This window comes from Chlorogloeopsis sp. ULAP01, assembly GCF_030381805.1.
Lineage (GTDB): Bacteria > Cyanobacteriota > Cyanobacteriia > Cyanobacteriales > Nostocaceae > Chlorogloeopsis.
Genome location: NZ_JAUDRH010000018.1, coordinates 57672 through 114488, shown reverse-complemented (window position 1 = coordinate 114488; position 56817 = coordinate 57672). Strand labels below are relative to the sequence as shown.

Genomic DNA, 56817 nt, shown 5'->3' with positions numbered 1-56817 from the left:
CACAACTTCTTGAGCAATGCGGGTTTCTTGATTACCACCGTAGAGATGTCCGGTGAGCCAGCGATCAATGGGATCGTTGTCATGGCGATCGCTATCTAACAAATAAAGCGTGACTCGCCCTACTTGCACTTGCCAAACTTGCACTTTCACCCGGCGCTGGCGAATTTCTAATTCAATGGTAAGCGCTTCCCCTTGCTCGTTTTTGATTAATTCCAAGGGCATCCGGTGAAAAGGATTGTCTACATAGTAATCCTCTTGCCAACCGCTACGATTCAAGCGCTGCCGAAAGTAACCTTGGCGATAAAGCAACCCGATCCCCACCATCGGTACGCCCAAGTCTGATGCAGATTTGAGGTGATCCCCTGCAAGGATGCCTAAACCCCCAGAGTAGACGGGCAGAGATTCATGGATGCCAAATTCGGCGCAGAAGTATGCTATGGGATGTTCGGCGGAAACTTGCGGTGCTACCCGACTCACCCACGTATTTTTCTGCATCATGTATTCATCAAACTCTCTGCCGAGGGCAGAAATTTGTTTGAGATAAAACGGATCTTCTGCTAGTTGGGTAAGGCGTTCGTATGTTGCTGATTCTAATATTGCGACTGGATTGTGTCCGCAGCGTTCCCATTCTTGAGGATCGATGGTTTGGAATAAGGCAATGCGATCGCTCGTCCAAGACCACCAGTAATTGTAAGCTAAATCTGCTAAACGCTGTAGTGGAAAAGGTAATTTTTCACGTAAGCGCAGTGCCGCACTCATGCTTTTAGTCATAATTATTGTTCGTTTAGTGTTGTTAGTTTACTGGTCATACTCATCATTAGTCCAGCATTTTTTTAGTTCTGACTAATGGCGAAGGCTGAATATTATAACGTTATTTGTCACCTGATTAATTGAATCATCACTTGAAGTTGTAACAACTGATTGAGAAGAATCTTTTGCAATTTTTTGGTTTTTTATTTTTAACGTTAATCACAATCATCCGTCTTTTTTTGCAGATTTTATTAACTATCTTCCTCAAATTTATTGACATTGTTTTAAAATATTTTTTATATTATTAACTTTTATGTAAACAAGAAAAAATATCTGCCAAATTCTTTACATTAAAGACATCACAGGATTTTGCAAATTAGATAACCTAAGATAGCTTTGATGTGATTCATAGCCAAAATTAACAGCAAATATTATGTAGGATTTAGGGGAGGTAAAAATGGTTAGATGTTCTGCCCACCGAACTTCAGAGCGGCGGAAGCCGCCGCTCTGAGTTCTCGTTTTATTACCGTTGTTTTACGGCTATGGAAAGATTTGGGAGTTTAGGAGAGCAAGAAATAGCCGTAATGTACCAAAAAATTTGGTGCGTTACACTGTTGTGCTTTAACACACCCTACAATTTTATAAATCATCTCTTAAGTCATCGACTCATAACATAAACTATCGCTCTTGTACTCATGAAAGTAAAGAGCAGTTTATAGACTTGATTTTAAACTGCTAAAACTCAAAGCTGATAATTAGAATCTGGGGGAGTAGATTGAAGTAGAGCGATCGCATGATGGCGAATATGATCTTCAATAAAAGAGGCGATGAAGTAATAACTGTGATCATAACCTTCTTGGTAACGCAGATTTAGAGGTTGATTAACTTCCTGGCAAGCTTGTTCAAATGCTTCCACAAACAATTGCTCTGCCAAAAATTTATCCGCAGTTCCTTGATCGATAAGAATTGGACTGTGATAACCAACTTGCTTAATTAATTCACTGGCATCATAAGCACGCCAAGTTTCTTGATCATCACCCAAATAACGATTGAACGCCTTCTGTCCCCAAAGACAACGCATCGGTGCAGCAATAGGTGCAAAGGCTGAAACTGATTTGTATTGCTCTTGATTTCGCATTGCACAGATGAGCGCCCCATGTCCACCCATAGAATGACCGAAAATGCCTTGTCTGTCTAGATTGGCTGGGAAGTTTTCGGCGATCGCGGTGGGTAACTCGTGGACAACGTAGCTGTACATTTGGTAGTGTGACGCCCACGGTTGAGCAGTAGCATCCACATAAAAGCCAGCACCCGTGCCAAAATCCCATTCGTCATCCTCACCTACAATTCCTGTGTTGCGGGGACTAGTATCTGGTGCCACCAACATCAAACCATACTTGGCTGCAAAGCGTTGCGCTCCCGCCTTCACCATAAAATTTTCTTCTGTGCAAGTTAAGCCAGAAAGGAAATACAGAACTGGCACTGGTTCATAACTTGCTTGCGGTGGTTCGTAGACAGCAAAGCGCATTTGTGCATTACAGCTAGAAGACTGATGGCTGTAAAAACCAACTTGACCATGAAAACATTTATATTTTGAGATCAGATCGATAGACATGATAAATAGAAGGCAGAGGGCAGAGAGAACTCAGAGCGCCGTCGCACGGCAATCTCAAGTTCAGTGGGGCAGAAGGCAGAATCCAGAATATTCTGACTCCTGACTCCTATATATAAATCTCGTCATTCATAATACAAGACTAGCGATCGCTCTCAAAAAACAGAACACCTCTGTTGTGGAAAATGGGGTGAAAGTATGAAATTTATAATTTAAATTACAGGATTGGGTGAAATTCATGAACAAGCTTTTCGCGGTTATATTTGCTGCTATTCTTCTTTTCATCATTGCTCTGAGCAATGCTCCGACAGCGCAGGCTGACTCAAGGTGTAGAAATGCAACCATAGAAGGTAGCTTTGGAATTCAAGCGACGGGAACTATCCTTGAGGGTGGGCCAATGCAGCCTGGACTTTTTGCTTCCAATGGTTTGATTGACTTTGATGGTAATGGAAACTTGAGTACGAGGCAGACTTTGAGTCTCAACGGTACGATTGTGCCAGGTAAAGCAGCAGGTACTTACAAGGTAGAACAAGACTGCACTTTAACAGCAAAATCCATTGATGAAACTTCAGGTGCTCAGTTATCAATAAGCGGTGTAATTGTTAAGCGTGGCACAGAAATTCCGATCATCTCAACAGACCCATACACTGTAGTTACTGGCATCTTAAAAAAAGTAAGATAAACCTCGTACTCAAACAATTGAGCCAGATAGTCTTAAGATTCTGTGCCAGCACCAATCGCAGCAGGTAGTTCTGTGTGCCTTGGCTGCACCGGAAAGCGGAACACAGCAATAATAGCCCTGAGTGTGAAAGCAAACATGGCGATCGCGCCAATGGCAAAAATAATATCACCGGGTATTCGCAACCACACAGTCCATTTCATCCAAGGGCTGCTAATTACTTCTGCACTACGGGCAAACCAAGTACCATGATTAATCGACACAGCTAGTTGATAGAAGCCATTGGGAATTAACCCCAAAACAAGCATTCCGACTAAACCACCATTAATCATCCAGAAAGAAAAGCGCAGTAACCGCTCATTCCAAGCATTCTCTGGCACAAACTCGCGCAAAGCAAATAGCATCAGCGCCAATGCCAAACAACCATAAACTCCGAACAAAGCTGCATGTGCATGAATGGGAGTGGTATTTAAACCCTGTGAATAGTAAAGAATAATCGGAGGATTAATTAAGAAACCAAATACACCTGCACCAACTAAATTCCAAAAACAAGTAGCGATAAAAAAGCGTAAAGGCCACCGATAAAATCCTTCTGCTTCTTGAGATAATTTTAGTGTCTTTAAAACTTCAAAACCAATTAGCGTTAAAGGTACTACCTCCAAAGCTGAAAATACAGCTCCGATTGCGGCAATAAATGACGGTGTACCGGAAAAATATAAATGGTGTAACGTGCCAACCACACCGCTACCCAAGTACAGAATTGTAGTTAGGTAAGTTGCGCGCAAAGCCGAAGATTTCTTTAAGAAACCTAATTCACTACATAAATAGGCAATCACAACAGTAGCAAATACCTCAAAGAAACCTTCCACCCACAGATGAACTACCCACCAACGCCAATATTCAGCAATGCTTAAAGGTGTGTGGTTTGTATACGCCAAACCAACGGAGTAAAACAGAGGAATTGTAATTGCACTATAGAGGAAAAAGTGACTCAAGCCAGTGGGATTTTTCTCTTTTTTCAAAGCTGGTTTGAAAGCACGATACATTAACCATAGCCAAAATATCATGCCGCCAATTAATAACAATTGCCAAACTCTTCCTAACTCGATATATTCATAGCCTTGATGTCCCCAAAGAAAGCTATTTTTTACGTCTAAAACTCCCGTTACCGCCTGCCAAGTACCAATCATGGAACCGACAACAACAAGGGCTAAGGCACCCAGGAGAACAGTATTACCAAGCGCTTGAAATTTCGGTTCAATTCCACCAAAACGCGGAGCAAAATAAAGTCCAGCCGCCAACCAACAAGTAGCAATCCAGAAGACAGCTAGTTGTAAATGCCAAGTGCGAGAAGCTGCATAAGGCAGGAAATTAATTAGAGGAATTCCATAAAATCCTTCTCCTTCCACAGCATAGTGAGCTGTGAACATTCCCATAATAATTTGCACTAAAAACATCGTTATCGCTACGCCAAAAAAGAGCGAAGTGACTTTTTGAGAAGGAGTAGGAATTCGTACTGCTGGGCGTGCTGGCACTGGTTGTACTTCGTCAGTTTCTTCTTGAGTTAAGTAGACGAATAGAAATATACCAACCCCAGCAATTAAAATGATAACTGAGACAATTGACCAAATAATAAATTGTCCTGGTGCTTGGTTGCCAATTAAGTCATCATGGGGCCAATTTACAGTATAAGACAATGGGGCATTCGGGCGATTGGCTGCTGCTGCCCAAGCTGTCCAAGTAAAGAAGGACGTGACGTTGCGAATTTGGGTATTATCTTTAAACCAACCCTCAGGAATTGAGTGAATGGTAGAGCCATGAGCTAATAGTTTTTGATAGTCTTGAAAGACTTTTTTTAATCCTTCAGTTTGGGCATTTGTCAGGATTAATTCATGAGTTTCAAAGTCGTAGCGATTGGTTTTAAATTCTTGGCTGACTTGTGCTTGTAAACTTGCTTTTTCTGCGGCTGGTAAAGCTTCTAAATCAGCTTGAGAAAAATCAGGATTATCGTTGTATAAAACTCCAGCAGTGGCTAATCCCCAACGATGAAGTACATCAGCTGTCCAATCGGGTGCAAGATAGCTACCATGCCCCCAAATACTACCAATATGTTGCCCACCGCGAGCTAAATAAGTTTCTTGTCCGGCTTGAATTTCTGCTTTAGTAAAGATAATTTCTTGTTGTTGAGAACGCACTATTTCTGGTACAGGAGGGGCATTTTTCCAAATAGCAGCCCCCGCTAATAATAAAGCTGTAAAAGCAATTATGCAGATGAGTACTAACCAAGCAGGTAAACTAAGCGATCGCCTTTTTGGAGACATTGCTATATCGGCATCAACTAAGGTGGTATCGGTCATAATCAAACCTCCAAAAATTTAATCAAAAATTTCCCATTACCCCAGTCACGAGTACCTAGTCCCTAGTCCCCTTTAGTTTGTCAGAAATGGTCAATTAAGTCTCTGAGGTAGCTCATATTCAATTACCAACTAATGACAGCGCAAACAACTTGGGTGTCATCACTGTTGGTGCGCTCATTTAAATCTGCCATGAGACTGTCAGGTAACGTTCTCACCAAAAGACGACGGGGAAGCCCGTTCCTTTAAGGGGCGCTCAGAATCGTCGTCCGTCGTCTTGGGGCAAGGGGCATTCATGCATTGGCCAATGCCCAATTCCCAATTCCCGATGCCCGCGAAATCCCCCGACTGAAGTCTGGGGGATGAGCTTAACATCTCTACTATGACCCCTGCTAGGTCATTCTCAGAAAATTGCTCTGGCAATCTCCTTTTTAATTCCTCCGAGCGAATGCAATTCAAAAAACCGCGTATCAAAACTGGGGCATTACCAATCGCAGTGGTATATATTAGAGCTTCATCGTCAGCCAAAGGTATTTGACGAAACTCCTTCAAGCTGCCCCAACCTAAATATCGACATTCAAGGCTGTTGCTAGTAGTCATCGTTGTTTACCTTAACCCCAGTCAGGTTTGATGCTCCGGCGCTGTTTCAAGTAGCGGTCAATATCCATCGCCGCGATGCAACCATCCCCAGCTGCGGCTACCGCCTGCTTAAAAGGCGTGTTGCGGATATCTCCAATTGCCCAAACGCCTGGTACGTTAGTTTGCATCATTTCATCGACCTTAACGCCCCCGTCCTGTTTCAGATCGATCTGACCAACTAAAAAATCGGTAATCGGTTTAGCACCCTGTAAATAGACAAATACTCCCTCGACTGGGAGGGTAGTGGTTGTCTTTTGATTCATCAAGAGCAACTTGGCACCTGTAACGCCAGTGTCATTACCCTCTATTTGTTGCAAACGGGCTTTTTTCCAAAGCTTCACTGATGGTTCAGCTAGTAGTTCCTGCACGTGTCCATTCATCTTGCTTGGATCTTTAGCTGTTACCCAATGAACTTTAGAAGCATATTTGGTGAGTACTTGGGCTTCTTCAATCGCTTCCTGACTCATGCCGACAACCGCTACCTCACGGTTACGATAGAAAGCTGCATCACAGGTTGCACAGTAGCTCACCCCCCGACCAAGGAATTCAGTTTCACCAGGAATGGAAGCAGTACGACCCATCGCTCCAGAGGCAAGCACGAGTGCTCGACCCGTGAAGGTGCCTTCAGGAGTGTAAACTTTTTTCTGGGTGTCTTGGACATCAATACTGAAAACCTGGGCGCGTTTGTAAACAGTGCCAAATGCGATCGCTTGCTTACGCATACGTTCGAGCAGTTCACTTCCACCGATCTCTCCAGGTACACCCGGATAATTAGCAATTTTTTGGGTAATGGCGAGGGCTCCAGCAGATGGATTTTTATCAAGCAGGATGGTCTTCAATTTGTAGCGGGATGTGTAGAGAGCGCAGCTACAACCCGCAGGGCCGCTACCAACAATCACCACGTCATAATCAAAACTATCCATAGTTCTGTCCGACATCCTGTATGTACTGGCTGGGAAATTTCCACTGTCTCTTTTGTAATGTGAGTAATATCCTCGTTAGTAGCGATCGCCATTAATTCAGAATCTACTCACAAGCACCTTTCAAAATTAATGGTAATTTTTTATATCTTGCATTATTCTCAGTAACCGTAAGGCGGGTATTGTAAATAATTTAATAATAAGGGTTTGAATAAAAAGTACCCGCCTACAGAAAAAAGAGTGGTGTAAGGTAAAATACCTTTTTCATGCTTGGTGATGAAATTTTTTCATTGGAACTACCTTGAATTTCCTTTATGAAAATGCTTCTAGGTAGTATTGCCCTCTTCACAGAGAAGTAATTAATTTGATCTAGTTTGATCTAGATTGATCTGGAATCGGACATACTCGAATCAAAGGCTGTCAAATTATGGATTTGGCTTACATTTGGCTAAAGAGTTGTTAAGCGTGCAGGTAGAACTGAAAGGGCAACAATTACAAAAAAAGCAAAAGCAGTTGCACTTTCAAGCGTTGCTACAAATTGAATTTTAGCGGTGCGATACCATTCTTGATTTAAGGCAGCAATGCCAAATTTAAGTAATGCCAACCCAAAAGCTAGAGCTGCAACTGGAGATAGGCAACCAAACCAGTAGAGGATCAAGATAATTAGGCTGGCAATAGCATGATAAACTACCCCTGGAATGACAGAACTAGTTTTTGGTTTGCGCAACTTAACTGTGAAAATGGTGCTGGAAAAGTAGAGAGTATTGAGCGCCCAAAGCCCCATGACACTAGCGGAAACAGTTCCAGTTGTTGCAGCATAGGCAAAGGGAGTAGAAAGACAAACCCCAGCAAAGACGATCGCCTCATTAAAAATAGATTTTTGCTCTCTTTGTAAAACAGAAAAAGCATCCACGATTAAAGCAGCGATCGCACCTACATAAATCTCACAATAAAATTGGATAACTCAGATATAGCCAAATTGCAATTCCGCCAGAAATCACAGCATATAACCCACCCCAAAAAATAAAACGTGGCTTGAGGCTGCGACGTTGCTTGATTTGCATTACTAAAGGATGTTCAGCCTGGAAGCCACAAAAAGCACATATCAAAGCCAGCGTGGTTGTCAACTTCCAAGCTTGTGCAGCAGCCGCACCAATTAAGAAAGAAACTAGCAACACTACGTATATTCCATGCTCTGGAGAAAGCATTGGCTCATACCATGCTTGGGGATTGCTAGATGTATTGAGAGTAGATTGAGCCATTGTCCTCATTCCCCTGGAGGATAAATATTTATTAGGCTACTAGAGATAATTTTTCTCGTTCTCGTGCATCAACAACTAGAGGTAAACAAAGAATAGCGATCGCATGCTGCCACTCTTGCTGCACTTGCACATCTTCCACTACCTCAAACAAAGGGAACAGGAAACAGGTGAAGAGGTATTTTCATGTATTCTGGTGTACAAAGTTCACGATGGCTACTTAATTAATCTTGAGAGGAATTATCTGACAGCGTTAACAAAAATGCTAAATTTTCTTCTGCTTTTAAAGCGTGAGGAGCATGAGCAGGCATAAACACAAAAATACCTGGTTCTAAGATAATTTCTTCTCCTGATAATGTTAGTAAACCTCGTCCTTCAATGACATTAATAGTGGCATTACGAGTAGAAGTATGCTCAGAAATTTCAGTGTTAGCTGCCAAACAAAAAAGGGTGTATTGACAAATTTTATCCTTCAATAATACTTTGCTGAGAACTCCGTCACGTGGATATTCAATTTCTGCTCGCAATTGTTTGACACAAGATGAATTATTTGTGAATGTGGTAGTCATAGTATTTTTGAATTTTTATAGTGATAACTAGAAGGCAAAAGGATGTGGGGACAAAGAGACACAACTTACATCTTGCACCAGCTTTTCGTCCCGCCAAGAAATAAATTTCTTGTCTAATAGCTTAAGTCAGATAAATCTGACTGGAACAGTCTTTGAGTCCGTTTTAACGGACTTGTGCTATTAGGTTTGAGAATTTATTCTCTGGCGTGTTAAGGGGTAGGTGCAAGATATCAAATAAAAAATAATTCTCTCCCACTCCTCCTACTCTTCTTCCCAGTACCCAATCACCAGTACCCAGTACCTAATCTGCAACAGCACAGAAAATTATGTAGCCTAATTCACGGCGGTATTTTTTGAAGACTTGGCGCATTTCTAGAACTCGTTTGCGGATAGGTTCATTCGTCAAAATATTCCACAAAATCCGAATTGTATTAGATATCCCTTCATCCTCAAACATTCTTCTCAAATTCAATAAAGCCATTGCTCCAGTTTGGTGTTTTTGTACTTTCAACTCGGCTGTAGCACAAGCATTAATCCAGTTCGCTTCTGGTAGCGGTGTAGAATTTACTTTAATTACCTTTGCTAACTCAGAATGGATTTCTGCTTCTTTGTTGCGGGCTAATAATTCATGACAAAGAAATTTTCCACCGGGTTTAAGTTTATTGTGAATTCCTGTCAAAATTTTGGCTTTGCCTGGTGGAGATTGCATTGTGAGAATTGCTTCTGCCAAAACATAATCAAATTTGCCTGGTATAGCTTCTAGGTGAAAAATATCACCTTCAATTATTTCGACTTGGTTTTCTAACCCAGCAGCGCGAATGTTAGCACGCGATCGCGCTACACTCTCAGGATTCTTTTCTACACCTACGACTTTGACTTTGTAGCGTTTGGCAAGAGCGATCGCACTGAAACCAAAACTAGATGCAAGTTCTAAAACAGTTTCCCCTGGCTGAAAATTAGCCCACTTAAATAATTGCTCTGTTGCTTGTCTGCCACCCGGACGCAGATATCTTTTACCTGCTGCTGCTAAAATTTGGTGTCCAGGAGCTGTTTGATAGTTGAGGGTAGCATTAGTCATTTCTGGTGTTCCCCTAAACTGATGCTATCCTTAGTGTGCCAATAATTAATCGTGTCGTCTTTGAGGTAGCTCAAAGAGAGACTAGTTTGAGAAATTTTACTTATATTTTTGAGAAAAAGCTGAACTAATTTTTTTAGATTGTAAACAAAAACAAGGCAATAATCAGTAAACTCACCATCAAAGCAAAAATAATTGCATTTTCTATTCTTCTGCTCACAACGCCCACAAGTATCACAAGGCTGATGATCAGAAAAATCACACCAACATAATCAGTGGTTTCCCAACCTGTGGCAATTAATGAGTCTTCCATGAGCGAGTTCTCATCTGGAGTTAAGGTGGGTTGCTGCAACTCCAAAAATGTGAGAACGGGGAATGAATTTATACTAATTTTTGCATAAATTAATGATACAGAGTCAGTTTTTATAGTCACTACTATTGATTAACGATATTTCTGTAATTGTATAACTGCGTCAAACTATTAATCAAAGATCCAAAATTAGATCTTTAATACCAATTCTCTAAAATGGTGAGCTTTCTTAGCCTGCGAAGGCGGCTTTGTTTGTATAGCTACACTCTTCTAGGGTGTAGGAATATTAGGCAAATTCTCAAAAAGAATTGGTATTGAGTCCCTACACATATTTGGTGATATTACGAAGTTCATAGAGACTGCGTTCTTAATTTCTATTATTGCGCACAGATAACATAGATCTAGTTGAGCGAAGAGTGAAATAATTGAGCACATATCGGGGAGGGCAATAAATGAGCAGTGCAACAGGCGATCGCACATCTAGCACCAAAATACCCAAGCCGTTTTCAGGTTGGCAGCAATTATTCAAAGAAGCGCGTACTCGGATTTTGCTCTGGTATTTGCTAATTTTGGGAGTCACGTTTATGATTGCCATTCCTGCATTTCGCTATCGGCTCTACCAGCGTATTGATGAGCGTGTTCGTCAGGATATGATAGAAGATATGGCGGCTTTTCAGGCATTGCTGAATGCTCAAGCAGTTGCTCCCAAAGATGCGATCGCTGATGACGATTCAGAAGACATTGCTTTCGAGTCAGAGAAATGGAGCGAGCTACTCTCCCTCTCCGCCAAAAAACAGACTACTCCGCAAACCCCGCAAGACTATTTAAAGCTGCTTTTCAAAACTTACTTGCGGCATCGACTATCAGAGGATGAATCCTATTTCATCACGTTTATTGACGGTGAATTCTACAAATCTAGCCCTAGAGCGCGCCCCAAACAGCTTGCAGAAAACTCAGAGCTAATGCAAAAGTGGGCAAAACAAACTCAACCAGAGGAAGGAGAAAAGGAATTCTCCGATTCTAACACTGGTAAAATTCTTTACATGGTGCAACCAATTGAACTGAATGACAAAACGCGAGGAGTCTTTGTTGTTGCGCATAGTGCAGCTGGTGAGCGAGCAGAAGCTCTAGAATCTATTTCCGTGGTAATTGAGGTTTCCAGCCTGGTGTTTGTAGTGTCTTCAATTCTTGCTTGGTTGGCGGGAGGACGGGTATTGGCTCCCTTACGAACAATTATCAATACTGCTCATGCTATTAGTGAGACAGATTTAACTCAGCGCTTACCCGTACAAGGAAAAGGAGAACTGGCAGAACTGGCAACGACATTTAACGAAATGATGGACAGGTTAGAAGCAGCTTTTGCTAGCCAACGTGAATTTGTCAACGATGCTGGACATGAACTGCGGACTCCTATTACCATCATTCGAGGACATCTAGAATTGATGGGAGATGATCCCCAAGAGCAACAAGAAACACTGGCACTGGTGATGGGAGAACTAGATAGGATGAGCCGTCTAGTTGATGATATGATTTTGCTAGCAAAGGCAGAACGCTTGGACTTTTTACAACTAACAAAAGTAGATGTTGCAAAATTAACACAAGAATTATTTAGCAAAGCTGTGGCGTTGGCAGGGCGAGACTGGCAATTAGATGCTGTGGCAAAAGGTCAAATTATCATCGATCGCCAAAGAATTACTGAGGCTGTAATGAACTTAGCTCAAAATGCTACTCAGCATACAGGAGAGAGTGATACTATTTCTATTGGTTCTGCGATCGCCAAAGGCAAGGTGCGGTTCTGGGTACGCGATGCAGGTGAAGGTATCCCCCTTGTCGATCAAAAACGTATTTTTGAGCGCTTTGCCCGCTCTTCCAACAGTCGCCGTCGTTCAGAGGGTGCCGGGCTGGGGCTAGCAATTGTACGAGCGATCGCCGAGGCTCACGGTGGTCAAGTGTTACTTCGGAGTAAGCTAGGAACAGGTTCAATGTTTACTATCGTCTTACCGCTCGATCCCCCACAGGAAATGAGTGCATATGCCCAACATTCTAATCGCCGAAGATGAACCCCGGATTGCCTCCTTTATCGAGAAAGGATTGCGATCGCAAGGTTTTACCACCACAATTGTTGCCGATGGACTGCACATAGTTGACGTAGCGCAGAGTGGAACTTTTGATTTACTCATATTGGATCTGGGATTACCCGGCAAAGACGGATTTCAAGTTCTAGAAGAATTACGCCGGCAAGGAGAAGAGTTGCCTGTGATTATCCTCTCTGCCCGCAGTGACATTCACGATAAAGTTGCTGGGCTAGAGGGGGGTGCGGATGATTATATTACTAAACCCTTCCGATTTGAAGAACTACTGGCGCGGATACGAGTGCGCTTGCGAAATACTAAATCTGTAACAAATCTAGAAGAGTTTATCCTCAAGGCTGGTGAAATCTCGCTCGATCTACGAACTCGACAGTTAAAAGTAGGCGATCGCGCCATTGAATTGCCTTCCCGCGAATTTGCAATGGCTGAAATGTTTTGCCGCCATCCGGGACAAATTATCAGCCGAGAACAACTGCTAGATTACGTTTGGGGTTATGACTATAACCCAGGTTCTAATATTGTCGATGTTTACGTCGGTTATCTGCGCAAGAAATTAGGCAGCAATTTGATTGAAACAGTCAGAGGAATGGGTTATCGTTTACGAACATGAGTATAATTCTCATGTTCATTTTTACTAATTAAATCAAAATTGGTTTTATGAATCAAATTTTGATTGTTGAAGACGAAGCAGGTGTTGCTGCTTTTATTGAAAAAGGGTTGCAAAGGCAGGGATACGAAACTATTATTGCGAAAGATGGACAGCAGGCGATGCTGTTAGCTCAAAACACTGAATTTGATTTGATGCTGCTTGACTTAGGACTTCCAATGGTGGATGGTTGGACAGTACTAAGAGAATTGCGTAGGCGGGGAGACACACGACCAATTATTATTGTTACAGCCCGTAAAGATGATCGCGAACGAATGATTGCATTCAACAATGGAGCAAACGACTATATTACCAAACCATTTCGCTTCAGAGAATTGCTGGAACTAATTCAAGCCCATCTTAGTCATGATTGAGGTATGAAACAGCACAGCAACTTTGATGAACTGGCTGTTGAGGAGTCAAATCACCGCTTGCATTCTACTCACTCTAGATATTGGTTCAGCTACCTGAAAGTTGGACAAAAGATAGGTATTGGATATGGAGTGCTTTTGAGCATTACTGTGCTGGGAACTACCATTGGTTTTTTGATGGCAGATCGCTACCAATATCAAGCCCACAAACGGGAAAAAGCAGCGATTGAAAAACTATACCAAGTATCTCAACTGAAAACGAGCGTGTTTCGTGTCCGCACCACTCAGCACCAGTTACTTCTGTACATGGATCGGCCAAAACTATGGCAAGAAAATTATGCTGAGTTAGTTGAGTATGTTGATCAAGCTCGACAAGTCTGGTCTGAATTTGGAGCAAATTACAGCATCGAGAACATTGGCATTATATATGATTCTGTTCGTGAGCATAAAGCAGTTTACCGCCTGTTGAAAAACTATAAAGGTTTTAATGCTTACTTAAAACGTACAGAAGCTTTTTTTCGAGATAATAATCCCAGTAAATTATCAGCAGACGAGATTGAAACAGCACAAACTCAACTGTTTAATTTCATGCATGGCTCGTCGGTATTTTTGATGGATGATTTTCTTGACGACATCAAGAATCTGATGGAAGTTATAGCCCAAGAGTATCAGCAATCAAAGCGAGAACTGCTAAGGGCAGAGAGATTACGCCTGCAAATAATTTTAGGGAGCTTGTTATTATCAATTGCGATCGCAACTTTACTGGCAATGTACACAAGTCGCGCTATTGCCCGCCCGATTCAAACACTCACCCATGTTGCCCAACAGGTTACAGGAGAATCTAACTTCGATTTGCAAGCACCTGTCACAACCAATGATGAAGTTGGTATCTTGGCTGTTTCCCTCAATCGTCTGATCCAAGAAGTTCAGCAACTCATTAAAATTCAAAAGGATACTAACGAACAACTAGAAGTATACAGTCAGGCGCTAGAAAAGAAGGTGCGCGAACGGACACGGGAGTTAAATGAAAAAAATCAAAGTTTAGAGTTAGCCCTAGAAGAATTGCGCCGCACCCAAGCACGACTCATGCAAAGCGAGCAAAACACAGAATCATAAATACATTTTTGAGATTTGGTGTTTTGAAAATTGATAATATATTTTTTGAACTTGAAATCCAGTCCTCAAAACAGAAGATACTGTGACGTTATGAAGCCAAACAATCCTTTCAAGTCAGCATTGTTTCAAACTGCTAGTTACTTGATGCTGGGTATCTTGACTATAACGAATACGTGCCAATCTGTTTTTGCACAGGTGGGAAATTCTAGCACACAAACTCTAGCGCAGTTCTCTGACAATCAATCACAGGAGCGATCGCAACTAGTTCAAACAGCAAATACCCTCATCAATCAAGGTGATTTCACTGGTGCAGAAGAGAACTTGCGTAAGTTAATCAAAAAGTATCCAAAAGATGCGTTTGGATATTACCAGTTAGGGAATGTGCTATTTCGTCAGGGTAAAACAGAAGATGCAATCAAAGAATATCAAGAGGCAATTCGTTTAAATTCTAAATATGCCTTAGCACACAATGCTATTGGAGTTGTATTCGCAAGTCAACAGCGTTGGGAAGAAGCAATTGCAGAGTACAATAAAGCACTAAATATTAATCCCAAGTATGGAGATGCACTGACTAATTTAGCTCAGGCACTCTGGCAACAAGGTAAAAGAAATGAAGCGATCGCTTCTTTAGAAAAAGCATTAAAAGTATTTAAAACCCAAAATAGACCTGAGAGAGTAGAACAAATAGAAAAGATTTTACGGGATCTCAAAGGTAATGACGATCCAACTGTTTCGTGAAACTTAGGTTGAGAGATTATATGGTGAACTCGAATTTAGTTCCTTTGAGTTTTTGGTTTGGATACATTTTCATATAAGCTTCGATTATCTTTTCAAATGCCTGTGCGTAGCTGAATGCTGCTGTTAACTGTTCCCAACTGGGAGTACGGGAGAATTTAATTCCTTTTTCCTTAGCAGCTTGGCGACAACCATTGTAAGAGCCATACTGTTTGAGTAGTTGAGCTTGATCAATTTTCTCCAGTACAGATGGTAAGGCTGCAATAGTTGGCTTTGGCATCTGCGAATCTTGAGAAAGTTGCAGTTCATTGACAGCAATCTGTGCAACCGTGTATATCGTTGCGGCATTATGCAACTCATGCTGCTGATTCTCCTTCAGATCCTCTAATAGTTTAGTAATTCGTTTTTTTCCCATCAAGCTCTACCTATCTAAAAGTGATCGTCCCTGTGAAGCGGGATCTGTGTACATTTGTGGTTTGTCGTTGCGATCCTCATCGTCATTAATTTGATTGGTAACCTCTATTGCTTCTTGTTCCTCACCTTTTTCCTCACGCCACCACAGCACAATTGCTTTGATTGCTCGGATGAACTTGAAGAAACGACTAGGAAAGGCTAAATAACTCCATTGAGTTTGGTTGGGATTATCAATATCTGCAACAGAATCAAAAGCTGCGGCAAGCTCATCTAAATGCCCAGCCATCGAGCCGATCTCATGCTCCAGTTCGGTAACAATTTGCCGATTACTGTTAGCAAGTTGTTCTTTCTCTAGTTTCAGTTGACTAATCATGGTTTGTAAACGTTCTACGTCTGCTTTTAAACGCAGGGTAGATTGTTTATCTTCTTCTCTTCTGCGGAGTAGTTGCGATCGGCTACGATTTGTAAAAATTAGGCAATCTCGCATTTCTTCATATAATTGATTTGCCTGAGGACGACTAAGATTATTGATTGTCTTGGGGAATTCTGTAGCGGAACGCAAACGAGCAGACGAGCGATCGGAGGTTGCCATAATGAAATTTGAGTAGTCGTAATATAATTTAAAATGTTTAAAAAACTGTTTAAAAAACTTTTGTTTTGTAGTCTGATATTATATCACTCAAGCCACACCAAATGCTACAAAGGGATCAACCCCTAAAAGAGTAACGACTCTCTCAAATTTTTAACTTACAGTTTGCTTAATTGTTCTAAAGCAAATAATCGTAATACCATACAGCAATTTGTTTATATATGTCTAAAATTGCAATCTACAATTGAATTCAGATACACTTTGGGTTGTACCTATGACTTCCCTATCGGAATTAACATTACCAGATCACACGCAGTTGCCAGACTCTGACGGTAAGTTCGTGAAAAATCTGCAAGAACATCCCCAAAGTATCTTACTCACTGACTCAATTACACCCGTTTTGCAGCAACTGCATCCTGATGGAAATTACTGCATCGGACAAGACGCAGGCATTTACTGGCGCTTAACCGATCCTCCAGAGAAAGGGGCGGAAGCACCAGACTGGTTTTATGTACCCAATGTACCGCCAACTCTGAATGGCAAAATGCGACGTTCCTACGTGCTGTGGAAGGAATATGTCGCGCCGTTGATTGTGATTGAATTTGTATCGGGAGATGGTAGCGAAGAACGAGATAAAACCACACCTTTACAGGGAGAACCAGGAAAGTTTTGGGTTTACGAGCAGGCAATTCGGGTACCTTATTATGCAATTTATGAGGTGGGAAAGGCGCGCGTGGAAGTTTATCGCCTCGTAGATAATACTTATCAACTCATGACACCTAACGAGCGGGAACATTATCTTATTAAGCCGATGGGGCTAGAACTGGGAATTTGGCGAGGTGTTTATCAGAATGCAGAGTTACCTTGGTTACGATGGTGGGATGCACAAGGAAATTTATTGCTAACGGGTGAGGAACGTGCGGAAGTTGAACGACAAAAGCGCAAAAAAATTGTAGAGAAGTTGCGTACTCTTTCCTCTGAACAACTCCAAAGCTTGGGAATCGATCCAGAAATGTTGGATTAATAAGCATTCTCTTTTACTAGCACTACATCTTCATATATCGCCTCAATTTCACACCAAAAATCAACGCTAGCTAGATGCACTTCTTCGCCTTTTTCATAGGGATAAAGTTCCCAGCGCCCTTTTTCGTTGCGGCGGAAGCATTCCACACTCATTGTGTCTTGGGAAATGAGTACGTATTCCTGCAATGATTCTAGGTGGCGGTAGTCTGCAAACTTCTTACCTCTGTCAAAAGCTTCTGTGCTATCTGAAAGTACCTCTACAATTAATTTCGGGTGGCATTTAAAATATTCAAACTCTCTATCTCGTGCATCACAAGTAACCATGATATCAGGATAGTAGTAGCGGTTAATAACTTCAATTTGTGCTTTCATTTCTGCCATGTACACCCGGCAACCACTACCCCGCAAATGGTTTCGCAGCAGCATCGATAAATTCATACTAATAGTGACATGAGCATCACTTGCCCCTGCCATTGCATAGACTTGCCCATCAATATACTCGTGTTTGATTTGGCTAACTTTTTCGCCTTCTAAATATTCTTCTGGAGAAATGTAGTATTCACTTCGGCTTGTAACCATCTTTGTGCCTCCTTTTATGATAATAACGACCACAGATGGACACAGATAATCATCCGCGTGCATCTCGTGGTTTATCTGTGGTCGATTTATAAAACATAATTTTCTTGTAATCTAGAGTTAATGTAACCCTTCATTTAAAATTCCTCTTTCTATATAAATTGGACGTACTAGTTGCCGCAGAGCAGGTAGTTGCCTAGTAAAATACATAGAACCTAAAATACAAACAATTCCATCAATAATTAATACAGTAGGAGCACTGATACGAACTGCCAAAGCTCCTCCTAATAAATTACCAAAAGGAATTATTCCCAAAAACGCCATAGTAAATAAGCTCATCACTCGTCCGCGTTTTTCATCTTCAACAATTGTTTGTAAAACTGTGTTACCAGAGGCAACTTGGAGGATTGTTCCTAACCCAATAAATAGCATTGTGAATAAAGAAAGCGGCAAATAACGTGATAGTGAAAAAGTAATTAATCCTATTCCTAAAATGGTTGGAGCAAAAGCAATCAATCTACCAAGTCCTAATATTGTTTTTCGCGATGCCAAATAAATACCACCCGATAACGCTCCAACTCCAGATGCAGCCATTAAAAACCCCAATGTTTCTGCGTTACCTTGAAGAATTTTTTCTGCAAATACTGGTACAAGCACAGTGTATTGCAATCCGAAGAAACTAACTAAAGCTGATAACAATAATAATGCTCGTATTGGTGGAAAACCAAAAGCATAAAAAAATCCTTCTTTAACTTGTTCCAATGGATTAGCTGTACTAACTAATATTGTTCTAGGCTTAATTTTCATCGCTAATAATGCGATGATTACAGCAATATAACTAAGACCATCAATTAAAAAACAGTATGCAGCGCCAATACTAGCAACCAATAAACCACCCACCGCCGGGCCAATTAACCGCGCTCCGTTAAACATTGTAGAATTGAGCGCGATCGCATTGGCTAAATCTTCTCTACGTTCTACCAAATCTGGCACAAATGCTTGCCGCGCTGGTGCATCAACAGCGCTAATAAATCCTTGAAATACGCTTAAGACAATGATGTGCCAAATATGAATAACACCAGATAGCGCCAACGTCGCTAATGCTAATGACTGAATCATTGACAAGATTTGCGTACTAATCAAGATACGGTGGCGGGAAAAGCGATCTACAAATACCCCACCAAAAGGAGCAAGAATAAAGCTAGGAATTTGACTGCTAAATCCCACAACTCCCAGCATTAAGGGCGATTGGGTTAAACTATAAACTAGCCAAATAGTGGCAGTCTGTGTCATCCAAGTACCTATCAAGGATATACCTTGTCCACCAAAAAATAGACGGTAGTTTCTCGATCTTAAAGCTGGTGGTAATAGATGTTTTGGGGTTTGCGTTTTCATGCTTGTTGGCGTGCAGTTAACCGTAATATTCAGACTTTAATTAATTGACAATAATGAAAAAGCCCCATCCCTAACCCCTCTCCACTGATGGATAAAGGATTAGTCATAGGGTGAGGTTAATAAAAAAAGCCGTGAAATAAACATTCACGGCTTTTGGTGTGGTGTGAGGAGCTTAACTAAATATCATGATAACGATTATTTAGCGGTATAAACACGCTCGTAACATTTTTTGTAACGGAATCGCAACTGATAGAGTCAGTTTTACCTCAATGATACTAACTGAAAAGGATTTCGAGTGCTGAATTTTACTACAACAGAAACAAAACCGTGGAATTTTTTATTAATCCACGGCTTGAGATCAAGGTATGAGGAAACTTAACTATCTTTGATCGTAAACCGAACTGGATGTGAGCAAGTTATCGGTAACAGATTCTGTAACAGATTATTTCTGATATAGAGTTAGTATATTTTTCTGCTCATCATACCAAAGCGCCACCACAACTAGAACCGCACCCAGCAGTACAACCGTAACAATAAGCAGCTGTTTGAACTTCGTCTATTAAATCTAAATTGCCAGCTGTAAGCAAATGAGCAACTGTCAAGTTTTCCCCGCTACGAGTTTTTGCAGGTAAATTCATCATCTGGTTAAAATCGCAATCATATACGTTACCAAGATAATCAATTGAAAGCTCATCGCGGCACATTAAACTTTCTACCGTATTGGTATTGAAATGTGATTCTAAAAATTGTAGATAAGGACTATAAAGTTTTTTTCGTTCTAAATGCAATTTAGTTCTGCCTACTGGTAGATTGGTGATAGTAAATAAATTGTTAAAGTCAATATTAAAGTTCTGTTTTAAAAACACTCTATAATCTTGTTCTAGCTTAGTTTGGTCGGGAGTTAAAGAAAATTTTTCACTAGAAGGTAATTGGGGATTATATACTAAATCTAAAATTAAATCTGGTTCCTTGCCGTAACCAACTTGATTAAGCCATTGCAATGCTTTGATGGAATTATTATAAACTCCACTACCACGCATTTGATCAACATTATCTGCTAAATAACAGGGCAAAGAAGCAACAACTCTCACTCGATGCTTGGCAAAATAGGTTGGCAAGTCACTAAACCCGTCTTCAAAATAAATAGTCAAATTAGACCGAACAATTACCTGTTTTCCTGTTGCTCGACTTGCCTCTACTAGAGGCTTAAATCCATAATTCATTTCTGGCGCACCCCCAGTTAAATCGACAATTTTAATCTGGGGAAAATTGTCAATTAGCTCAATCAATTGAGCACAAATTTCTGGAGAAAGTTCTTCTTTACGTTTTGGACCGGCTTCTACATGACAATGAGTACAGGCAAGATTGCAACGCTTACCTAGATTAATTTGTAAAACATTAATTCGCTTTTTAGTTAAAGGGAAAGTTAGTTTATGTTTGAAAGGAGTTAATACTGAATTTGTTGATTTAGTTTGCATTAGTTAATATTGTCCTGATATTTACCACAATTCTAATTTAGAAGATATAAGAATAATTTGGTGTATTATGAGCGATGATTTGTAGTAAGCACGAAGAGTGCTTTCGGAGTTTAGGACTCAAGTCCTTATTACGAACTTATATAACCATCATAATTAATGCGATAGACCACTAGCTAAATTCACCTGTAAAGAGAATTGGGATTAGCGATCGCGTTCGCATCTTAAAATACTAAGTCTTTCTTATCAACTAACAGCAACCACCACCAGTGTAATGCCACGTAGAATTAGTAATTATTAATTTGTCTGGCAGTAAAGCAGCGAGTTTGGCAGCTGTTTTATCACACACTGCGGCTGGTACACCTTTTTGCAAAATATGCCCGGCATTATCATCGAATACGTCTTCTAAACCAGAATAGATTCCTGTCTTGCCAGTAAAAACACAAGCTCCATCTACAGGAATAGGAACTTTGAAAGATACAGAATCAAGACTTTCTAAAAGTAAGTGTTCTTGGAGATGATAAGTTTGGCAATCTAAAAGACGATAAGGACGACGGGCGCGAATTTCTATTTGTCCAAAACCTACATCAATAATTCGTTGAATATACTCTTCATAGGTAAGTGCGCCAGATAGACACATAGCGCGCAAACGCTCATCTTGCTGTAAATGTGGTGGAATAGAACGAGTGGCGATTGGATCGCTCATTTGCAAACGTCCGCCTGGTTTTAAGACACGATGTGCTTCGTGTAAAGCACGAGTTAAATCTTCTGGCTCAAAAATATTGAAAAGGCAATTTTGTGCTACGACATTCACACAAGCATCGGCAACAGGTAAGTTAAATGCATCGCCCGCACGAATTTCTACAAAGCTAACATCAAACCAGGGATTTTCTTGAGCAGCAATTTCTAAGTTGCGTGCAGCTGCTTCCCGCATTGCCGCCACCGGCTCAACAGCAATCACAGCACCGGGGCGACGAGAAAAATAGGCAAATTGCAGGGCTTCTAAGCCACCACCAACTCCAACGTACAACACAGTAGGTTGATTTGCTAATTCCGCAGGGTGAACTGTACTACCGCAACCATAGTTCATTTCCTGCATTTGTTGGGGAATTTTCAATCCTGGCAGTTGGAGGGGCGAACTTTGGACGCAACAAAGTCCAACTTGCGGTGTTTGCGCAACTTCACTGTAGAATTGTGCTGCGGTTTCGAGATAAGTCATTACACTCCTGATAATATGTACTGACGTCTAAAGGCAACTTTTTGCATCCTAGTATATATCACCCTCTGTTTGATGAGTTTTTGCTGAGAGTATTGTTTTCAATCGCGCAATGCATAACCGACACCACGCACAGTTTGAATCAGACGCTTTTCGTTGTTAGCTTCTAATTTTAGACGTAGATAGCGGATGTAAACTTCGATAACGTTGGAATCTCCCATAAAGTCGTAGCCCCAGACTTCCTCTAAAATCCGATCGCGCGTAATCACTTGTCGGGGATGTGCTAGTAGATAGTCTAGTAAATCAAATTCTTTAGCTGTTAATTCAATGTCGCGATCGCCGCGATGCACTTCCCGCGTGCGACGATTTAGCTGCAAATCTTCAAATTGCAATATATCTGCGTCTACTTCTTGGGTTCTGCGTAAGTGAGCGCGAACTCTAGCTAATAATTCCTCGACACTAAAGGGTTTAACGACATAATCATCGGCACCCGCATCTAAACCAGCCACGCGATCGCTGACTTCATCCTTTGCTGTTAATAAGATGACTGGCACTTGATCCCCTGTACTTCGCAAGCGACGGCAAATTTCTAACCCCGATAAACCAGGTAACATCCAATCTAAAATTACTAAATCTGGATGAGTCTCTCTGGCTGTAGTCAGTCCACTTAATCCATCGTGTGTGACGGTAACTTTATAGCCTTCATAACTTAGTTCCAATTCTACAAATCGTGCTAGTTTAGCTTCATCTTCAACAAGTAGAATGTGGGCTGTCATAGGAGTTTAATAACCTGATATTTCTCACTTGATTATTTGAAAAAATTAAAGATAAGCAGAAATTAAATTAGCTACTAGTTTATATGTCTTAGTTTTTAAGTAACAATTACTCCAAATTAACTCAACAAGTAACTTGATATAATACACGTAAATTTACGTTTATTTACATAAAATTACTTGTTTTTTATATTTTTGTGTTTAGATTATACACATATAGGAATCAGGTTTGATTTCTGAAAAAATTAAGTATTTGTAGGGGAGGCAGTTTGCAGTGTAGATTTTCTGACCGCAAAACTGCCGTAATTTTGAAACAAGACTCCCGCGTGCCAATTTAGTATGAATAAATTGCTAATATAATTTGGCAAACCTCTGCGTAACCACCGAAGTTATGAGCGCTGGCTTCCGTCCTCATGCTTCTCTGTGCGCTACCTTAGCGCTCCTCTGTGTTTAAAACATTGGTTGTGTACCTCACTTAAATAGGGAATCGCTATATACAGGACAGAAGCTAGAAAAATCGACATTAACTAATTTATTTATGAAATCCTACCATCTCTGCGAGAAACACCAGAAACAGTAGGACGTGAAATGTAATTTTATACAACAATAAATATCGTTCAGATATTAGTGTCAAAAATAAATTGAAGCAAATATTAATTAATATAGACAGAATACTTGTGAAGTAATATCAGAAGGAGAGGGTGTAAGATTAATAATTTATAATGACGTAAATACATTAATATACATAGTAGTGACAAACCCATAGCTCCAGAGGTTTTGCCTAAGTTAACTAAACCTTTTTATCCGACAAAAACCTCTAGAACAGGATTGGAACTTGCTATTAATAAGCGTATTTTGGAAGCTCATAATGGTGAACTGATGATTGAATCAAGTGCTAGGAAAGGTACTACAGTAAGTGTGCAATTACAACTGACGGCTAACTGTTAGCAATAGACTGTAACATCTTCACCACATTCATCTGCAAGATAGCAAAGAGCTTTGAAACGCAAACCAACTACTTCTTCATACAAGGGATTAAGCTTACACATTGGTGGAATGTGGAATAGCTTACGACCAAATAGTACGATATCTCTTTCAAACGGACATTGAGCAGGAATCAATTTGCATAAGAAATGAGCAATTTTGGCGTTATTAATTTCTCTAGATTCTAGCCACTGACGAATTGGATGCAGTAGGTCTTGTTGTTGTTTAGTTAGAGTTAAGCTAGTCATAAATTTTATCCTGTTGATTAGTTTTAAGATTTGAACCTTTTCCTATATATAATTACGGTTGGTTTCTATAGTTTTATGCAATAATTTTGTAAGTTCATTTTTTGCACTTGAGTGATAACTTGGGAAGTATATCTCTCTTTGATTGGAACACATTTAACTACAGACTCTAGTTGCAAGATTCCGGATACACTGACTTAACTACTGAAATTTTTGTGCCTCATTGGCAGAATTCATCTAAAAATCTTTTATTTACTTATATTGTGTAAAATCTGCCTGCGATCGCCTTCATGCAATAGATTCACCCAATCGGGTGATTTCAAACACTTTCTGCAAGCTTTACAGAAAATAGGGGCAGGCGGCGGGCGTTCTTACCAATGGCTACCCCAGCCTTAGTTGGGCTGTCGGATTATGCAACTTGGGAATGATGCACTTTTGTGGCGATCGCAAGCAGGATCGAAATGATAGACCTATAGTTAATTGTCCGTATAAGGGTTGAACTTATGTTTGTGCCACCAGGCTTTAGCCAAAATTCTGTGACCACTAAGCTAGGCAGAATGGTTTACTATACTGCTGACGAAAAGCCTTGGATAGATTCGGATGTCCCCAAATCAAGCGATCGCAAATTAGTTTTTCTGCACGCCTTTGGTGGTGGTTCGTCTGCCTATGAATGGTCAAAAGTTTACCCGGCTTTTGCTCCAGATTATCAAGTTCTAGCACCAGATTTGATTGGTTGGGGACGCTCGGATCATCCAGCCCACAACTATCAGGTTGAAGACTATATTACAACGATTATTGAGTTTATCGAAAATACCTACAGCATACCAACTGTGGCGATCGCTTCAGGATTAACAGCAGCTTTTACTGTTCGTGCCGCGATCGCTCGTCCCGATTTGTTCAAAGCTTTGATTTTAGTTACACCAGCAGCTCTTGAGGAATTTGGCGAAGACTACAAAAATAGCTTTTCTGCTCAAATCATCAAAATCCCGATGCTGGATCGTCTACTATATATGACTGGAATTTCCACAAGCTTTGGCATTCGCAGTTTTCTCGAACAACGGCAGTTTGCCCGCCCAGAAAGAGTTTACCCCGAAATTGTCGAAGCATACCTGCAATCTGCCCAACAGTTTAATGCTGAGTATGCTGCTCTGGCTTTTGTGCGCGGAGATTTATCCTTTGATTTGTCTAAATACATTCCTCAATTGACTGTTCCGACTGCGATTATCTGGGGGCAAAAGTCAAAGTATACTGGGCCTGATGTCGGGCGTCGTTTCACTGAAATGAACCCTAAAGCGATTCGGATTTTTCTACATTTAGATGATGTAGGTTTTACTCCCCAATTAGAACTACCTGCTGTGACAATTGGACTGATTCGGAAGTTTTTACCTTTACTTGAGCAGTCTGCGTAAATTTAGAAAATTCAGCTTTTAATTAGTGCTGCAATTGTAGTTACTAGTTTATAAGGATCGGCTGGTTTAGAAATATGTTGTTGAAATCCGGCGGCAAAAACTTGTTGTTGTGTCGTCTCGGCAGCATAAGCAGTTAAGGCGATCGCGGGAATTTGCCCACCCTGATTGGCAGGCATGGCTCGCAGCTTCCGGATCAAGGCGTAACCATCAACATCTGGCATACCCAAATCGCTTAACAGCAAATCTGGTTTTGACTGGGCGATTAAAGCGAGTGCATCATTGGCTGATTCTGCCGTTGTGACGATTGCTCCCTGCTGTTCTAATAGAAAGGCAAGAAACTCGCGTGTATCAGCATCATCATCCACCACTAATATCCGAATCCCCTCCAAAGGAGTGGAGAACATAGAAAACGGATAGAAATCCTCAGAAAAATTACTATCTCTTTTTGCTAATTTCTGACTTTGTTTATACACTGGTAGACAAACTGTAAATGTCGAGCCTTGTCCTTCTCCTGGACTTTCTGCCCAAACTCTACCACCATGCAACTCGACAAGCTGGCGCACAATCGCCAAACCTAATCCTAGTCCACCCGCTCTTCGAGTTATGCCACTATCTGCCTGACGGAAATACTCAAATACGTGTGGCAAAAAGTCGGAACTAATGCCGTTACCTGTGTCCTTGACTCGAATTTGTACCTGAGAATCAATCTGTTCTAAATAAACTTCGACTTTTCCACCAGATGGTGTGAATTTAATGGCATTTGAGAGCAAATTCCAAACTATTTGTTGAAGACGACTACTATCACCTTTTACCCTGCCTACATTTGGATCGAGATAAAGGTTTATTTGAATTGATTTTGCTTCTGCTGCCAATCGGACTGTTTCTAGGGCAGCTTCAATACTCACAGCAAGATTAACAATTTCTAAATTCAGCCCTAGTTTACCCCGGAGAATGCGGGAGATATCCAACAAATCCTCAATCAATTGAACCTGTAGTTCTGCATTTCGTTCGATAGTTTCAATTGCGCGAGCGGTAACTACTTCGTTCAATAAACGTTTTCTCAGTAGCTTTGCCCAGCCCAAAATAGGATTGAGAGGGGAACGAAGTTCGTGAGAAACTATCGCCAGAAATTCGTCTTTGATGCGATTTGCTGTCTCAGCCGCTTCTTTGGCTCGCTGGCGTTCTTCCGCTACAGCTAATGCCTGATCTCGTAAGTTCTTATATTCCTGGACTCGCAATGTTAAATCAGTAACATCTTGAATTGAGAAAAGAGCATAAAAACTGTCTCTATTCAATGCAGGCACAGCAGTTACTGTTGTGTGCTGGATACGATATTTACCTGACGATAACGGTACAGGAATGACATATTTATGCAGTTGAGAAGAAAATATTGTAGGAGGGCCACCTTCAAAAATGTGGTACAGTCGGCTAGCGTAGCGAGGTTGATTCAGATGAGGAAAATAATCATCAATACAGGCTCCTAAAATCTGAGTCCTAGGAATTTTCGTCCATTCTTCTAAACTACAGTTCCAGAATAAAACGGTGCGATCGCTATTTAGAACAAAAGCTCCTAAAGGAATTTGATCTAAAAGGCTGAATTTTTCCTGAACTTGCTCAATTTCGTTCATGTCATCAGACCGTTTTTAGTTTTTCTACAGCAATTTTTGCTGGAACTTTTCTTATCATAGTACTCCCATCTGCTCGTTAATAGCATTAATCAATGCATCGAATGTACCTACCTCGAAGACTAAAATGATATCTCCGATAATTTCTAACTGTTGAATTGTAAAGCGTGCTTGTGCAAGTAAAATCTTAGAGTTACTCGCATGAGCTGACAACAATAAGTTATCAATCGTATCTTCTAAATAAACTGGCAAAGTATAGTTCATGTGCTGCTTGAGCACATTGCTGATTGAACCCATCACTCCATTGATAACAATATTACCAATTTCGCTCAGAGTTCCAATTTTAACTTCATCTAAATCTGGTGATCCTACTTCTTCACCAGTTAAGAGCGCGACTAATGTTGACGCGCTTTCTGTCGGGAAAATTAAGCCAGCATTACCATAAAAAGAGCCAGTAAAACCTAGCTTTACTGTTGCTAAACTATCGTTATGAAATCGTGTTACTAATTCTTGATAAGCATCTAAAGCAGTTAATACTTTCACCGATGGAATTTCTAGATGAATATGAGAATCTACCATCTCATTCAGTAGACTTGCTGCTCGACCGACACCAATATTAATTAATTCTTGTAGCGCGTCTAGTTGGTCTATTGTCACATTCATAGAAGCTTTATTCCTTGGAATTAATAACTTGCTGAACTGCCTCTCGCAATTCTTTTTCTTTCGGTGGTTTATTAATAAAGTTCGCTGCTCCCAAATTATAACTTTGAGTGCGAGAGCCATCTTGGATATCAGCTGAGATAATGATTGTGGGAATTTTTAATCCTTCATCTTGGAGAGCTTGAAGGAATTCAAACCCATTCATATCGGGCATTAACAAATCCGCTAACACGCAATTGGGCTTGTGGTTGTGAACTATTTCTAATCCCTCGCGTCCGTTAGTTGCTTCTAGAATTTCGTAGCCATCGCCTTGCAGAAACTTACGGATCATCCGGCGAGAAAAGGCTGCATCATCGATAATCAGTACCAATGCCATCAGCTTTGCCCTTTTGATATTTCACTTTATAGTTATTGACTTTAAGTTAGTTAATTTACTCCTTAAATAGTCAAAATTTATTCTAATTTAAATCACATCTAAATTTCATAAATTGCATTTAAAAAAGGTAGTGATGCTGTAACTATAATGCTAATATCAGTTATAAAAAAGAATACGGCACATATAGACATCCCCCATTATCCCCGCACTGTCGCGCCACTGCGCTAGAAAAAAGGTAGACTTCAAATCTGAATTGGACTTTCTCATTACCATGCTCTGCATGGTAATGAAAACTGAGAGGCTCTGCCTCAATTATGGTTCCCAAGCTCCAGCCGGGGAAAGAGAAACACGCTCTAGGAGGAATCGAGTATCTGTCGCAAACATTCATCAAGTGGGTATAAATTTAGAAAGAAGTCTGAAAATCAAGCTTTTTTCAGACTGTGTTTGGATAATTTTCTAGCTCAAGCTTGCCTTGCGAAGCCAATGCAAAATTGTGGTGTGGTGAATATCAGTTACTCGTTCAATTTCGCGCAAACTCATGCCTTGAGTATGCATTTTTAAACAAAGTTGCTTAACATCATTTGAGTAGCACCAAGGTTGATAAGATTCGAGAAACTGACGATTACATTGTTTACGCTTGTAACATTATCTGTCTTTACGATGACCATTTTTAAATGTTTGGGTGGAATGGCAATAAGGACATTGCATTTGTGTTTGCCATAAGGATAAACATTATCTTTTCAGCATTAAGTCATCTGAACATCTTTCTTGAGAGATACATTTGTTCGGTCTAAAATCAGGTTAGTATTAACGCAAAATCTATATATTTTGAGTCTATCAGCGCAATGGAGTTAGCAGAAATTGACGATGATATAGAGGCATTTCTAGTTGAAAGTTATGAAAATCTAGATCAAATTGAACAAGATATTATTGATTTAGAAAAAGCATCTACTCATGAACAATCGCTAAATCGCATTTATCGCTCACTCCATACATTGAAAGGAAACTGTGGCTTTTTACCGTTTCCGAAGCTGGAATCGCTTGCCCATGCAGGAGAGACTTTGCTGAGTAGTTTGCGCGATGGTACCAACCAGTCGTTTGATGGCGATCGCAAGCTCGCGGTAACTCCTGAAATCGTCACTACCCTACTGCAAACAGTAGATACTATCCGGCAGATTTTGTCTGAGATTAAAGCTACAAAACGTGAGGGCAATAAAGATTATTCTGCACTAATCGAGACTTTGACTCAATTACAACAGACTGAACAAAAAGTAACAGTCTCTCAATCGCCTTTACCTGTTGTTAATACTCAAGTACAACAGATTAATAGCCAGTTACCAGAAGCTTCAGCCTTAATTGGCTCAGAATCTTCTCATATTAGAGTTAGTGTTGCTTTACTAGATCAGATGATGAACCTGGTGGGTGAAATGGTTTTAGCCCGTAACCAGGTGATGGAATTTAGTACAAAGTTTAAAGATCATAACTTTGTTAATCTTTGCCAGCGCCTGAACCTAATTACAACCCAGTTGCAGGAAGGAGTGATGAAAACTCGACTGCAACCAATTAGTACGATTTGGCAAAAATTCCCTCGCGTGATTCGTGATTTGGCGATCGCCTCAAATAAACAAATTGAAGTGGAAATGGAGGGGGAAGATACTGAACTAGATAAAAGTATTATTGAAGCTATTAAAGATCCCTTAACTCATTTAATCCGCAACTGTATCGATCATGGCATTGAATTACCAGCCGAGCGGACAGCTTGTGGTAAATCAACCTCAGGCAGGCTATTGCTCAAAGCCTTTCATGAAAGCGGCAAAGTCAATATTGAAATCAGCGATGATGGGCGCGGTTTAGATCCAGCTCGGCTCAAAGGGCAAGCGCAGGAACTTGGCTTAGTGAGTGCTGGGCAGGCGGCGGCAATGAGCGAATTGGCAGCGATGAACTTAATTTTTTTACCTGGCTTCTCTACTGCTAAACAGGTTACTAACCTTTCAGGGCGGGGAGTAGGGATGGATATTGTCAAGGGCAATCTTGAGAAAATTAACGGCAGTATTGAAATTTACAGCCAGCAAGGACAAGGAACAACCTTTAAAATTAGGATTCCGCTCACATTGACAATTATTCCGGCATTAATTGTCACTAGTGGAGGCGATCGCTATGCCATTCCCCAAACGAGTTTGCAAGAGCTTGTGCGTCTCGAAGCACAAGCACTCAACACTATTGAGATGCTTTACGACGTACCCGTGTATCGGTTGCGGGGCAAAGTTGTGCCATTAGTTTACCTCAATCAACAGTTACAGATCCAAAACAATGTCACCAACTCCCAAACCCTTCATCTTGTAATAGTTCAAGCTGATAATTGTCAATTTGGGCTAGTTGTTGAGACGATTGAAGACATCCAAGACATTGTCGTTAAACCTCTTGGCACACAGTTGAAGGCGCTATCTGTATTTGCAGGAGCTACAATTCTCGGCGATGGCGCGGTGGCATTAATTATTGATATTGTCGGTTTGGCAAACCACGCTAGTATCACTGTAAAACAAAAGCAACTATCAGCAGCTACAGCCGCGAATATCCAAGCCCAAACAAGCGATCGCCAAATGATTTTACTATTTCAGGGGCCACAAGGCGCACGTATGGGCATTCCAGCAGCGATCGCCTTACGACTCGAAGAAATTCCTGATTCTGCTGTAGAGCGAGTGGGTGATGGGTATGTGATGCAATCTTACGGTAAGATTTTGCCGCTTATCGATTTGCACAGAGTATTTTCTGATCAGCAGCATCCCAATGATGATAATTTTGGAGCGATCGCACCAACTCTACAGATAGTGATTGTCTCTCTCCACTCAGAATTAATTGTGGGGCTAGTGGTTGATCGCATTCTCGACATTGTGGAAGAGTCAATAACAATTAAAGGAACTCCATCTAGAGCAGGCGTACTTTTCTGTGCTGTGATTCAAGATCAAATTACAGAAATTCTTGACATTGAAACCGTGATTCGGATTGCCAACCCTTATTTGCTGCAAGTGGCTGCTCATGGCTAAACGACAATTTTGCACTTTTTTTCTGGGTGGATTTTACTTTGGCATCGATGTACAACACGTTCAAGAAGTGATTCATCCCCAAAAGATGACTCGTGTACCTTTGGCACCATCAGATATTTGTGGATTAATTAACTTGCGTGGACAAATTTTAACTGTCATCGATTTACAGCAGCGTTTAGAGATGGGCAACTCAGCAATAAATGAAGCACAGGGATTTAATATCGTTGTATGTTCTAACGATGAAATAGTCAGTTTACTCGTCGATGATGTTGGAGATGTCTTAGAGTTTCCAGAGAACACCTTTCAACTACCACCCGCAACGTTAAAAGGTAGAATGCGTCAAATGCTAGCTGGAGCTTACCCACTTAAAGAGGGGTTTGTGCTAGTTCTAGACACTGAAAAAATTTTAGACGTTAATTTTAAATCAGTGAATAGAGAACAATAATTATCAACTGATAACTGCTAACTGATAACTTAGGAGCGCTTTGCAATGGCTACATCTCGAACTGGGAAAACAACTAACTCTAAATCTTCGTCGGAAAATAATGCAGATCCATTAGAAACGAATGATAGTGCTACGCCAGTGCAACTGCAACCTTTACTAGCAGCAATGAAAGCAGCAAGAAATGGTGATTTTACTGTTCGTTTACCAGTCGAGAACAATGGATTGGGTGAAATTGCTACAGTTTTTAATGAATGGGTGAGTTTGAATCAAAGCTTTGCTAACGAAGTTAATCGCTTTGCTGCCAAGGTTGGTGCGGAAGGAAAGCTTGGTTCTCAAGCAGTTGTCAAAGGAATTGGAGGTTCTTGGAAAGAATTACTCGACAACTTAAACCGGATGTCTTCACAACTCTCTAAGCAGATCCAAAGTATAAATGAAGTCACCCTTGCCGTTGCTCAGGGAAATTTGTCCAAGCACATCGAGGCAGGTAATGCTGGAGAGTTTAAGCAACTCACAAATAATGCTAATCAGATGATTAATAATCTGAAATCTTCCATTAGACAAATGGCAGAGGTGGCGACGGCTGTTGCGTCTTCTTCAGAAGAACTAACCGCAGTCAGCAAAGAAATGACAGACAATGCCAAACAAACAGCAGCACAGGCAACCTCCGCATCTGCCTCAGCGGAGCAGGTGAATCAGAATACTAGTACAGTTGTCACTGCGGTGGAAGAGATGAATGCCAGCATTCGAGAAATTGCGAAAACAGTCGCCCAAGGTGCAAAAGTCGCGACTGAGGCAGTTAAAACCGCCGATCGCACCAACGAAACGATTGACAAACTAGGTCAAAGTAGTGTTGAAATTGGCAAAGTGATTAAAGTTATTACCTCGATCGCAGGGCAAACAAATTTACTCGCACTCAATGCCACAATTGAGGCAGCAAGAGCAGGAGATGCAGGTAGGGGATTTGCCGTAGTCGCCAACGAGGTGAAGGAATTAGCCAAACAAACAGCAAATGCAACCGAAGATATTAGCCAACGAATAGAAGCGATTCAGACTGATACAAAAAGTGCCATTCAAGCCATTACTCAAATTACTGACATTATCAACCAAATTAACGACTTGCAAAGTACGATCGCTAGCGCTATTGAAGAACAAACAGCAACTACAAATGAAATCGCTCGAAATATCGCTGAAGCAGCTAAAGGAACCTCAGATATTGCCAAAAATATCGGGTTTGTGGCGCTGAATGCTCAAAGTACAACAACTGGAGCTAGTAATACATCCCAGGCAGCCACAGAGTTAGCGCGGATGGCAGCGGATTTGCAAAAAGCTGTTAATAAATTTAAATATTAAAAAGAAGGTAGGAGGCAGATGGCAGTCTGGATGAAAAATTTCATCACTATGCATAAATAAAGTCTGTTTCCCATTCCCTATTTTTAGGTGAGATTGATTTTTTATAAATATGCCAAAAATCCGGGTACTTGTTGTAGATGATGCGGTGGTGGTTCGCAGTCGAGTCAGTAAAATTCTGTCTGGCGATCCAGAATTAGAGGTGGTAGGAGTTGCTGCCAACGGTTCTATTGCCCTTGCCAAGATTCCTCATCTCAATCCCGATGTTGTCCTCTTAGATGTCGAGATGCCGCAAATGAACGGTTTAGAAACCCTTGCCGCGCTCCGAAAAATTTATCCACACTTGCCTGTGATTATGTTTAGTACTTCGACACGCACCGGGGCGATCGCCACACTCGAAGCTCTATCTTTGGGTGCTTCAGATTATGCAACAAAACCGAATAATCTAGGAAGTACAGAAGCCACAAACCAATATATCCGCGAAGACTTGATCCCAAAAATCAAGGTATTTGCTGCGAAAACTACTGCGTTTCCAAAGCCAACCACGATTACCGATCAAGTTTTTCCTCCCGTACCTACCAGGAGAAAGCAAGTAGATATTGTTGCTATAGGGGTTTCTACCGGGGGGCCTAATGCCCTTGCGACAATTCTTCCTGAACTGCCCGTCGATTTACCGGTTCCAATCCTAATTGTGCAGCATATGCCCGTAATGTTTACCAAATTATTAGCTGAACGATTATCTGCTAAATGCCAAATTCCAGTGGATGAAGCGGTTTCCGGAGTAGCGATAAAACCTGGACACGCCTGGATTGCACCGGGGAATTTTCACATGGTTGTGCAACAAGACGGAACGACAGTTCGACTTGCCACGCACCAAGAACCTCCGGAAAATTCCTGTCGTCCTTCCGTAGATGTTCTGTTGCGATCAGTTGCAAAAGTGTATGGTGCTGGTGCGATCGCAGTCATACTCACCGGAATGGGACAAGATGGATTGCATGGCAGCCAATGCATCCGCGAGGCAGGTGGACAGGTGCTTGCCCAAGACGAAGCTAGTAGTGTGGTATGGGGAATGCCTGGTTTTGTAGTTAATGCCGGACTTGCCGATCAAGTTGTTGGACTTGAACAAATGGCAGGTGAAATTATACGTCGAATCTTTTCTAACCGAGTTTCTATTTAAGGTCTGTAATGAAGCAGGCTACAGGTGTGAGCATTCCTGATTTTAACTATCTTCGTCAATTAGTTCAAGATCATTCAGCCGTTGTATTGTATGCCGATAAAACTTATTTGGCAGAGCTACATTTACAGCCAATTGCAGAATCGACAGGATTTGCTTCTATTACTGATTTGATTGCTTACCTGCGAACTCAGCCTTTTAGTAGTCTTCACATTCAGGTGATTGAGGCACTAGTTACTAATGAAACATCATTCTTCCGTGATATTTACCCCTTTGAAGCACTGAGACGATTTGTGTTACCAGAGCTAGTTAAAACACGAGCAATAGAGCGATCGCTAAATATATGGTGTGCTGCTTGCTCCAATGGACAAGAACCTTACAGTATCGCCATGTTGATTCGCGAACATTTTCCCATGCTTGCTAGTTGGTCTGTACGGCTGATTGCCAGTGACTTTTCTAACAAAGTATTAGCGCGTGCGCGTCAGGGAATTTACAACCAACTTGAAATTCAGCGCGGGCTACCTAAATCTTTGCGCGATCGCTATTTTGAGAAACAAGAATGTGAATGGCAAATTAAGGACGAGATCCGCCAGATAGTTGAATTTCATCAGATTAATCTTGTCCAACCTTGGCCATCTTTACCTAATATCGATGTTATCTTTTTACGTAATGCTCTAATTTATTTTGATCTAGCGACCAAAAAACATTTACTGAAACAAGTAAAGCAGCAATTAAGACCTGATGGCTACTTGTTTCTCGGTAGTGGTGAAACAACCATTAATCTTGATGAGTCATTTGAGCGGGTTCAATTGGACAAAAGTATTTATTATCGATTACACAATAAAATTTAACTCAAAAGTAAACTGCTCCATTAGGCATTGTTACCCAACTTAGATCTAAGTTATTCATCTCAACTTGATCCAGTTTTGCCTCAGCTAAGTCAGCACCACGCAGAATCGCTGAATTCAAATCTACATCTGTAAGAATTGCTCTACGCAAGTATGCCCCACTCAAGTTGACGCCATTCAAACGCGCCCAACTCAGATCTGCCTCAGTTAAGTTTGCCTTAGTCAGCTCTGCTCGTTCCAAGTTTGCTCCACGTAACCCAGTCAAAATCAATTTTGCTTCAATTAAGTTTGCTCTGTGCAAATTTGCTCCAGTTAAATTTGCTCCACTTAGGTTCACCCGACTAAGGTTTGCTCCACTCAAGTTAGCACCCTCTAAGTTAACTCGACTTAAGTCTGCCTCTATGAGGTTTGCTTTAGTTAGATTTGCCAACTCTAAATTTGCTCCACGCAAATCAGCCACAATCAATTTCGTCTCAATCAGAGTTGCTCGACAAAGATTTGCCTCGGTTAGATTTGTCTGGCTTAGGTTTGCTTTACTTAACTTTGCTCCCCTTAAGTTTGCTTTACTCAAGTTAGCCCCAATCAGATTCGCATCATCCAAATTTGCCCTACTCAGATTAGCCTCAGACAAGATGGCTTGCTCTAACGCTGCCCTCCACAAAATAACTCCGTTTAGATCTGCATTAGTGAGATTTGCTTTATATAAGTCTGCCCCAACCAAGTGAGACTCATTTAAACGTGTTCCATTGAGGTTAGCTTGCTGTAAAACTACCCCATTTAGATCTGCCCCGACTAAGTTTGCTCCACTTAGATCTACTTCACACAAGATAGCCTTTTTCAGAACTACTCCACTCAGATCTACTTCCCGCAGCTGTGCTCCACGCAAATCTGCTGTGTGAAAATCCCTTTCTCCAACAGCATAGCGCCTCAGAAGATCTTGGGCATCCATATGATTTGCCTCTCAACGCTACCTCTGATCTGCCCAGGCTTCCACCTCAAATTTGAAATTACCTGACAACTCATCGGCTATTTTTTAGCCTAGCTCACAGCTTTCCGGCACCCTCACTTGCACTTTTCCATCAACTATTTGTACAGGATAGGTACGCAGGGAGGAGATTTGCTCTCTTAGTTTAGGGAGAGCATTGAGCGGGTAGATGCGTTTGGGGTAGAGATTCTCTCCCGTGCGGAGGTCATACTGAAAATGATGCCAAGGGCAATCCAGTACTCCTTGCCAAACCTTACTTCCTGTTAGTGGTAAATTTTGGTGTCCGCACAAACCCTGTAAGGCGTAGAATTCACCTAAATCATTTACAAGCAAAATCAGACAAGATCCTACCTGTACCATCCGTGTTTGCCCTGGCGAAATCTCTTCTACCCTTGCCAATGTTACATAAGACACTGTCTCTGACTCCAACCTGAGCGCTCCCGTATATAAAGTTTCTTTCTGAGAGGAAAACAGGAGACTAGGGATTGGGGATTGGTGATCGGGAAGAAAAGGACACGGGGAATTGTGAATCACGTTCTTGCCCCTTGTCCTCTTGTCCTCGTGTTTGTCCCTGTTCCCTGTCACCTGTCACCTGTTCGCTGTATAACTTACTTATTTGCCATTATGACCATTAGGCACAACCAAGAACCGAGAGGTATAAGGTGATTCACCTGGTGCGCCTCGACGGAAGTGTCCTGATGGCCCCTCACCGAGAAACTCGCTAAACCAAGCTTCATGCTCTATTTCTTCATTCAAGATCGCTAGAGACAGCTCGTAGGTACGATGATCTTTACCGAAAGTCATATTGCAAATATCAGTATAAACCCTGATTGCACAGCGCTCGGCTTCTACCAATACCTGCAACATCGGCCTAATATTACCTTGTTCCACTCCCTGCTTAACCTCAGAGATTGCTTGCTTTGCCTCCTCAGTTCCACCACTGGTAAAGCCAACTCGTGCTGATGTACTTTCATTACCATTACCGCGATCGCGTTCTGGCAGGTAAGCATCAGGACAAGCAGCCACATTGGAAAAGTCGCGAATGTCTCGTGGTAGTTCGCCACCTAATTCATAAATACGCGGAACCAGAGCCTCGAAATGGTTGCGATCCTCCAATCGAGCATCCTCAATAATTTCTTTTAATCCCTCACCTTCAATGCCGATAGCATTGGCTCGCAAAATCGTGTAATAGTAGTATGTTGTAAATTCTGCTGCTGCTGCCCGGACAAGCTTTTCCACCAGTTCCTTCACATCAATTCCGGATTGCTCCACCATTTGCTGTGCAACTTTAGCCATGGTGAACCTCCCTATTGTTTCACAGTCGATTTTTAAACGAAATCACTAGGCAGTAAAGATCATCTCCGTAACCGCAGAGTAACAATTTGGGTAAACCGCAGGTTACATAGAAAAACATCTGCCATAGCTGGCAACATTAGATCAATTACCTTCTCCATCGTGTTGCCTACTTCAATTGTGTAAGACTCAACTAGAAAGTATCATCAGATTTTATAAATATTCATAGTCGATATGAGTATGTTTTACAAAAGATGATTGTAAAAAATTCTACCCCCTCCCCCTGCATTTTGGAACTGGACGAGATTCAGCTAAGATAACAAGGCAACCGTGAACCGTAACAGAAGAGGGAAACATCGGTGTAAGTCCGAGGCTGTGCCGCAGCTGTAAGCAATTTTGTCCTTCGTCCTTTGTCATTTGTCCTTGATCAAAAGCTAATGACTAATGACAAATTGTAAGCCAGAACGCCGATTCTGTTACTTGCTCACTCTATTTCCTGCGTTGCACAGGAAAGGAGCTTAAATTCAGAATGCCTATTTTTAACCCAACAAGTCTTACCCAATTGGAATCCCCATCCGTTGCTCGCCTGCAATTACCTGCGCTGCCCATTAAACGTCCTTTGTTGATGATTGGTCATGGTACAAGGGATGCAGAAGGGAGGCAAGCTTTATTAGATTTTGCTGCTATCTATCAATCTTTGGATGCATCACGTCCAGTTTTGCCTTGTTTTTTGGAATTAACTGGCCCTACTATTCAGGAAGGAATTGACCAGTGCGTAGAAAAAGGCTACACGGAATTTTCCGTATTACCAGTGCTTTTATTCGCTGCACGACATAATAAATTTGATATTACTAATGAACTCGATCGCGCTAAGAGCAAGTATCCACACTTGAAATTTCACTACGGCAGGCACTTTGGCATTACCCCTGCCATCATCGAGTTGTGGCGATCGCGTTTAGCTGAACTCGACAAACCAGAAAATAATCCCCATCAAATTTCTCGCGCTGATACAGTACTTTTGTTCGTCGGTCGTGGTTCTAGCGATCCCGATGCCAATGGTGATGTTTACAAACTCGCCCGCATTCTTTGGGAAGGTAGTGGCTACTCTACTGTTGAAACTTGCTTTATCGGCATTACCCACCCCAGGCTCGAAGAAGGCTTTCGTCGCGCCCGCTTGTACCAGCCAAAACGTATTATTGTCTTACCATATTTCCTGTTCACTGGCGCTTTAGTGAAAAAAATCTTTAACATTACAGCCCAACAGCAGGAACAACACCCAGAAATTTTGATGACTTCTCTGCCAGAAATGGGCTTGCATCCACAGTTATTTTCTGTACTGCGAGAGCGAGAAATTGAAACTCAATTAGGACAAGTACAGATGAATTGTGAGATGTGCAAATTCCGGCTAGCAGCTTTGGCAAATCATCATGGGAATGGGCATTCTCACGATCATCACCACCACCATCACCACCATCATCACACTCACGATCACTCCCATCCTCCCGTAGATCCCTACGCAGATATAGAGCACTACCATCAAAAAATTTGGCAAGCTCCTTAGCAGTTATCAGTTATTCAGTTATCAGTGAACAGTTATCATTCAATTAGTTGTTTGTTAACTGTTCCCTGTTCCCTGTCCCCTGTCCCCTATAGTTATGTCCAAAGAGTTTACCGTTGGCAGTAAAGTCCGTGTTGTGGCACTACCGTCTTATGTCAAAACTGCTGAACCGATGCCCATGCTGCGTCCCCCGGATGTGATTGACATTGGCGAAGAAGGCATAGTTCTAGATCGTCGCCCCGGAGGTTACTGGGGTGTGCGCTTTGCAAGGGGAGCATTTCTCATGGAAAGCCAATACATTGAAAGTGTAGAAGCTAGTTCCTAAAAGTTAGAATTAGTTAAATTAATTACAATATTTTCTGTGCTGTTCCCTGTTCCCCGTTAAGAGTTCCCTTGCCTAAGCAACCGATATCACCACCCCGACACTTTCATTCGCTAACCGATCTACTGCACACACAGCATAAGTTCCCGGTTCAACTGTGGCAAAGGCAGTACCAGCAGATAAAACTCGCTGAAGTATCCAACTATCGCCACTTTGCCTGTAAAGTGTCCAAGAACGAATTTTTTTATCATCACTCGGCTGCCAAGAAAGTTTGCGGTTGTTTACTTGCAGTGCAGTCGGCGGTGCTGGTGGCGTTGTATTCTGCCAAGACATAGTAGGAACTAATGCTAGTTTGGCATACAGGGAATTTTGGAATTTATCAGAGATGCCTTGGCGATTTTCGATCAGAGAATTGGTACTAAAGAAAATATTCCCCACGGATAAATCTCCGGCTAGGTTACGGCTAATCTTGATTTGCTTTTCTATTTCCTCATCTTTCCAAGCTTTACCGTCTAACTGGGAAATATTGTTACCAGCGTAAATGTGTCGCTGTTTCGGATTAATTTCTGTCCACCACTTTAACAGGGCTGGATAACTTTGTTGTGTTTGATCAGTACGCCAGTAAAGCTGTGGGGCGATATAATCAATCCAGCCTTGTTCCAGCCATTTTTTGGCATCGGCATACAGTACATTGTAGGCATCCAAACCAGTTATACCAGGAGGTTGCCCAGGACGGTAAATACCAAAGGGACTAATGCCAAATTTTACATCAGGCTTTGTTGATTTAATTTCCTCTGCTAGGCGCAGTACCATTTGATTAACATTTTCTCGTCGCCAGTCGCCCAAGCTGAGTTTACCACCAGCTGCTTGATAGGCGGCATAAGTTTTACTATCTGGAAAAGACTGCCCTTGAATGGGATAGGGATAAAAATAGTCATCTAGATGAATGCCATCGACATCATAACGGCGCACGACATCTAGAATGACGCTGTAAACTCTATCTTGAACTATTTTCGCCCCTGGCTCCATCCACAGTTGATTGCCCCACTGATAAACATATTCTGGATTTGTAACTGCTATGTGGGGACGGATGTTACTGCCTTGCTTGATAGAAGTTTTGGCACGGTAGGGATTGAACCAAGCATGAAGTTCGATATTACGTTTGCGACATTCAGCGATCGCAAATTCTAAAGGGTCATAAAATGGAATTGGTGCTTGACCTTGAGTTCCCGTTAACCAAGCACTCCAGGGTTCTAATTGAGAAGCATACAATGCATCGCCTTCCGGTCGTACCTGTAAAATCAGGGCATTGAAATTTAGTGATTGCAATTTTTCAATAATATTTATTAACTCAGCTTGTTGTTGTAAAGTTGAAAGTCCTGCTTTTTTTGGCCAATCACTATTCCATACACAGGCTACCCACGCCCCCCGAAATTCGCGGCGATGATTTACTTTAACAGTACTAGGCAGTGTCGGTGTTGGTGTTCCTGCTGTTGGTTGTGCAACTATATAATTAGAAGGAATTTTTTCGGCTTTTCCCAGATACACCAAGGCTTGATAAACAATCGCTGCTACATCGGCACGAGTTGCTGCTATATTTGGGTTCAGTAATTTTACATCTGGATAACTAACTACGATCCCAGCTTGAGTAGCAATAGCTATCTGGTTTTTAGCGTATCCAGCAATATTTGCCGTATCTTTGTAGATTTGGGAAAGTTCTGTGAGCCGATCAGGTTTAAGATTAGCAGTAAGTTCTAAACCATTAACCAAAGCGACTAAAACATCGCCTCTAGCAATTCTATGATGAGGACGAAAAGTGCGATCGGGGTAACCAGACAAAAATCCTGTTTCATAAGCTCCTTTAATGGCATTCGCTGCCCAATGAGTATTCGGAACATCTATAAAAGGGACATATTCCCGCTTTGAAGGTTGGGTAAATACTTTGACAATTATGGCTGCAAACTCAGCGCGAGTAAGCGAGTTATTAGGACGAAACGTGCGATCGGGATAACCATTTAAAATCCGACGCTCGGCTAAAGCGTTAATAAATAAGCGTGCCCAATGGTTCTGAATATCAGAGAAAGATGTAGAAGTAGATACCATTGTCGCTCCCTGCTAGTTTGTATATTATTCTTTGCTAATTTAACCTGAGCTTGTCATTCAAGAAAATTATTAGACATTTATTTAAGTAAATTTACTAACGGTGAAAGACTGTTGTAAGTGTACAAATTATTCCTTAGAAAGACACCTTGACAGAACTAGTAACGCGTAAAACAGATTCCTGATGAAATGCGCGCTTATAACTTGCGATTACCTCTTCAATCATCTGATTTCTCTTGTGGTTATTTTCGTAAATCAAAATCACTAGCTTAGTCTTTTCCCTGTTCAGGCTGCCGGAACTATTCAAATACTGTCCGTAGCCATCCATCACGGTTAATCCTTCTTGGAAACGAGGTGTGATGACACGGTTTAAAAATTGTTGCCATTGTTCCTCAGAAATTGTTCCTCCGTTTGGTTTACTTAAGCCAAAGTACAACTCTTCTTTGATGAGAATCTTTATGCTTGAGTTCTCAGAAGATTGGAGAGACTGGGCGCGAAGATAAGTATTTGTATGGACAGGGGTGATTACAAGTAGGCTTGTAAGGATAAGATTATTTAGACTTTTTTGCCAAGCTATCATCTGTTTATACGTCTGAGAATATAAAAGTAAAAGGGACTGGGGACTGGGTACTCGTGACTGGGAATTGGGTGGAAAGCGGAAAAATTATGGAAGGGGCTTTAAACCCCTCCCAAATTTTGCAACCTCCCCCAGTACCCAGTACCCAGTACCCAGTACCGGGAGCGGCGTTCCTCCCCCACCTTTAGGTGGGCGATCAATGGGGGACTCCTCGCCGCTACCTGTTGATAATTTCTAAATTTAAATTGCACACTGAATTGTCAACATGGACAATGTACCCACACTATCTATTCCTACAAGCCTCCCGAAAGAGTTTTAGGATTGGAAGTGATTTTTGTATATTCACATCTTGCACCTTCTAAAACACCTGGAACTGAAGTTCCCTAGCTTAAGTCTGTTTTAACGGACTGAAAATCTTACCTAGTCTGCTCTATCAGACTTTAGCTTTAGGACAAGAGCACAGATGCAAGATATGAGTATAGGTACTGGGTAGTGAGAAAGAAATCCTTCCCAATCCCCAATCACGAGTACCCAGTCCCCTTTCTCGTAGAACTTGATAAAATTTGATGTTCTATAGTGTGTACAACTGGTAAATTAGCAATTTGATGTTATTCAGACATTAAACAAATTTAACTTTTATCAGTAGAAAAATTGTTACCAACCTATGAGTATTCTATCTAGCTTAAAATTCCGATTCGCAGTGGGTTTTGCCGCTCTATCACTTATTAGTTTAGGTAGTAGTTATTTATACAGTAAATCAACTACCAATCAGCTATCCCAACAACAAAATGTATCTCTTGTGCAGCAAGAAATTTCTGATGTACCCCAACAGCATTTTCAGAATACAGCGATCGCACAGCCCGCACCTTCAGATTCTACAGAGAAACAAAAATCTACCTTCTCTAAGCAAAAATCAGGTTCAGCACCCTATAAAGTCATAGATGAGTTAAAAAAATATAAATTTAGTGTTCGTGGTAATCAAATTCTTTCTTCAGCCAAATTACCAAACACAAAGGTAAACTTCAATCAAAGAGATTTATTATTTGTTCTGAATAATACCAAAAAATATTTCCAAACCCACTCTTCCCAAGACGCAGATGTTTTACGTACAGGATTGCTAGCTAGTTCTGGAGTAACTGTACAAGATGTTCTCAAAACCTTAGATTTTATGATTGCTGTTTTGCAAGAAGATATTGCTAACAATCGGGTTACTCGCCTACAAGATCCGAATTTTATTAACCAGAATTTTCGGGTAATCAAATGGTCTGCCTATAATCCCCAAAACCGTAATCAAGAACGTTTACGTATTACCAAATATGCTGTATTTACCCATCCAGGTTCTCGTAAAAAAACAGCTAAATTTAATACACCTATTTATAGCTTAAAAGATAATTTAAGTGGAAATAAATTCTATACCAAATATACAAAGCAAGATGTATTATCTGGTATTTATGAACCAGGTGGTAAAGAGTTTGGCAAAGTTGAACCTCTCGCCTATCTCACCAGAGAAGGATTAGAAGAAGCATTGATGCAGGGAACAATATTGATTAATTTTAATGATGGCTCTAAGGCATTTTTTAATGTAGATAGAAACAATGGAATACCTTATATAAAAGGAGTATCGCCCAGAGCGCAAAAGCGTTATTGGTATTTTAGACAGGTTGATGCTATCAAAGGTTATGGTTATGAGATAGACGCAAAAATTTCTATTAAACCAGGGGTAACTTTTGCTGGAGATGTCCTAAACATCGGTTTAGGCAAAATAATTGTGCTTGAGTATCCTCAAGGTGGAAGCAAACGACTAAAAATGGGAATCGTAGCAGATACAGGCGGAGCATTTTTACCCAATCTTTATCAACTTGATTTTTTAGCTGGTATCTTTCAGAATCAAAATAGCTTTAGACAGCATATCAGCCAATTGCCTGAATATGCGACAGCGTATATTTTAGTTAAAAAATAAAAAGGCTCGTTAGGTAATACCAATTGAAAAAATAATTGCGATAGATGGATTCACCCAACCCAGACTTAGAAGGCGGCTCTCAATCCAAAGTCACGCCATTTAACGCCAGGTGATGCCAGTCGCACTCGACGCGCTGGCTCCTTTATGTCGGGGAACCCTTACTTGCGCCCGCTCTGCGTCTACACCAGTCGCCTGCGGCAGGAAACTCTCTAAGAGCGCTGGTTCACCACCGCACTGGCTCCAAAATTTAAAATCCAAAATCGTATGATGCACTGAACTGAATGTCAAATTGCTGTATTTTACGCATCTTTAATTAAGAGAAAAGCCCGCTTATTAGGCGGGCTAAAACACAACAAAACTATGAAAAACTATGAACAATAATCTTTTTATCTAGCTAAAATATTTCATCTCGTCCTCTAGCTGACGAACTAGTTTCTCATCACCTCTAGCTCTAGCTACTTCCAAACGATGTTGCAGGCTTCTGCGAATACTTTCTCTATGAGCTTCCCGTGCTTTTCTAACGGCTTCAAGCCTGTTTGTAATCATAAGCATTATCCTCTTTCATTGTCTTACTTATGTGTTGTAATCATAACATATCAAATATTCGGTTACTTTTGCTACAGAAAAATATTCTAAATTGTATAGAAAGTGTTAATTTATGTCTGAAACTTTTAAAAATCAACCACTCTTAACATTGCTGAGTGATTTTGGCGATCGCGACGTGTATGTCGGCGTGATGAAGGGAGTGATTGCCCAAATTAATCCCAAAATAACAGTGGTAGATTTAACACACCAAATTCCGCCGCAAGACATTGCAGCAGGAAGATTTTGTTTGATGGATGCTTGCCCTTATTTTCCTACGGGAACGGTACACGTGGCGGTGGTAGATCCGGGTGTGGGAGGAAAAAGAAGAGCGATCGCTCTCCAGTTTGCACAAGGTTTCCTAGTGGGGCCGGATAATGGTTTATTCAGTGGAGTATTAAGTCAAAATCCTGCTATTGCAGCAGTTGAACTCACAAACCCCCATTACTGGCGCACTCCTCAACCTAGCAGTACTTTCCACGGTAGAGACATCTTTGCACCCGTTGGAGCTTATCTTGCTAGCGGTGTTCCCCTCAAAGAGTTAGGGCGAGAAATTAACCCAGAAACCTTGACTAGGCTGGAGATAGGCAAAATTTCTCTAGAAAAGAATAATATCACAGGTTTGATTCAATATATAGATACTTTCGGTAACTTAGTGACTAACATTCCTGCAAGTTACGTGCAAGGTAAAACCTGGAGCGTACAAGTGGGTGAAAAGATGATTAACGGGTGTGGTACTTATGGAGACGTTAAAATAGGAGAGGCGATCGCGCTGGTTGGCAGTCACGGCTGGGTAGAAATTGCCATTAATTGCGGTAATGCACGGGTTCAGTTGCAGATGCAGTTGGGAGATACTGTACAAGTTTGGTATTAAGAGGTTGTTTGATAGGTTGCCATCAAACAGATAAGTTGTACTGTTAAGGCACAGGTGTTAGAAGTTAGCCAGAAAACTTTCGTCTAATGTTTATGACTAATATACTTGCAATCCTTCTCGACCTGAATCTTTGAGTTTGATATACGGAAAGTTTCCGCATCATAAATAGTTAGCCGCTTACCTTGTGTGTCTGTTGTCGACAAGACGGTTAGGGAGGTATCTTATGAGCCTTGTAGAGAAAGTTGTAGCACAATTCGCCCATCCCACAGGATTTTGGGGGAATATCACTGGCTTCATCATGGCACATAGACCATCAAATCTTGAACGCAATGAGTGGGCAATTTCCCTGCTTAACCTGCAACCCTGTGATCGCGTCTTGGAAATCGGTTTTGGGCCTGGAGTAACAATCCAAAAGATGAGTGAAATTGTAATCTACGGTGTGATTTGGGGTATCGATCATTCTGAAGTGATGTTCAGGCAAGCTTCAAAGAGAAATCAACGCGCCATTTCGGCTGGAAGAGTGCGATTGGTTCTCACTTCGGTATCGCAATTGCCCTCCTTCGACAACCCATTTGACAAGATTCTGGCTGTTAATAACTTTCAGTTCTGGGATAACAAGACTGAGGTGCTAAAACGGCTAAGAGAGCAGTTGCGCACAGGAGGAATTATAGCCCTTGTTCACCAGCCCAGAATCCCTGGCACTACAGAAGATGATGCAACTGAAGCGGGAGAAAGGTTCGCACGCTATTTGGAAATGGCTGGATTTAAAGACATCAAAGTGGAACGGAAGATGATGAAGCCTGTTTCGACGGTGTACGTGCAAGGAGAAAATGTTCAATAGAGACGCAGATTTTCCGCAGGGTTGTAAGCGCCTTTTCTAAAGAAAAATTTGCAGCAAGCATTGTGCCACATAACAACCCCAATGCACACCGACCGTTGAAAAGTTATCTGCGAAGGCGTAAGCTTAGTCGTTAGACTGAAAATCCTCGGTGTGAAGTGGATGAAAGGTTGCCTTTAGGTGTTCAGAGTTCAGCGGTTTAAGATATTTCCTGAGTTTGGCGCTTAGTATTAAGTAAGCTGTGACAGCAGTCTGCAAGGCGATCGCAAGTTAACCACAAGTCAAGATATTATTTTTGTATAAACCTAGTGTTGCTAGCAAAGTTAAATAATCTCTAGTAGCTAGCTAGTAGGATAGGCAGCGTCTACCTCTATTTTTACGCACTAACTTATCGTAGCCTTTCCTTTAACTACTGTAGCTAAAATAGCCAAAACCTTTGGTGCTAATGGCATCAGATCCGCTAAACGATTGGATGGTGCTTGCAAAACAATGACTGCAATCTCGAACTGTGGCAGATTCTGTTGAAACGACAAGTTGCGATCAACAGTGATAAAAACATCAAACTCCGCTTTTGCAAGTGCAAGAAGTTGACCATTCTTTAGTCCTGCCCATCCCATCTGTGGAACCGTTTTCACTTCATATCCAACAAACTCCCTTGCCAGCTTGCGATCAATGCACTCATCCAACAGAAGCTTCATGCTATGCCACCGTGGCAATAAGCTGTTTTTCTGCCTCTTCTAGCAAGGCTATGACCTGATCTCTTGTTACAGTTGGAAATCCATCTAAAAAATCGTCGATCGACTCTCCCGCTTTGAGATAGTCCAGAAGCGTTTGTACAGGAACCCTAGTACCAAAAAAAACTGGAGTACTGCCCATGATTTCAGGGGATATGCTGATGATTGGGGAGTTCTTAAGCATACATATTTGACCTCCAGACTCTGTACCTATAGTTTACCAATTCTTAATAGGGCAGAATCCTCTGTAGTAGCTCTGAGTCAAGCAACTAGCTCGGTTTTGTGGGGAAGTTCATGAAAGGTTGATTGTAGGTGTTCACAGTTAGGCGATCGCAAGTTAACCCAATGACCGTGCTTTAGGTTTTTGGTGAAGTAACGGAACATAATAATAAGATTTCGCTGATGCAGTATCCGTTTTCTCAGATCACCTGGCAATTACCATCCCAGACGAACGGTTTGACGAAGAACGGTTTGTCACAATCGGTGTCGATGCATTTGGCAGAGTTTTGGTTGGTTGTCTACACGCTGCGGGACGATGAGATTCGGCTCATTTCTGCCCGTAAAGCAACTCGACACGAACGACAGCAGTATGAGGAAGGATAGTAATGGAAGCAGAATATGATTTTAGTCAAGGTAAACGAGGGGTGAGCGAGCCAACCCCGTCAGGAAAAACTCGGACACAATCCGGTTAGATGATGAGGTGCTAGCGTGGTTTCGTGAGCAAGTTCATGTCGCAGGCGGCGGAAACTACCAAACCTTGATTAATGAAGCCTTACGCCAGTATATTCAGCAAAACCGCGAGCCTTTAGAAGAAACTTTACGCAGAGTAGTTCGTGAAGAACTTGAGCGTATTGAGCGATGAGATGCTTACTGAGGGCTAACGTGAACGTTAAACTGAAAATCCTCGTGGGGAAGTTAGTTGTAGGTGTTCACAGTTAAGCAATGCCATCCACGTTATTTAAAACCAATGAAATTACACCGCAAAAAATACTACTTTCACAACCTCATCAGTAACTCATAGGGGATTTATTATGAGCAAGGATGAGAATGAGCGCCTGTGCTGTTTATCATAAAAAGTGTTGGTTACAATTATCTATCTAACTTAGAAACGTTGCCCAGCAAAGTCTCAGCAATTCATGTAATTTTGTATATGACTACACAAACATTACCTGCACCTGAAGTATATCAAGGTCAGTTTGGTGAGTTTACAATTAACAAGGGCGATCGCACTGGCGTGATTATCTACCGCAGTGGCTTAATGGTGGCTGCTGTTTGTTTTGCGATCGCCACTGCATTAGTGTTATTCAATCCTCACCCCAGTATTTTCAGCTGGCTGACTCTTCTGTATGCTTGTTTCAGCCTTGCTCTGGGTGTGAGTTTATTAACAATCCATATTTACATGGTAGAACTGCACCGCATTTTACAAGTATTTTGGGCGATTGGTAGCATCTCCTCGATCGCAGTGGCGCTATCGAGCAGCGAACCTTTAGCTGTTACTGTTTACACTCAACCCTTGACTCTACTCGGAGTTGGTTTTACCTTCGCTGCTTTGACAGGAATTTATTTTAAAGAAGGATTTTGCTTTAATCGTCTGGAAACTAAAGTACTTACCCCCATTGTGCCTTTACTACTACTAGGACATTTACTAGGTATTTTACCGATGCAGTGGGAACGAGTTTTATTAGGTATTTGGGCAATTTTCTTCATAGTTTTTGTTGTACGTAAGGTTGTGCAAGCAATTCCTCCAGATATAGGAGACAAATCTGTGTTTGATTATCTCAAATCCCAACGTGCTGCAAAGGTGTAATGTACAGAAAAATTCAGCCCAGGCAGAAAAAGTTCCCCGTCTTGCGTCTATTTAAACGTCAACAAATGTGGATGCTGACGGTTCCAGGATGGGGAATTTTCATGACTTTGGTTGCTAGTTTAATTGGTTTTAGCTTTATTAACATACATCCATTTCTTGCCGTTACTTCTCCTGTCAAAGCAGATATCTTAGTTGTAGAAGGCTGGATACCAGACTATGCACTGGTACAGGCTTTAGCTGAATTTAAAAAGAATTCCTATCGTCAACTCATTACTACAGGAATTCCTTTAGAAAGAGGATTTTATCTGGCTGAATACAATAATTATGCGAAACTAGCTGCGGCAACTTTGCAAAAATTGGGTTTGGAACCAGAAAAAATTATTGTTGTTCCCTCCCAAGAAGTTACTAAGGATCGCACCTATGCATCTGCGATCGCATTACAGCAATGGCTAGAAAATACCGATTTAAAGATAGAAGCAATTAATCTTTTCACCCATGCAACCCATGCTCGTAGAAGTTGGCTGATATTCCAACAAGCACTTGCACCTAAAATTAAAGTAGGAGTGATTGCCAGCTCACCACAAAATTATGATCCAAATAAATGGTGGATGTATAGTACAGGTGTGCGGTCAGTTATTAATGAAGTGGTGGCTTATATTTATGCTTTGGTTTTCAGTTGGAGAGCCTAACATTTAATTTTAGAACTCCAACGGCGATAGTAATGTAGAGCCTAAGTCATCTGTGAATAGGGAACCAGAGAAACTAGAAAATAAATCAGCTTTATTGATTATTTCTAAGGCTGTTGGTAAATTAACGATGAGTCTTTGACTGGGATAAGCTTCTAGAAACGATATTACTCCTAAACCTTTTGATGATGCAGCCCCTAAAATAATTGCAGATCGCAGTGCTTGTATCCCTGCGTTGTCGCGACGGGTGATCGCTGGGGCAACAAAATTTAAAGCTATTTTGCCAGTTTCTGAGTTTAATAGCTTATCTAAAGCCACCACACCCAAAGGTATTTTTATTTGTAGCACCTTGTGTAATTTCTGTTGCTGTTTTGAATTTAAGTAACCCAAAAAAGATTTTAAATCGTCAGAAACTTGTTGCGTTTCAGCATACTTGCGTAAATCTGCGATAGAGAGAGATTCCTCAAACAATCCATATCTAATTACAATTTCTTCTGCTGCCAAACTAGGAGATGAATTAAGAATATTATTAAAAGCTAAAAATAATGAGCAACTAGAAATGCATAACAGAAAATGACTCAAACATTTGATGGTAGAAAATCGTGGCAATGACATTGGTAACTTTTTGCTGGCTGTTATGCATCAAACATACCATCAATCTTTGTCTTTACTCTAAAAAATGCACGATTCTGGGATATTATTTCCATCTTATCGTGAACAGACACACATAATCTGGGAATAATCAACCCAGAGCAGATGAGGATGGACAAAATTGGCAGTTGAACGTGCATATTGGCTAGCTTGGTCGCACATATCTGGAATCGGCCCGATATTGGTGCAACGATTGCAACAGCATTTTGGTACACTCAAAACAGCTTGGGAAGCCAGTCCAAAGCAATTGGAAGCTGTGGAGGGTTTTGGGTTTCAGACATTGACAAAGGTAGTAAAACAGCGATCGCAACTTCATCCTGAACAATTACTTGCCCAGCACCAAGAGCAAAATCCCTATTTTTGGACACCAGCAGATCCAGAATATCCTCGCTTACTGCTAGAAATTTCCAGCCCTCCACCTATTTTGTACTACCGTGGTGCAGTGGAACTACAAGAGAATCTCGGACAAACACCAATGGTGGCAATTGTTGGAACGCGGCAACCTTCAGAATATGGTATTCGTTGGACTCGCCAAATTAGTACAGCTTTAGTGAAAAATGGTTTTACAGTAGTTTCTGGTTTAGCAGAGGGAATCGACACTGAAACTCATGCCACTGTGATCAAAGCTGGAGGACGTACAGTTGCAGTTTTAGGTACGGGTGTAGATGTCATTTATCCATCCCAAAATCAACAACTGTACAAGCAGATTTTAAACACTGGATTAGTTTTGAGCGAGTATCCAAGCAAAACCCCGCCCGATCGCGCCCACTTTCCCCGTCGCAACCGGATCATTGCCGGGTTGTGTCGTGCTGTGCTGGTAATGGAAGCACCTTTGAAATCTGGTGCTTTGATTACAGCTAACTATGCAAACGAATTTGGCAGAGATATTTATGTGTTGCCAGGCAGGCTGGATGATTATCCATCTCAAGGTTGTTTAAAGCTACTCAGTCAAGGAGCTGCCCCGATTCTCAAAGAATTAGATGAACTGTTAAAAATGTTGGGAGCAATCCCACAGATGGATTTTGTTCAGGCACTTCCAGAACCGCAGCAGTTAAACTTACCTGATTTGTCACCAGAATTGCAAAAGGTAATGGATGTAATTTCCTCAGATTATTTGCCCTTCGATACGATTGTCCAACAAACGGGTATAGCGACAGGTGAGGTTGCCAGTGCTTTGTTGCAGTTGGAATTGATGGGTTTAGTTTCGCAAATGCCGGGAATGAGGTATAGGCGTAGTTGATAGTATTTTTTAGCATTTTCAGATTGCAGGAATGCGATCGCTTGCTATGCTAACAACGAATATTAAAGTGGGTAAAAGTTCAACTTATACCAATGCGTGGATTTTGGAGCCACTGCGCCCTTGCGGAGCCACTGCGCCCTTGCGGAGCCAGTGCGCCCTTGCGGGTTAAGTGCGTCGAGTGCACCTGGCGTCGGGTTAAGCACGTTGAGTGCAAGTGGCGTGATTTTGGATTCAAACCATTGATGAATAGGCTAGTCCAGAATTTTGAAACAAGACTCCCGCTCGCCAATTTGGTATTGTACCAAATCCAGTTTTTCAACCCTTTTTTTGTATAGCCACACCCTTCCAGGGTGTATGGTAAAAGGGGGTATTCGATTCGGATTTGATATTACCCAACAAAGTCTTCAGAAACATGAGAGCAGCAGAATAGTTGATTGCTTTCTTATTTAGGTTGATTTAGTAAGCAAAAAGGTATATCACTTTCTCAATATGCTTGAATGCTTTCTCATTTCAGTAGATTCAGCAAACAAAAAGGCATATTGCTTTCTCATTTGCGTAGTTCACACATCGATAACAACGATCGTACTTTCGTAAAAGCGATTAGAAAGTGCGATCGCCAAATCAGACTAAACACCCAAATCAAAATCTGAAGCGCATCTTATGATTGCGATTCTCCATACGCCATACCATTAGCCTCGGCGTAACGATGCATAAATCGCATAAATCTGTCCCAATAGTCATCCCGTTCGATTTCAAATTTGCACTCAACACGCTGTAATTCGTCACCTTCTGCACCCCCAAATACAAATTGCACAGAAGAAGGAGTAACGTTAATTTCACCTTCTTCATCAGTTAAGCGCATGGAATTTAAGGATTGTTTTGTGAAGCTGTTAAATCCTTCGATGGCTTTTAATTGATTAAAAGTCATTAAGACGTTGCGCATTCCAGAAGTGCGACTGCGTCGTAAACTGACACTGCTCAGTTCTTCGTCAATGCCAGCAAAAAATTGGATCGAGGGTGTAATAGATGCCATCAGCAATTCAAGATTTCAAATTCAAAAATAGCTAATAGCGATTAGCTATAAGCCATCTAATAATTATCTTTGATAAGGATAATAATACTGCTGAGGAGTCATCATTGGTGGAGACTGATAATTATTGTTAAGAGGAGGCATGGTACTGCCCATGTTATTCGGTAGAGACGGATTTAGAACTGGGGGCTGATAAGTGTTTGGTGGCAGCGTGCTTGTTGGTGTCACACCAGGTGCCATCACAGGAGATTGATAACCAGTTGTAGGCATAGGAGTAACTTGAGTTAATTGTTGATAAGCAGCACGAGAAATGGAGCTAATTAATTTCTCTGCACGCGGATCGTTATTAGGGCGCTTCACCATGACTGCAACTATGTAGCGCTTGTTCGTAGGCAAATCAACTAAACCCGCATCTGCTAGCACAGTACCAATATCCCCGGTTTTGTGGGCAATTGTTGCACCTTGTCCTAAACCAGTTGGTAAAAGGTGGTTTCTGACTGTTTTGCGCATAATATCGAGGATGCGATCGCGCGAAATCATGCCTACTAAATTGCCTTGATTTACCATCGCCATTAAGTTTCCCAATTCTTTAGGGCTAGTTGTGTTAGTACCTTGCAAATCGGGAAGTGGGTTGCGAATCGTTGTGGTTGTCAAACCCCAACTACGAAAACGCTGATTTAAAGCTTCAATACCACCCATACGGGTAATCAGCATATTTGTTGCCGTATTGTCGCTAATTGTCATCATCTTTGTTGCAACTTCCAGCGCTGTGAACTGAGTTCCCACTGGCTTAAACTGCATATCTCCAGAACCACCCACAACCATTTCCTTTTGCATTGTTAGTGATTCATCTAGGCGAATTTTGCCACTATCCACATCTTGGAAAAAAGCAACAAGAATTGGAATTTTAATAGTGCTGGCGGCGGGAAAACTTGAGGAGGCACTCACATCTACATAACTACCATTATCCAAATCCACTACAAAAACTCCTGGCGTCAGATTTGGATTGCTAGCCACCAAACTTTGGATCGCTGTTTTTAATGGGGTAATTTCCTGTGATAACGATAAGCCAGCAACTGCTGCTGTAGGAGTTGGATTTGGCTGTGTTTGCATTTGCCTGGGATTATTTGATGTTCCCTGTGTTGAAGTACGAGTAGCAGGATCTAAAATTGATAAGACTGTTCCCACAATCGCGCCGATACCAACTCCCACAATTAATAACCGTAAAGCATACAGAATAGTTCTTGCCATAGGCTTTAGCCGTGTTTTTCGGGATGAGCCGATTTTTTTGAGCGGTGCTTGCTTGCGCATCCCTAAAGTTTTTACTTTTACATTGCTAGGTTTTAAGGGAGGTATTTGCTTGTGTGCCTTAGGGCTGGGTTTGATGGTTGCTGGCACTATTACCCCCGGTCGTGCTTTTGCTGCATTAGCATTATTGAGGGGACGATTAGCTTCTGGACGCATCGGTATCGCTTTCCCTTGAGAGGTAGACTGCTGCTGACTAGATACTTTTACTTGCTGACGCCCCGGCTTTTGCCCTTTGCGGGGACGCTGGCGCTGTTCTTTGGCGGGTTGACGCCGCGATAAACCTGTGATGAAGGTTCTGGTTTGCATACAATTTTATAGTGGTGATATAAACTACACAATATAGCAATTACTTTTGAGGTTTTGTCTAGGTGGGTGAAAACAGTTTTTTGTTAATTACTGTAAGGTTTTGAAAGAAAAACCCAACTATTATTTCTACATTCTTTTGCACTATAATTTCTCCTTAATTATGCTGTTAATAAAGTATATACAAATACACTTAATATGGTAAAGTTCGAGTTTGAATTACTAAAAAAGAACTTAGTTGTCAGAATTTAGAAAAAAGAAGTTACAACTCAGAATCTTCTGGATTCTGAATTCTGTGTTCTGTATTCTTTGTTCTGACTACATTTTTATTTTGTATCCTTTTGTGGTTTTGGTTGAGATTTTGTGTTTAGTGTAAGCCATACTAAAAAGAATTGGGAGGGTAGTTGCGTAAATAGTAAGCGATTAGTTATGAATTTTCATGATCGCTTTTATTCTCTAGCGCCCATTCTACCTGTCGCAAAATACCTCGTAACATAGAAACTTCTCTAGTTTGTAATTGAGCACGATTATATAGTTGGCGAAATTTTTCCATACGGCTAGCTGCTGTATGGGGATAAAGATATCCAATCTTTAGCAGTAGAGATTCTAATTGCTGGTAGTATGCCTCCACAACATCCAAAGGTGCAAGCTCGGAATCAGACGAGCTTTCGTCAGACGCGGAGGAAGAGGATGGGGGGACAAGGTGAGGGGGGGACAAGGGGAAGGATCGCGACTCATGTCTTCTCGTCGTGTCATCTTCATTCTCCTTGTCCTCTTTTGCCAGTTCATAGCAGCAAATAGCCACAGCAGTAGCCAAATTTAGTGATTGATAATTGGAACTAGTGGGAATGCGAACAAAGCGCTGGGCATAGTTTAATTCTTGATTAGTTAATCCCCTGTCTTCTCTACCAAAAATCAGTGCTGCGGGTTGCCCTATTTCTTCTAATAACCAGGGGAGTGCTGTGTAGGGGTTTTCTAATGGTGCTTGCCAATGATGAGTGATGCCAGTTGTAGCGATCGCTCGCCTGCATCCTTGCAATGCCTCTGGCAATGTTGCTACTGATACGGCTGATTCTAAAATATCCCAGGCATGTACTGCCATTTTTTTTGCTTCAATCCCTAAAAAATCGCATTGAGGATTAACTAACACCAACTGATTAAATCCAAAATTTTTCATTACCCGTGCAACAGATCCTACATTTAAAGGGCCTGCTGGCTCTACTAAAATAATTTTCACCCCACCCATTGCCATATACCATCTCTCCAGTTGTATTACTTCTGTCGTCTATGCCCCATTTTCACAGACAATAACCCATCGATTGATAGAGCAGCAGTTTATCCTTGCGAACGATGAAAATCGATTCCAAAAAAGCGAAAACAGTAATACAAGCACAAAAACAATAGATGGAGAAGTCAAATGGTTGTAGCACAACACCAGCATCAGCGTGCAGTTGGGGTATTTTCTAATAGACGTGATGCCGAGCATGCGCTCACAGAACTTAGAGATGCTGGCTTTAACATGAATAAGGTTGCTGTAATTGCCAAAGACGCTGATCGCACTGGTAGTATTGGTGGTGTTGATACCCAAGAAAATGTTGGCAATAAAGCAGATGAAGGAGCTGCTGCTGGAGCAGTTACAGGTGGTATATTAGGAGGACTGACTGGTCTGCTCGTTGGTTTAGGTACTTTAGCAATTCCTGGTGTTGGCCCGATTTTACTTGCAGGAGAAATAGCTACAGCTTTGGCTACTACTGCTGCCGGTGCTGGTATTGGTGCGGCGGCTGGCGGATTAGTAGGAGCATTGATTGGCTTGGGAATTCCTGAAGAAAGAGCTAGAGTTTACAACGATCGCATTTCCCGTGGTGATTATCTAGTAATAGTAGAAGGTACAGACTTAGAAGTTCAACGTGCTGAAAGCATTCTCAGAAATCGGGGTATTGAGGAGTTTGGTATTTACAATGCTCCTACAGTCGATGCTACTAGCCGCAGTGACTACATGAATCCTGCTACTTCCACACCTGCTACTTCTACAGTGGATACCACTCGCAGCGTTACTACTAACGATCCCAAGGTAATCATTGTTGATCGTCGAGATGAAACTATCTAGTAAAAATATAGAGTTTTTGAGCAATTGTACATAGTCATAACTCATAACTCTAAATCATGACTTAATGATTGATGTGTCAATATTTGCTCCTCATACTTGCACATAAGTTAATTAATCGCTAAAACTTTGAACTAACCAAAAGAAATGAAGAAACTCATTCCGTTATTAATCAGTAGTGTACTGATTACAGGTGTGGCAGCTTGCGAACCGAACTCTAGAACGAGTACCGAAGCCCCCAGCAACGTTAATGAAAACGTCAACGCGCCAACTACAGAATCAGCTCAACAAACTCAGCAAGACGCCGTTAGCGACACTCGTAAAAGTCAAATTGAGTCTGATATTCGGGCAAGAGAGCAACGTAACAATATTACTGGTGGCGATGCAGACAGAGCCGATGCAGATCTTGAAAGCCAAGTTCGCGGTAAATTAGAGGCAAATTTACCAGCTAGTCGGTTAACAGTTGATGCTGAAGAGGGTGTTGTTACTATTGCCGGAACGGTTCCCACTCAAGAGCAACTAAATAGAGTTCCTAATTTGGCAAAAGAAATTAAGGGTGTCAAAAATGTAGATGTTAAAAATGTTAAGGTTGCGCCAGCTACACCTACACCAAATTAACCATAATCAGAACTGAGTACGTATAGTTCCATAATTAAGTAAGGCTAATTGCTATACTCTTTGGGGTAATGTAATTAGCCTTTAGCTTTTAGATACTAATTGGGTAGACATAATTAAATCTAAAATTAGAAATTTGTTCGTAGTAAACGATTTATCCTTCTTAACAGATCCTTATTGGTTATAGGTTGAACCCGGTAAAAAGGGTTTGTTTAAAAGCTCAAAATTTTATCTTTAATTTATTATTGAAAGTGTAATTTGTAGCGAAAAAGATGTGCCAAACAGATTTAAATCTGATAACATCAAAATCACCTTCATGAGATGACATGATGTAGCCTTGAGCCACTTGAGTCTAGGTCAAGCTAAAAACAGTTAACTTTCTCTGCACATCTGTACTCATTGGTAGTCTAACTACAGTTAAATAAAAACTTCCATAAACTGAATGAAATATTTTCAGTAACAGGAAGTTATTTTAACTGAAATTTTTAGCTACATAAGTGTATGATT

At 41.3% G+C, this 56817-nt stretch carries 60 protein-coding genes, 1 pseudogene and 1 riboswitch (1 of these 62 cut by a window edge); of the genes and pseudogenes, 26 read left to right on the top strand and 35 right to left on the bottom strand.

The features are described 5' to 3' along the window. Together glgP and fghA are read right to left on the bottom strand one after the other, a co-directional pair. A protein-coding gene (gene glgP / locus QUB80_RS29865) for an alpha-glucan family phosphorylase (protein WP_289793089.1) crosses the window boundary here: on the bottom strand, positions 1–771 show its beginning. It extends 1437 nt beyond the left edge of the window; only the first 771 of its 2208 coding nucleotides appear in the window; the start codon lies at positions 769–771; the stop codon falls past the left edge of the window. 721 nt (positions 772–1492) lie between these two features. Next, positions 1493–2365 carry an S-formylglutathione hydrolase gene (fghA, locus tag QUB80_RS29860; RefSeq protein ID WP_289793088.1) on the bottom strand — a complete coding sequence of 291 codons (873 nt, stop codon included), beginning with the start codon at positions 2363–2365 and terminating at the stop codon, positions 1493–1495. Positions 2366–2600: 235 nt separating this feature from the next. Between fghA and QUB80_RS29855 the strand changes: the two genes are divergently transcribed. Next, positions 2601–3044, top strand: coding sequence for a hypothetical protein (locus QUB80_RS29855; protein WP_289793087.1), 444 nt, complete (start codon positions 2601–2603; stop codon positions 3042–3044). Between the two features lie 32 nt (positions 3045–3076). Here the strand turns inward: QUB80_RS29855 and QUB80_RS29850 are convergent, their stop codons facing one another. From QUB80_RS29850 to QUB80_RS29815, 8 genes are all read right to left on the bottom strand, one after another. Continuing rightward, positions 3077–5398 carry a nitric-oxide reductase large subunit gene (locus QUB80_RS29850; protein WP_289793086.1) on the bottom strand — a complete coding sequence of 774 codons (2322 nt, stop codon included), beginning with the start codon at positions 5396–5398 and terminating at the stop codon, positions 3077–3079. A 198-nt stretch (positions 5399–5596) separates the two neighbouring features. After that, on the bottom strand, positions 5597–5995 hold the full coding sequence (locus QUB80_RS29845) for a hypothetical protein (RefSeq protein ID WP_289793085.1): 399 nt from the start codon (positions 5993–5995) through the stop codon (positions 5597–5599). 11 nt (positions 5996–6006) lie between these two features. Then, the gene (locus QUB80_RS29840) at positions 6007–6957 is read right to left on the bottom strand and encodes an NAD(P)/FAD-dependent oxidoreductase (RefSeq protein ID WP_289793084.1); all 951 of its coding nucleotides are present in this window, start codon (positions 6955–6957) and stop codon (positions 6007–6009) included. A 445-nt stretch (positions 6958–7402) separates the two neighbouring features. Further along, positions 7403–7867 carry a hypothetical protein gene (locus QUB80_RS29835; protein WP_289793083.1) on the bottom strand — a complete coding sequence of 155 codons (465 nt, stop codon included), beginning with the start codon at positions 7865–7867 and terminating at the stop codon, positions 7403–7405. 31 nt (positions 7868–7898) lie between these two features. After that, complete coding sequence (locus tag QUB80_RS29830; RefSeq protein ID WP_289793082.1) at positions 7899–8216, bottom strand: YwiC-like family protein; 318 nt, start codon at positions 8214–8216, stop codon at positions 7899–7901. 221 nt (positions 8217–8437) lie between these two features. Next, the gene (locus tag QUB80_RS29825; protein WP_289793081.1) at positions 8438–8782 is read right to left on the bottom strand and encodes a cupin domain-containing protein; all 345 of its coding nucleotides are present in this window, start codon (positions 8780–8782) and stop codon (positions 8438–8440) included. Positions 8783–9083: 301 nt separating this feature from the next. Next, positions 9084–9860: an SAM-dependent methyltransferase gene (locus QUB80_RS29820; protein WP_289793080.1), complete on the bottom strand. Its 777-nt coding sequence runs from the start codon at positions 9858–9860 to the stop codon at positions 9084–9086. A gap of 133 nt (positions 9861–9993) precedes the next feature. Beyond that, positions 9994–10290 carry a hypothetical protein gene (locus QUB80_RS29815; RefSeq protein ID WP_289793079.1) on the bottom strand — a complete coding sequence of 99 codons (297 nt, stop codon included), beginning with the start codon at positions 10288–10290 and terminating at the stop codon, positions 9994–9996. Between the two features lie 329 nt (positions 10291–10619). Here QUB80_RS29815 and QUB80_RS29810 point away from each other — a divergent pair, with 329 nt between their 5' ends. From QUB80_RS29810 to QUB80_RS29790, 5 genes are all read left to right on the top strand, one after another. Next, positions 10620–12227, top strand: coding sequence for a sensor histidine kinase (locus tag QUB80_RS29810; protein WP_289793078.1), 1608 nt, complete (start codon positions 10620–10622; stop codon positions 12225–12227). Next, entirely contained in the window at positions 12199–12867 is a 669-nt protein-coding gene (locus QUB80_RS29805; RefSeq protein WP_289793077.1) for a response regulator transcription factor, read from the top strand. The genes QUB80_RS29810 and QUB80_RS29805 overlap by 29 nt, the downstream gene beginning before the upstream one ends. A 47-nt stretch (positions 12868–12914) precedes the next feature. Continuing rightward, positions 12915–13277 (top strand): response regulator transcription factor, encoded by a 363-nt coding sequence (locus tag QUB80_RS29800; RefSeq protein WP_289793076.1) that lies wholly within the window; start codon positions 12915–12917, stop codon positions 13275–13277. Between the two features lie 3 nt (positions 13278–13280). Further along, entirely contained in the window at positions 13281–14390 is a 1110-nt protein-coding gene (locus QUB80_RS29795; protein WP_289793075.1) for a HAMP domain-containing protein, read from the top strand. Between the two features lie 90 nt (positions 14391–14480). Continuing rightward, positions 14481–15128, top strand: coding sequence for a tetratricopeptide repeat protein (locus QUB80_RS29790; RefSeq protein WP_289793074.1), 648 nt, complete (start codon positions 14481–14483; stop codon positions 15126–15128). Positions 15129–15144: 16 nt separating this feature from the next. On the opposite strand, the gene QUB80_RS29785 is transcribed toward QUB80_RS29790, so the two are convergent. Both QUB80_RS29785 and QUB80_RS29780 read right to left on the bottom strand, forming a co-directional pair. Beyond that, a complete protein-coding gene (locus QUB80_RS29785; RefSeq protein WP_289793073.1) occupies positions 15145–15540 on the bottom strand; it encodes a hypothetical protein in 396 nt (131 codons plus the stop codon). 6 nt (positions 15541–15546) lie between these two features. Next, on the bottom strand, positions 15547–16131 hold the full coding sequence (locus QUB80_RS29780) for a hypothetical protein (RefSeq protein ID WP_289793072.1): 585 nt from the start codon (positions 16129–16131) through the stop codon (positions 15547–15549). A gap of 271 nt (positions 16132–16402) precedes the next feature. Between QUB80_RS29780 and QUB80_RS29775 the strand changes: the two genes are divergently transcribed. Beyond that, entirely contained in the window at positions 16403–17152 is a 750-nt protein-coding gene (locus QUB80_RS29775) for a Uma2 family endonuclease (protein WP_289793071.1), read from the top strand. Here QUB80_RS29775 and QUB80_RS29770 read toward each other — a convergent pair. From QUB80_RS29770 to QUB80_RS29750, 5 genes are all read right to left on the bottom strand, one after another. Next, positions 17149–17730, bottom strand: coding sequence for a Uma2 family endonuclease (locus QUB80_RS29770; RefSeq protein ID WP_289793070.1), 582 nt, complete (start codon positions 17728–17730; stop codon positions 17149–17151). The genes QUB80_RS29775 and QUB80_RS29770 overlap by 4 nt on opposite strands. A gap of 117 nt (positions 17731–17847) precedes the next feature. Beyond that, complete coding sequence (locus QUB80_RS29765) at positions 17848–19122, bottom strand: MFS transporter (protein ID WP_289793069.1); 1275 nt, start codon at positions 19120–19122, stop codon at positions 17848–17850. 479 nt (positions 19123–19601) lie between these two features. After that, positions 19602–20600 (bottom strand): arsenosugar biosynthesis radical SAM (seleno)protein ArsS, encoded by a 999-nt coding sequence (gene arsS, locus QUB80_RS29760; RefSeq protein ID WP_289793068.1) that lies wholly within the window; start codon positions 20598–20600, stop codon positions 19602–19604. Positions 20601–20847: 247 nt separating this feature from the next. Continuing rightward, positions 20848–21816 (bottom strand): arsenosugar biosynthesis arsenite methyltransferase ArsM, encoded by a 969-nt coding sequence (gene arsM, locus QUB80_RS29755; protein WP_289793067.1) that lies wholly within the window; start codon positions 21814–21816, stop codon positions 20848–20850. Between the two features lie 98 nt (positions 21817–21914). Further along, positions 21915–22589 (bottom strand): response regulator transcription factor, encoded by a 675-nt coding sequence (locus tag QUB80_RS29750; protein ID WP_289793066.1) that lies wholly within the window; start codon positions 22587–22589, stop codon positions 21915–21917. 732 nt (positions 22590–23321) lie between these two features. Here QUB80_RS29750 and QUB80_RS29745 point away from each other — a divergent pair. Next, complete coding sequence (locus QUB80_RS29745; RefSeq protein WP_336622363.1) at positions 23322–23534, top strand: ATP-binding protein; 213 nt, start codon at positions 23322–23324, stop codon at positions 23532–23534. Here QUB80_RS29745 and QUB80_RS29740 read toward each other — a convergent pair. Beyond that, positions 23531–23818: a Mo-dependent nitrogenase C-terminal domain-containing protein gene (locus QUB80_RS29740; RefSeq protein ID WP_289793065.1), complete on the bottom strand. Its 288-nt coding sequence runs from the start codon at positions 23816–23818 to the stop codon at positions 23531–23533. The genes QUB80_RS29745 and QUB80_RS29740 overlap by 4 nt on opposite strands. Positions 23819–24318: 500 nt before the next feature. Between QUB80_RS29740 and QUB80_RS29735 the strand changes: the two genes are divergently transcribed. Further along, positions 24319–25224, top strand: coding sequence for an alpha/beta fold hydrolase (locus tag QUB80_RS29735; RefSeq protein WP_289793064.1), 906 nt, complete (start codon positions 24319–24321; stop codon positions 25222–25224). Between the two features lie 11 nt (positions 25225–25235). Here the strand turns inward: QUB80_RS29735 and QUB80_RS29730 are convergent, their stop codons facing one another. The 3 genes from QUB80_RS29730 to QUB80_RS29720 are packed head-to-tail and all read right to left on the bottom strand — an operon-like array spanning position 25236 to position 27885. After that, positions 25236–26852 carry a hybrid sensor histidine kinase/response regulator gene (locus QUB80_RS29730; protein ID WP_289793063.1) on the bottom strand — a complete coding sequence of 539 codons (1617 nt, stop codon included), beginning with the start codon at positions 26850–26852 and terminating at the stop codon, positions 25236–25238. 54 nt (positions 26853–26906) lie between these two features. Beyond that, positions 26907–27512: a chemotaxis protein CheC gene (locus QUB80_RS29725; RefSeq protein WP_289793062.1), complete on the bottom strand. Its 606-nt coding sequence runs from the start codon at positions 27510–27512 to the stop codon at positions 26907–26909. Positions 27513–27519: 7 nt separating this feature from the next. After that, complete coding sequence (locus QUB80_RS29720; RefSeq protein ID WP_289793061.1) at positions 27520–27885, bottom strand: response regulator; 366 nt, start codon at positions 27883–27885, stop codon at positions 27520–27522. A gap of 845 nt (positions 27886–28730) precedes the next feature. Here QUB80_RS29720 and QUB80_RS29715 point away from each other — a divergent pair. The 5 genes from QUB80_RS29715 (at position 28731) to QUB80_RS29695 (ending at position 34746) form a co-directional block, all read left to right on the top strand. Beyond that, positions 28731–30929 (top strand): chemotaxis protein CheA, encoded by a 2199-nt coding sequence (locus QUB80_RS29715; protein WP_289793060.1) that lies wholly within the window; start codon positions 28731–28733, stop codon positions 30927–30929. Next, positions 30922–31374, top strand: coding sequence for a chemotaxis protein CheW (locus QUB80_RS29710; RefSeq protein WP_289793059.1), 453 nt, complete (start codon positions 30922–30924; stop codon positions 31372–31374). The genes QUB80_RS29715 and QUB80_RS29710 overlap by 8 nt, the downstream gene beginning before the upstream one ends. Positions 31375–31419: 45 nt before the next feature. After that, positions 31420–32724: a methyl-accepting chemotaxis protein gene (locus QUB80_RS29705; protein WP_289793058.1), complete on the top strand. Its 1305-nt coding sequence runs from the start codon at positions 31420–31422 to the stop codon at positions 32722–32724. A 109-nt stretch (positions 32725–32833) separates the two neighbouring features. Beyond that, complete coding sequence (locus QUB80_RS29700) at positions 32834–33898, top strand: protein-glutamate methylesterase/protein-glutamine glutaminase (protein WP_289793057.1); 1065 nt, start codon at positions 32834–32836, stop codon at positions 33896–33898. A gap of 8 nt (positions 33899–33906) precedes the next feature. Further along, a complete protein-coding gene (locus tag QUB80_RS29695) occupies positions 33907–34746 on the top strand; it encodes a CheR family methyltransferase (RefSeq protein WP_289793056.1) in 840 nt (279 codons plus the stop codon). Between the two features lies 1 nt (position 34747). Here the strand turns inward: QUB80_RS29695 and QUB80_RS29690 are convergent, their stop codons facing one another. The 3 genes from QUB80_RS29690 to QUB80_RS29680 form a co-directional block, all read right to left on the bottom strand. Next, positions 34748–35692 (bottom strand): pentapeptide repeat-containing protein, encoded by a 945-nt coding sequence (locus tag QUB80_RS29690; protein ID WP_289793055.1) that lies wholly within the window; start codon positions 35690–35692, stop codon positions 34748–34750. An 84-nt stretch (positions 35693–35776) separates the two neighbouring features. Further along, positions 35777–36142, bottom strand: a complete 366-nt coding sequence (locus QUB80_RS29685; RefSeq protein ID WP_289793054.1) for a Rieske (2Fe-2S) protein — start codon at positions 36140–36142, stop codon at positions 35777–35779. A 198-nt stretch (positions 36143–36340) separates the two neighbouring features. After that, positions 36341–37024, bottom strand: coding sequence for a Dps family protein (locus QUB80_RS29680; RefSeq protein WP_289793053.1), 684 nt, complete (start codon positions 37022–37024; stop codon positions 36341–36343). Positions 37025–37324: 300 nt separating this feature from the next. Further along, positions 37325–37511: riboswitch (cobalamin riboswitch) on the top strand. Positions 37512–37550: 39 nt separating this feature from the next. On the opposite strand from QUB80_RS29680, the gene QUB80_RS29675 reads away from it, so the two are divergent. Both QUB80_RS29675 and sipA read left to right on the top strand, forming a co-directional pair. Next, positions 37551–38582, top strand: coding sequence for a sirohydrochlorin chelatase (locus tag QUB80_RS29675; RefSeq protein WP_289793052.1), 1032 nt, complete (start codon positions 37551–37553; stop codon positions 38580–38582). A gap of 94 nt (positions 38583–38676) precedes the next feature. After that, the gene (gene sipA / locus QUB80_RS29670) at positions 38677–38904 is read left to right on the top strand and encodes a regulatory protein SipA (protein WP_289793051.1); all 228 of its coding nucleotides are present in this window, start codon (positions 38677–38679) and stop codon (positions 38902–38904) included. A gap of 72 nt (positions 38905–38976) precedes the next feature. Here the strand turns inward: sipA and QUB80_RS29665 are convergent, their stop codons facing one another. Together QUB80_RS29665 and QUB80_RS29660 are read right to left on the bottom strand one after the other, a co-directional pair. Next, positions 38977–41004, bottom strand: a complete 2028-nt coding sequence (locus QUB80_RS29665; protein ID WP_289793050.1) for a glycoside hydrolase family 10-like protein — start codon at positions 41002–41004, stop codon at positions 38977–38979. A gap of 133 nt (positions 41005–41137) precedes the next feature. Then, positions 41138–41581, bottom strand: a complete 444-nt coding sequence (locus tag QUB80_RS29660; RefSeq protein ID WP_289793049.1) for a DUF3574 domain-containing protein — start codon at positions 41579–41581, stop codon at positions 41138–41140. A 661-nt stretch (positions 41582–42242) separates the two neighbouring features. Between QUB80_RS29660 and QUB80_RS29655 the strand changes: the two genes are divergently transcribed. Next, positions 42243–43538, top strand: coding sequence for a hypothetical protein (locus QUB80_RS29655; protein WP_289793048.1), 1296 nt, complete (start codon positions 42243–42245; stop codon positions 43536–43538). 99 nt (positions 43539–43637) lie between these two features. Here QUB80_RS29655 and QUB80_RS29650 read toward each other — a convergent pair whose 3' ends face one another. Next, the gene (locus QUB80_RS29650) at positions 43638–43811 is read right to left on the bottom strand and encodes a hypothetical protein (RefSeq protein ID WP_289793047.1); all 174 of its coding nucleotides are present in this window, start codon (positions 43809–43811) and stop codon (positions 43638–43640) included. 117 nt (positions 43812–43928) lie between these two features. Beyond that, positions 43929–44084, bottom strand: coding sequence for an arginine synthesis PII-interacting regulator PirA (pirA, locus tag QUB80_RS29645; RefSeq protein ID WP_289793046.1), 156 nt, complete (start codon positions 44082–44084; stop codon positions 43929–43931). A 112-nt stretch (positions 44085–44196) separates the two neighbouring features. Here pirA and QUB80_RS29640 point away from each other — a divergent pair, with 112 nt between their 5' ends. Continuing rightward, on the top strand, positions 44197–44994 hold the full coding sequence (locus tag QUB80_RS29640; protein ID WP_289793045.1) for an SAM hydrolase/SAM-dependent halogenase family protein: 798 nt from the start codon (positions 44197–44199) through the stop codon (positions 44992–44994). A gap of 223 nt (positions 44995–45217) precedes the next feature. Further along, on the top strand, positions 45218–45835 hold the full coding sequence (locus tag QUB80_RS29635; protein WP_289793044.1) for a class I SAM-dependent methyltransferase: 618 nt from the start codon (positions 45218–45220) through the stop codon (positions 45833–45835). Positions 45836–46215: 380 nt separating this feature from the next. Here QUB80_RS29635 and QUB80_RS29630 read toward each other — a convergent pair whose 3' ends face one another. The 3 genes from QUB80_RS29630 to QUB80_RS29620 all read right to left on the bottom strand — a co-directional run bounded on the left by QUB80_RS29630 (position 46216) and on the right by QUB80_RS29620 (position 46950). Continuing rightward, entirely contained in the window at positions 46216–46530 is a 315-nt protein-coding gene (locus QUB80_RS29630; protein ID WP_289793043.1) for a DUF5615 family PIN-like protein, read from the bottom strand. 1 nt (position 46531) lies between these two features. Next, on the bottom strand, positions 46532–46750 hold the full coding sequence (locus QUB80_RS29625; protein WP_289793042.1) for a DUF433 domain-containing protein: 219 nt from the start codon (positions 46748–46750) through the stop codon (positions 46532–46534). Positions 46751–46827: 77 nt separating this feature from the next. After that, the gene (locus tag QUB80_RS29620; protein ID WP_289793041.1) at positions 46828–46950 is read right to left on the bottom strand and encodes a hypothetical protein; all 123 of its coding nucleotides are present in this window, start codon (positions 46948–46950) and stop codon (positions 46828–46830) included. A gap of 18 nt (positions 46951–46968) precedes the next feature. On the opposite strand from QUB80_RS29620, the gene QUB80_RS29615 reads away from it, so the two are divergent. The 4 genes and pseudogenes from QUB80_RS29615 (at position 46969) to QUB80_RS29600 (ending at position 49062) form a co-directional block, all read left to right on the top strand. Further along, positions 46969–47169 carry a BrnT family toxin gene (locus tag QUB80_RS29615; RefSeq protein WP_289793040.1) on the top strand — a complete coding sequence of 67 codons (201 nt, stop codon included), beginning with the start codon at positions 46969–46971 and terminating at the stop codon, positions 47167–47169. A gap of 2 nt (positions 47170–47171) precedes the next feature. Next, a pseudogene (locus tag QUB80_RS34985) lies at positions 47172–47428 on the top strand (BrnA antitoxin family protein). A 288-nt stretch (positions 47429–47716) separates the two neighbouring features. Beyond that, on the top strand, positions 47717–48373 hold the full coding sequence (locus tag QUB80_RS29605; RefSeq protein WP_289793038.1) for a DUF2301 domain-containing membrane protein: 657 nt from the start codon (positions 47717–47719) through the stop codon (positions 48371–48373). After that, positions 48373–49062, top strand: a complete 690-nt coding sequence (locus QUB80_RS29600) for a YdcF family protein (RefSeq protein ID WP_289793037.1) — start codon at positions 48373–48375, stop codon at positions 49060–49062. Before QUB80_RS29605 ends, QUB80_RS29600 begins: the two co-directional genes overlap by 1 nt. Before the next feature lie 9 nt (positions 49063–49071). Here the strand turns inward: QUB80_RS29600 and QUB80_RS29595 are convergent, their stop codons facing one another. Then, complete coding sequence (locus QUB80_RS29595) at positions 49072–49674, bottom strand: alpha/beta hydrolase (RefSeq protein WP_289793036.1); 603 nt, start codon at positions 49672–49674, stop codon at positions 49072–49074. Positions 49675–49831: 157 nt separating this feature from the next. Between QUB80_RS29595 and dprA the strand changes: the two genes are divergently transcribed. After that, complete coding sequence (gene dprA, locus QUB80_RS29590; protein ID WP_289793035.1) at positions 49832–50950, top strand: DNA-processing protein DprA; 1119 nt, start codon at positions 49832–49834, stop codon at positions 50948–50950. A 658-nt stretch (positions 50951–51608) separates the two neighbouring features. Here dprA and psb28 read toward each other — a convergent pair. From psb28 to QUB80_RS29575, 3 genes are all read right to left on the bottom strand, one after another. After that, positions 51609–51983, bottom strand: a complete 375-nt coding sequence (gene psb28 / locus QUB80_RS29585; RefSeq protein ID WP_289793034.1) for a photosystem II reaction center protein Psb28 — start codon at positions 51981–51983, stop codon at positions 51609–51611. A gap of 63 nt (positions 51984–52046) precedes the next feature. Beyond that, entirely contained in the window at positions 52047–53594 is a 1548-nt protein-coding gene (locus tag QUB80_RS29580; RefSeq protein WP_289793033.1) for a serine hydrolase, read from the bottom strand. A gap of 424 nt (positions 53595–54018) precedes the next feature. After that, the gene (locus QUB80_RS29575) at positions 54019–54843 is read right to left on the bottom strand and encodes an RNA methyltransferase (protein WP_289793032.1); all 825 of its coding nucleotides are present in this window, start codon (positions 54841–54843) and stop codon (positions 54019–54021) included. Between the two features lie 165 nt (positions 54844–55008). Between QUB80_RS29575 and QUB80_RS29570 the strand changes: the two genes are divergently transcribed. Both QUB80_RS29570 and QUB80_RS29565 read left to right on the top strand, forming a co-directional pair. After that, positions 55009–55698, top strand: a complete 690-nt coding sequence (locus QUB80_RS29570) for a general stress protein (protein ID WP_289793031.1) — start codon at positions 55009–55011, stop codon at positions 55696–55698. A 144-nt stretch (positions 55699–55842) separates the two neighbouring features. Beyond that, a complete protein-coding gene (locus QUB80_RS29565) occupies positions 55843–56313 on the top strand; it encodes a BON domain-containing protein (RefSeq protein WP_289793030.1) in 471 nt (156 codons plus the stop codon). Positions 56314–56817 lie beyond the last annotated feature (504 nt).

Excerpts from the sequence above, each read along its gene's own strand:
- QUB80_RS29665 (WP_289793050.1), bottom strand. The coding sequence starts at position 41,004 with ATGGTATCTACTTCTACATCTTTCTCTGATATTCAGAACCATTGGGCA.
- QUB80_RS29675 (WP_289793052.1), top strand. The coding sequence starts at position 37,551 with ATGCCTATTTTTAACCCAACAAGTCTTACCCAATTGGAATCCCCATCC.
- QUB80_RS29635 (WP_289793044.1), top strand. The coding sequence starts at position 45,218 with ATGAGCCTTGTAGAGAAAGTTGTAGCACAATTCGCCCATCCCACAGGA.
- QUB80_RS29625 (WP_289793042.1), bottom strand. The coding sequence starts at position 46,750 with ATGCTTAAGAACTCCCCAATCATCAGCATATCCCCTGAAATCATGGGC.
- pirA (WP_289793046.1), bottom strand. The coding sequence starts at position 44,084 with ATGATTACAAACAGGCTTGAAGCCGTTAGAAAAGCACGGGAAGCTCAT.
- QUB80_RS29810 (WP_289793078.1), top strand. The coding sequence starts at position 10,620 with ATGAGCAGTGCAACAGGCGATCGCACATCTAGCACCAAAATACCCAAG.
- QUB80_RS29630 (WP_289793043.1), bottom strand. The coding sequence starts at position 46,530 with ATGAAGCTTCTGTTGGATGAGTGCATTGATCGCAAGCTGGCAAGGGAG.
- QUB80_RS29735 (WP_289793064.1), top strand. The coding sequence starts at position 24,319 with ATGTTTGTGCCACCAGGCTTTAGCCAAAATTCTGTGACCACTAAGCTA.
- QUB80_RS29695 (WP_289793056.1), top strand. The coding sequence starts at position 33,907 with ATGAAGCAGGCTACAGGTGTGAGCATTCCTGATTTTAACTATCTTCGT.
- QUB80_RS29765 (WP_289793069.1), bottom strand. The coding sequence starts at position 19,122 with ATGAAAACGCAAACCCCAAAACATCTATTACCACCAGCTTTAAGATCG.
- QUB80_RS29720 (WP_289793061.1), bottom strand. The coding sequence starts at position 27,885 with ATGGCATTGGTACTGATTATCGATGATGCAGCCTTTTCTCGCCGGATG.
- QUB80_RS29795 (WP_289793075.1), top strand. The coding sequence starts at position 13,281 with ATGAAACAGCACAGCAACTTTGATGAACTGGCTGTTGAGGAGTCAAAT.
- QUB80_RS29705 (WP_289793058.1), top strand. The coding sequence starts at position 31,420 with ATGGCTACATCTCGAACTGGGAAAACAACTAACTCTAAATCTTCGTCG.
- QUB80_RS29710 (WP_289793059.1), top strand. The coding sequence starts at position 30,922 with ATGGCTAAACGACAATTTTGCACTTTTTTTCTGGGTGGATTTTACTTT.
- QUB80_RS29845 (WP_289793085.1), bottom strand. The coding sequence starts at position 5,995 with ATGACTACTAGCAACAGCCTTGAATGTCGATATTTAGGTTGGGGCAGC.
- QUB80_RS29580 (WP_289793033.1), bottom strand. The coding sequence starts at position 53,594 with ATGCAAACCAGAACCTTCATCACAGGTTTATCGCGGCGTCAACCCGCC.
- QUB80_RS29840 (WP_289793084.1), bottom strand. The coding sequence starts at position 6,957 with ATGGATAGTTTTGATTATGACGTGGTGATTGTTGGTAGCGGCCCTGCG.
- QUB80_RS29825 (WP_289793081.1), bottom strand. The coding sequence starts at position 8,782 with ATGACTACCACATTCACAAATAATTCATCTTGTGTCAAACAATTGCGA.
- QUB80_RS29615 (WP_289793040.1), top strand. The coding sequence starts at position 46,969 with ATGCAGTATCCGTTTTCTCAGATCACCTGGCAATTACCATCCCAGACG.
- QUB80_RS29805 (WP_289793077.1), top strand. The coding sequence starts at position 12,199 with ATGCCCAACATTCTAATCGCCGAAGATGAACCCCGGATTGCCTCCTTT.
- QUB80_RS29575 (WP_289793032.1), bottom strand. The coding sequence starts at position 54,843 with ATGGCAATGGGTGGGGTGAAAATTATTTTAGTAGAGCCAGCAGGCCCT.
- QUB80_RS29775 (WP_289793071.1), top strand. The coding sequence starts at position 16,403 with ATGACTTCCCTATCGGAATTAACATTACCAGATCACACGCAGTTGCCA.
- QUB80_RS29715 (WP_289793060.1), top strand. The coding sequence starts at position 28,731 with ATGGAGTTAGCAGAAATTGACGATGATATAGAGGCATTTCTAGTTGAA.
- QUB80_RS29785 (WP_289793073.1), bottom strand. The coding sequence starts at position 15,540 with ATGGGAAAAAAACGAATTACTAAACTATTAGAGGATCTGAAGGAGAAT.
- QUB80_RS29655 (WP_289793048.1), top strand. The coding sequence starts at position 42,243 with ATGAGTATTCTATCTAGCTTAAAATTCCGATTCGCAGTGGGTTTTGCC.
- QUB80_RS29820 (WP_289793080.1), bottom strand. The coding sequence starts at position 9,860 with ATGACTAATGCTACCCTCAACTATCAAACAGCTCCTGGACACCAAATT.
- QUB80_RS29595 (WP_289793036.1), bottom strand. The coding sequence starts at position 49,674 with ATGTCATTGCCACGATTTTCTACCATCAAATGTTTGAGTCATTTTCTG.
- fghA (WP_289793088.1), bottom strand. The coding sequence starts at position 2,365 with ATGTCTATCGATCTGATCTCAAAATATAAATGTTTTCATGGTCAAGTT.
- QUB80_RS29740 (WP_289793065.1), bottom strand. The coding sequence starts at position 23,818 with ATGACTAGCTTAACTCTAACTAAACAACAACAAGACCTACTGCATCCA.
- QUB80_RS29660 (WP_289793049.1), bottom strand. The coding sequence starts at position 41,581 with ATGATAGCTTGGCAAAAAAGTCTAAATAATCTTATCCTTACAAGCCTA.
- arsM (WP_289793067.1), bottom strand. The coding sequence starts at position 21,816 with ATGACTTATCTCGAAACCGCAGCACAATTCTACAGTGAAGTTGCGCAA.
- arsS (WP_289793068.1), bottom strand. The coding sequence starts at position 20,600 with ATGCAAACTAAATCAACAAATTCAGTATTAACTCCTTTCAAACATAAA.
- sipA (WP_289793051.1), top strand. The coding sequence starts at position 38,677 with ATGTCCAAAGAGTTTACCGTTGGCAGTAAAGTCCGTGTTGTGGCACTA.
- QUB80_RS29700 (WP_289793057.1), top strand. The coding sequence starts at position 32,834 with ATGCCAAAAATCCGGGTACTTGTTGTAGATGATGCGGTGGTGGTTCGC.
- QUB80_RS29830 (WP_289793082.1), bottom strand. The coding sequence starts at position 8,216 with ATGGCTCAATCTACTCTCAATACATCTAGCAATCCCCAAGCATGGTAT.
- QUB80_RS29570 (WP_289793031.1), top strand. The coding sequence starts at position 55,009 with ATGGTTGTAGCACAACACCAGCATCAGCGTGCAGTTGGGGTATTTTCT.
- QUB80_RS29780 (WP_289793072.1), bottom strand. The coding sequence starts at position 16,131 with ATGGCAACCTCCGATCGCTCGTCTGCTCGTTTGCGTTCCGCTACAGAA.
- QUB80_RS29855 (WP_289793087.1), top strand. The coding sequence starts at position 2,601 with ATGAACAAGCTTTTCGCGGTTATATTTGCTGCTATTCTTCTTTTCATC.
- QUB80_RS29725 (WP_289793062.1), bottom strand. The coding sequence starts at position 27,512 with ATGAATGTGACAATAGACCAACTAGACGCGCTACAAGAATTAATTAAT.
- QUB80_RS29600 (WP_289793037.1), top strand. The coding sequence starts at position 48,373 with ATGTACAGAAAAATTCAGCCCAGGCAGAAAAAGTTCCCCGTCTTGCGT.
- QUB80_RS29640 (WP_289793045.1), top strand. The coding sequence starts at position 44,197 with ATGTCTGAAACTTTTAAAAATCAACCACTCTTAACATTGCTGAGTGAT.
- QUB80_RS29770 (WP_289793070.1), bottom strand. The coding sequence starts at position 17,730 with ATGGTTACAAGCCGAAGTGAATACTACATTTCTCCAGAAGAATATTTA.
- QUB80_RS29790 (WP_289793074.1), top strand. The coding sequence starts at position 14,481 with ATGAAGCCAAACAATCCTTTCAAGTCAGCATTGTTTCAAACTGCTAGT.
- QUB80_RS29565 (WP_289793030.1), top strand. The coding sequence starts at position 55,843 with ATGAAGAAACTCATTCCGTTATTAATCAGTAGTGTACTGATTACAGGT.
- QUB80_RS29750 (WP_289793066.1), bottom strand. The coding sequence starts at position 22,589 with ATGACAGCCCACATTCTACTTGTTGAAGATGAAGCTAAACTAGCACGA.
- QUB80_RS29690 (WP_289793055.1), bottom strand. The coding sequence starts at position 35,692 with ATGGATGCCCAAGATCTTCTGAGGCGCTATGCTGTTGGAGAAAGGGAT.
- QUB80_RS29730 (WP_289793063.1), bottom strand. The coding sequence starts at position 26,852 with ATGAACGAAATTGAGCAAGTTCAGGAAAAATTCAGCCTTTTAGATCAA.
- psb28 (WP_289793034.1), bottom strand. The coding sequence starts at position 51,983 with ATGGCATCTATTACACCCTCGATCCAATTTTTTGCTGGCATTGACGAA.
- QUB80_RS29680 (WP_289793053.1), bottom strand. The coding sequence starts at position 37,024 with ATGGCTAAAGTTGCACAGCAAATGGTGGAGCAATCCGGAATTGATGTG.
- QUB80_RS29620 (WP_289793041.1), bottom strand. The coding sequence starts at position 46,950 with ATGTTCCGTTACTTCACCAAAAACCTAAAGCACGGTCATTGGGTTAAC.
- QUB80_RS29850 (WP_289793086.1), bottom strand. The coding sequence starts at position 5,398 with ATGACCGATACCACCTTAGTTGATGCCGATATAGCAATGTCTCCAAAA.
- QUB80_RS29800 (WP_289793076.1), top strand. The coding sequence starts at position 12,915 with ATGAATCAAATTTTGATTGTTGAAGACGAAGCAGGTGTTGCTGCTTTT.
- QUB80_RS29605 (WP_289793038.1), top strand. The coding sequence starts at position 47,717 with ATGACTACACAAACATTACCTGCACCTGAAGTATATCAAGGTCAGTTT.